At 73.3% G+C, this 55,265-nt stretch carries 58 protein-coding genes, 2 tRNA genes and 2 pseudogenes (2 of these 62 cut by a window edge); 26 read left to right on the top strand and 36 right to left on the bottom strand.

Annotated elements, in window-relative coordinates:
* The 3 genes from PSED_RS10070 to ndk all read right to left on the bottom strand — a co-directional run.
* Positions 1-263 carry the 5' end (the start) of an ABC transporter permease gene (locus PSED_RS10070; protein WP_013674138.1) on the bottom strand. Its footprint begins 574 nt before the window's first position, so the window shows 263 of its 837 coding nt (coding positions 1-263); the start codon lies at positions 261-263; its stop codon lies off the left edge, out of view.
* Positions 263-1,186, bottom strand: coding sequence for an ABC transporter ATP-binding protein (locus PSED_RS10065; protein WP_013674137.1), 924 nt, complete (start codon positions 1,184-1,186; stop codon positions 263-265). Before PSED_RS10065 ends, PSED_RS10070 begins: the two co-directional genes overlap by 1 nt.
* A gap of 222 nt (positions 1,187-1,408) precedes the next feature.
* On the bottom strand, positions 1,409-1,819 hold the full coding sequence (gene ndk / locus PSED_RS10060; RefSeq protein WP_013674136.1) for a nucleoside-diphosphate kinase: 411 nt from the start codon (positions 1,817-1,819) through the stop codon (positions 1,409-1,411).
* Positions 1,820-2,008: 189 nt separating this feature from the next.
* Between ndk and PSED_RS10055 the strand changes: the two genes are divergently transcribed.
* Positions 2,009-2,962, top strand: coding sequence for a lysyl oxidase family protein (locus tag PSED_RS10055; RefSeq protein WP_013674135.1), 954 nt, complete (start codon positions 2,009-2,011; stop codon positions 2,960-2,962).
* Positions 2,963-2,975: 13 nt separating this feature from the next.
* Here PSED_RS10055 and PSED_RS10050 read toward each other — a convergent pair whose 3' ends face one another.
* From PSED_RS10050 to PSED_RS10035, 4 genes are read right to left on the bottom strand one after another with little or no spacing between them, the layout of a single operon-like run.
* Positions 2,976-3,386 (bottom strand): DUF4233 domain-containing protein, encoded by a 411-nt coding sequence (locus PSED_RS10050; protein ID WP_013674134.1) that lies wholly within the window; start codon positions 3,384-3,386, stop codon positions 2,976-2,978.
* The gene (locus PSED_RS10045; RefSeq protein ID WP_013674133.1) at positions 3,383-4,888 is read right to left on the bottom strand and encodes a bifunctional folylpolyglutamate synthase/dihydrofolate synthase; all 1,506 of its coding nucleotides are present in this window, start codon (positions 4,886-4,888) and stop codon (positions 3,383-3,385) included. Before PSED_RS10045 ends, PSED_RS10050 begins: the two co-directional genes overlap by 4 nt.
* Entirely contained in the window at positions 4,885-7,536 is a 2,652-nt protein-coding gene (locus PSED_RS10040; protein ID WP_407692846.1) for a valine--tRNA ligase, read from the bottom strand. The genes PSED_RS10045 and PSED_RS10040 overlap by 4 nt, the downstream gene beginning before the upstream one ends.
* Positions 7,537-7,551: 15 nt before the next feature.
* A complete protein-coding gene (locus PSED_RS10035; protein WP_013674131.1) occupies positions 7,552-8,268 on the bottom strand; it encodes a hypothetical protein in 717 nt (238 codons plus the stop codon).
* Positions 8,269-8,307: 39 nt separating this feature from the next.
* On the opposite strand from PSED_RS10035, the gene PSED_RS10030 reads away from it, so the two are divergent.
* Positions 8,308-8,808, top strand: coding sequence for a PPOX class F420-dependent oxidoreductase (locus PSED_RS10030; RefSeq protein WP_013674130.1), 501 nt, complete (start codon positions 8,308-8,310; stop codon positions 8,806-8,808).
* Between the two features lie 17 nt (positions 8,809-8,825).
* Here the strand turns inward: PSED_RS10030 and PSED_RS10025 are convergent, their stop codons facing one another.
* The 5 genes from PSED_RS10025 to PSED_RS10010 all read right to left on the bottom strand — a co-directional run bounded on the left by PSED_RS10025 (position 8,826) and on the right by PSED_RS10010 (position 11,394).
* On the bottom strand, positions 8,826-9,134 hold the full coding sequence (locus PSED_RS10025) for a DUF6457 domain-containing protein (protein WP_143770417.1): 309 nt from the start codon (positions 9,132-9,134) through the stop codon (positions 8,826-8,828).
* Positions 9,135-9,162: 28 nt separating this feature from the next.
* Positions 9,163-9,468 (bottom strand): hypothetical protein, encoded by a 306-nt coding sequence (locus PSED_RS10020; RefSeq protein WP_049803360.1) that lies wholly within the window; start codon positions 9,466-9,468, stop codon positions 9,163-9,165.
* A gap of 52 nt (positions 9,469-9,520) precedes the next feature.
* On the bottom strand, positions 9,521-9,772 hold the full coding sequence (locus tag PSED_RS10015) for a hypothetical protein (protein WP_202946361.1): 252 nt from the start codon (positions 9,770-9,772) through the stop codon (positions 9,521-9,523).
* A gap of 81 nt (positions 9,773-9,853) precedes the next feature.
* Positions 9,854-9,988: an MFS transporter small subunit gene (locus PSED_RS35275; protein WP_013674129.1), complete on the bottom strand. Its 135-nt coding sequence runs from the start codon at positions 9,986-9,988 to the stop codon at positions 9,854-9,856.
* Entirely contained in the window at positions 9,985-11,394 is a 1,410-nt protein-coding gene (locus tag PSED_RS10010; RefSeq protein WP_013674128.1) for an OFA family MFS transporter, read from the bottom strand. The genes PSED_RS35275 and PSED_RS10010 overlap by 4 nt, the downstream gene beginning before the upstream one ends.
* A gap of 155 nt (positions 11,395-11,549) precedes the next feature.
* Between PSED_RS10010 and PSED_RS10005 the strand changes: the two genes are divergently transcribed.
* Positions 11,550-12,755: a CaiB/BaiF CoA transferase family protein gene (locus tag PSED_RS10005; protein ID WP_013674127.1), complete on the top strand. Its 1,206-nt coding sequence runs from the start codon at positions 11,550-11,552 to the stop codon at positions 12,753-12,755.
* 274 nt (positions 12,756-13,029) lie between these two features.
* Here the strand turns inward: PSED_RS10005 and clpX are convergent, their stop codons facing one another.
* From clpX to PSED_RS09975, 6 genes are all read right to left on the bottom strand, one after another.
* On the bottom strand, positions 13,030-14,310 hold the full coding sequence (gene clpX, locus PSED_RS10000) for an ATP-dependent Clp protease ATP-binding subunit ClpX (RefSeq protein WP_013674126.1): 1,281 nt from the start codon (positions 14,308-14,310) through the stop codon (positions 13,030-13,032).
* Positions 14,311-14,484: 174 nt separating this feature from the next.
* Positions 14,485-15,099, bottom strand: a complete 615-nt coding sequence (locus PSED_RS09995) for an ATP-dependent Clp protease proteolytic subunit (RefSeq protein WP_041760874.1) — start codon at positions 15,097-15,099, stop codon at positions 14,485-14,487.
* Between the two features lie 8 nt (positions 15,100-15,107).
* The gene (locus PSED_RS09990) at positions 15,108-15,719 is read right to left on the bottom strand and encodes an ATP-dependent Clp protease proteolytic subunit (RefSeq protein WP_049803358.1); all 612 of its coding nucleotides are present in this window, start codon (positions 15,717-15,719) and stop codon (positions 15,108-15,110) included.
* Positions 15,720-16,056: 337 nt separating this feature from the next.
* Positions 16,057-17,541, bottom strand: a complete 1,485-nt coding sequence (tig, locus tag PSED_RS09985; RefSeq protein WP_013674123.1) for a trigger factor — start codon at positions 17,539-17,541, stop codon at positions 16,057-16,059.
* Between the two features lie 283 nt (positions 17,542-17,824).
* Positions 17,825-18,169 carry a hypothetical protein gene (locus PSED_RS09980; RefSeq protein ID WP_049803357.1) on the bottom strand — a complete coding sequence of 115 codons (345 nt, stop codon included), beginning with the start codon at positions 18,167-18,169 and terminating at the stop codon, positions 17,825-17,827.
* A 157-nt stretch (positions 18,170-18,326) separates the two neighbouring features.
* Positions 18,327-18,500, bottom strand: coding sequence for a CsbD family protein (locus PSED_RS09975; RefSeq protein ID WP_013674121.1), 174 nt, complete (start codon positions 18,498-18,500; stop codon positions 18,327-18,329).
* A 284-nt stretch (positions 18,501-18,784) separates the two neighbouring features.
* Between PSED_RS09975 and PSED_RS09970 the strand changes: the two genes are divergently transcribed.
* From PSED_RS09970 to PSED_RS09960, 3 genes are read left to right on the top strand one after another with little or no spacing between them, the layout of a single operon-like run.
* Positions 18,785-19,402: an RNA polymerase sigma factor gene (locus tag PSED_RS09970; protein ID WP_049803642.1), complete on the top strand. Its 618-nt coding sequence runs from the start codon at positions 18,785-18,787 to the stop codon at positions 19,400-19,402.
* Positions 19,393-20,049 carry a hypothetical protein gene (locus PSED_RS09965; protein WP_013674119.1) on the top strand — a complete coding sequence of 219 codons (657 nt, stop codon included), beginning with the start codon at positions 19,393-19,395 and terminating at the stop codon, positions 20,047-20,049. The genes PSED_RS09970 and PSED_RS09965 overlap by 10 nt, the downstream gene beginning before the upstream one ends.
* On the top strand, positions 20,046-20,453 hold the full coding sequence (locus PSED_RS09960) for an Asp23/Gls24 family envelope stress response protein (RefSeq protein WP_013674118.1): 408 nt from the start codon (positions 20,046-20,048) through the stop codon (positions 20,451-20,453). The genes PSED_RS09965 and PSED_RS09960 overlap by 4 nt, the downstream gene beginning before the upstream one ends.
* On the opposite strand, the gene PSED_RS09955 is transcribed toward PSED_RS09960, so the two are convergent.
* Positions 20,399-21,163: a (2Fe-2S)-binding protein gene (locus PSED_RS09955; RefSeq protein WP_041759471.1), complete on the bottom strand. Its 765-nt coding sequence runs from the start codon at positions 21,161-21,163 to the stop codon at positions 20,399-20,401. The genes PSED_RS09960 and PSED_RS09955 overlap by 55 nt on opposite strands.
* Positions 21,164-21,654: 491 nt before the next feature.
* Here PSED_RS09955 and gltB point away from each other — a divergent pair, with 491 nt between their 5' ends.
* Positions 21,655-26,223: a glutamate synthase large subunit gene (gene gltB, locus PSED_RS09950; protein WP_013674116.1), complete on the top strand. Its 4,569-nt coding sequence runs from the start codon at positions 21,655-21,657 to the stop codon at positions 26,221-26,223.
* Positions 26,216-27,670, top strand: a complete 1,455-nt coding sequence (locus PSED_RS09945) for a glutamate synthase subunit beta (protein WP_013674115.1) — start codon at positions 26,216-26,218, stop codon at positions 27,668-27,670. The genes gltB and PSED_RS09945 overlap by 8 nt, the downstream gene beginning before the upstream one ends.
* Before the next feature lie 81 nt (positions 27,671-27,751).
* On the opposite strand, the gene PSED_RS09940 is transcribed toward PSED_RS09945, so the two are convergent.
* The 4 genes from PSED_RS09940 to PSED_RS09925 form a co-directional block, all read right to left on the bottom strand.
* Positions 27,752-28,759: a cation diffusion facilitator family transporter gene (locus PSED_RS09940; protein WP_013674114.1), complete on the bottom strand. Its 1,008-nt coding sequence runs from the start codon at positions 28,757-28,759 to the stop codon at positions 27,752-27,754.
* A 341-nt stretch (positions 28,760-29,100) separates the two neighbouring features.
* Entirely contained in the window at positions 29,101-29,541 is a 441-nt protein-coding gene (locus PSED_RS09935) for a nitroreductase/quinone reductase family protein (protein WP_013674113.1), read from the bottom strand.
* A gap of 126 nt (positions 29,542-29,667) precedes the next feature.
* Entirely contained in the window at positions 29,668-29,925 is a 258-nt protein-coding gene (locus PSED_RS09930; RefSeq protein WP_013674112.1) for a hypothetical protein, read from the bottom strand.
* A 58-nt stretch (positions 29,926-29,983) separates the two neighbouring features.
* Positions 29,984-30,625 carry a DedA family protein gene (locus PSED_RS09925; RefSeq protein ID WP_013674111.1) on the bottom strand — a complete coding sequence of 214 codons (642 nt, stop codon included), beginning with the start codon at positions 30,623-30,625 and terminating at the stop codon, positions 29,984-29,986.
* A 196-nt stretch (positions 30,626-30,821) separates the two neighbouring features.
* Between PSED_RS09925 and PSED_RS09920 the strand changes: the two genes are divergently transcribed.
* From PSED_RS09920 to PSED_RS09910, 3 genes and pseudogenes are all read left to right on the top strand, one after another.
* Complete coding sequence (locus PSED_RS09920; RefSeq protein WP_013674110.1) at positions 30,822-32,021, top strand: CoA transferase; 1,200 nt, start codon at positions 30,822-30,824, stop codon at positions 32,019-32,021.
* Positions 32,022-32,044: 23 nt separating this feature from the next.
* Positions 32,045-32,584: a DUF1697 domain-containing protein gene (locus PSED_RS09915; RefSeq protein ID WP_013674109.1), complete on the top strand. Its 540-nt coding sequence runs from the start codon at positions 32,045-32,047 to the stop codon at positions 32,582-32,584.
* 115 nt (positions 32,585-32,699) lie between these two features.
* Positions 32,700-34,030 (top strand): annotated as a pseudogene (locus tag PSED_RS09910) (ABC1 kinase family protein).
* Positions 34,031-34,121: 91 nt separating this feature from the next.
* Here the strand turns inward: PSED_RS09910 and PSED_RS09905 are convergent.
* The gene (locus tag PSED_RS09905; protein ID WP_013674108.1) at positions 34,122-34,769 is read right to left on the bottom strand and encodes a LysE family translocator; all 648 of its coding nucleotides are present in this window, start codon (positions 34,767-34,769) and stop codon (positions 34,122-34,124) included.
* 130 nt (positions 34,770-34,899) lie between these two features.
* Here PSED_RS09905 and PSED_RS09900 point away from each other — a divergent pair, with 130 nt between their 5' ends.
* Positions 34,900-35,316 carry a DoxX family protein gene (locus PSED_RS09900; RefSeq protein ID WP_013674107.1) on the top strand — a complete coding sequence of 139 codons (417 nt, stop codon included), beginning with the start codon at positions 34,900-34,902 and terminating at the stop codon, positions 35,314-35,316.
* A 43-nt stretch (positions 35,317-35,359) separates the two neighbouring features.
* Here the strand turns inward: PSED_RS09900 and PSED_RS09895 are convergent, their stop codons facing one another.
* Positions 35,360-35,755 carry a hypothetical protein gene (locus tag PSED_RS09895; protein ID WP_013674106.1) on the bottom strand — a complete coding sequence of 132 codons (396 nt, stop codon included), beginning with the start codon at positions 35,753-35,755 and terminating at the stop codon, positions 35,360-35,362.
* Positions 35,756-35,865: 110 nt separating this feature from the next.
* On the opposite strand from PSED_RS09895, the gene PSED_RS09890 reads away from it, so the two are divergent.
* Positions 35,866-37,122 carry a glycosyltransferase gene (locus tag PSED_RS09890; RefSeq protein ID WP_013674105.1) on the top strand — a complete coding sequence of 419 codons (1,257 nt, stop codon included), beginning with the start codon at positions 35,866-35,868 and terminating at the stop codon, positions 37,120-37,122.
* Positions 37,123-37,129: 7 nt separating this feature from the next.
* Positions 37,130-37,690 carry a signal peptidase II gene (locus PSED_RS09885; RefSeq protein ID WP_013674104.1) on the top strand — a complete coding sequence of 187 codons (561 nt, stop codon included), beginning with the start codon at positions 37,130-37,132 and terminating at the stop codon, positions 37,688-37,690.
* 22 nt (positions 37,691-37,712) lie between these two features.
* Here the strand turns inward: PSED_RS09885 and PSED_RS09880 are convergent, their stop codons facing one another.
* Entirely contained in the window at positions 37,713-38,270 is a 558-nt protein-coding gene (locus PSED_RS09880; RefSeq protein WP_013674103.1) for an HdeD family acid-resistance protein, read from the bottom strand.
* Between the two features lie 131 nt (positions 38,271-38,401).
* Positions 38,402-39,532, bottom strand: coding sequence for an App1 family protein phosphatidate phosphatase (locus PSED_RS09875; protein WP_013674102.1), 1,131 nt, complete (start codon positions 39,530-39,532; stop codon positions 38,402-38,404).
* A gap of 175 nt (positions 39,533-39,707) precedes the next feature.
* Between PSED_RS09875 and PSED_RS09870 the strand changes: the two genes are divergently transcribed.
* Positions 39,708-40,424: an antibiotic biosynthesis monooxygenase family protein gene (locus PSED_RS09870; RefSeq protein ID WP_013674101.1), complete on the top strand. Its 717-nt coding sequence runs from the start codon at positions 39,708-39,710 to the stop codon at positions 40,422-40,424.
* Between the two features lie 26 nt (positions 40,425-40,450).
* Here the strand turns inward: PSED_RS09870 and PSED_RS09865 are convergent, their stop codons facing one another.
* Positions 40,451-41,428 carry a GlxA family transcriptional regulator gene (locus tag PSED_RS09865; RefSeq protein WP_013674100.1) on the bottom strand — a complete coding sequence of 326 codons (978 nt, stop codon included), beginning with the start codon at positions 41,426-41,428 and terminating at the stop codon, positions 40,451-40,453.
* A gap of 196 nt (positions 41,429-41,624) precedes the next feature.
* Here PSED_RS09865 and PSED_RS09860 point away from each other — a divergent pair, with 196 nt between their 5' ends.
* Positions 41,625-42,263, top strand: a complete 639-nt coding sequence (locus tag PSED_RS09860) for an HD domain-containing protein (RefSeq protein ID WP_013674099.1) — start codon at positions 41,625-41,627, stop codon at positions 42,261-42,263.
* A gap of 29 nt (positions 42,264-42,292) precedes the next feature.
* Positions 42,293-43,216 (top strand): NADP-dependent oxidoreductase, encoded by a 924-nt coding sequence (locus PSED_RS09855; RefSeq protein WP_013674098.1) that lies wholly within the window; start codon positions 42,293-42,295, stop codon positions 43,214-43,216.
* A gap of 6 nt (positions 43,217-43,222) precedes the next feature.
* Here PSED_RS09855 and PSED_RS09850 read toward each other — a convergent pair whose 3' ends face one another.
* Positions 43,223-43,588: a hypothetical protein gene (locus PSED_RS09850; RefSeq protein ID WP_233899373.1), complete on the bottom strand. Its 366-nt coding sequence runs from the start codon at positions 43,586-43,588 to the stop codon at positions 43,223-43,225.
* Positions 43,589-43,800: 212 nt separating this feature from the next.
* Here PSED_RS09850 and PSED_RS09845 point away from each other — a divergent pair, with 212 nt between their 5' ends.
* From PSED_RS09845 to PSED_RS09830, 4 genes are read left to right on the top strand one after another with little or no spacing between them, the layout of a single operon-like run.
* Positions 43,801-44,928 (top strand): ABC transporter permease, encoded by a 1,128-nt coding sequence (locus tag PSED_RS09845; protein WP_013674096.1) that lies wholly within the window; start codon positions 43,801-43,803, stop codon positions 44,926-44,928.
* Positions 44,925-45,605 carry an ABC transporter ATP-binding protein gene (locus PSED_RS09840; RefSeq protein ID WP_013674095.1) on the top strand — a complete coding sequence of 227 codons (681 nt, stop codon included), beginning with the start codon at positions 44,925-44,927 and terminating at the stop codon, positions 45,603-45,605. Before PSED_RS09845 ends, PSED_RS09840 begins: the two co-directional genes overlap by 4 nt.
* Positions 45,606-45,635: 30 nt before the next feature.
* Positions 45,636-46,226, top strand: coding sequence for a TetR/AcrR family transcriptional regulator (locus PSED_RS09835; RefSeq protein WP_013674094.1), 591 nt, complete (start codon positions 45,636-45,638; stop codon positions 46,224-46,226).
* Positions 46,227-46,279: 53 nt separating this feature from the next.
* Complete coding sequence (locus PSED_RS09830) at positions 46,280-46,987, top strand: helix-turn-helix domain-containing protein (RefSeq protein WP_041760860.1); 708 nt, start codon at positions 46,280-46,282, stop codon at positions 46,985-46,987.
* Positions 46,988-47,001: 14 nt separating this feature from the next.
* Here PSED_RS09830 and PSED_RS09825 read toward each other — a convergent pair whose 3' ends face one another.
* From PSED_RS09825 to PSED_RS09810, 4 genes are all read right to left on the bottom strand, one after another.
* A complete protein-coding gene (locus PSED_RS09825) occupies positions 47,002-47,580 on the bottom strand; it encodes a dihydrofolate reductase family protein (RefSeq protein WP_013674092.1) in 579 nt (192 codons plus the stop codon).
* Between the two features lie 270 nt (positions 47,581-47,850).
* Positions 47,851-47,924 (bottom strand) — tRNA-Gly (locus PSED_RS09820).
* Positions 47,925-47,976: 52 nt separating this feature from the next.
* Entirely contained in the window at positions 47,977-48,762 is a 786-nt protein-coding gene (locus PSED_RS09815; protein ID WP_013674091.1) for a hypothetical protein, read from the bottom strand.
* A 49-nt stretch (positions 48,763-48,811) separates the two neighbouring features.
* Positions 48,812-49,261: a hypothetical protein gene (locus PSED_RS09810; RefSeq protein WP_013674090.1), complete on the bottom strand. Its 450-nt coding sequence runs from the start codon at positions 49,259-49,261 to the stop codon at positions 48,812-48,814.
* A 105-nt stretch (positions 49,262-49,366) separates the two neighbouring features.
* On the opposite strand from PSED_RS09810, the gene PSED_RS09805 reads away from it, so the two are divergent.
* Positions 49,367-49,440 (top strand) — tRNA-Pro (locus PSED_RS09805).
* Positions 49,441-49,506: 66 nt separating this feature from the next.
* Positions 49,507-49,863 carry a nuclear transport factor 2 family protein gene (locus PSED_RS09800; protein ID WP_013674089.1) on the top strand — a complete coding sequence of 119 codons (357 nt, stop codon included), beginning with the start codon at positions 49,507-49,509 and terminating at the stop codon, positions 49,861-49,863.
* Here PSED_RS09800 and PSED_RS35495 read toward each other — a convergent pair.
* Both PSED_RS35495 and PSED_RS35490 read right to left on the bottom strand, forming a co-directional pair.
* On the bottom strand, positions 49,830-51,050 hold the full coding sequence (locus PSED_RS35495; protein ID WP_063821894.1) for an MFS transporter: 1,221 nt from the start codon (positions 51,048-51,050) through the stop codon (positions 49,830-49,832). The genes PSED_RS09800 and PSED_RS35495 overlap by 34 nt on opposite strands.
* An 85-nt stretch (positions 51,051-51,135) precedes the next feature.
* A pseudogene (locus PSED_RS35490) lies at positions 51,136-51,672 on the bottom strand (MFS transporter); the annotation flags it as partial.
* Between the two features lie 136 nt (positions 51,673-51,808).
* Between PSED_RS35490 and PSED_RS09790 the strand changes: the two are divergent.
* From PSED_RS09790 to trpS, 3 genes are all read left to right on the top strand, one after another.
* Positions 51,809-52,759: a LysR family transcriptional regulator gene (locus PSED_RS09790; RefSeq protein ID WP_041759468.1), complete on the top strand. Its 951-nt coding sequence runs from the start codon at positions 51,809-51,811 to the stop codon at positions 52,757-52,759.
* On the top strand, positions 52,698-53,480 hold the full coding sequence (locus PSED_RS09785) for an alpha/beta fold hydrolase (protein WP_083845134.1): 783 nt from the start codon (positions 52,698-52,700) through the stop codon (positions 53,478-53,480). The genes PSED_RS09790 and PSED_RS09785 overlap by 62 nt, the downstream gene beginning before the upstream one ends.
* 167 nt (positions 53,481-53,647) lie before the next feature.
* Positions 53,648-54,688 (top strand): tryptophan--tRNA ligase, encoded by a 1,041-nt coding sequence (gene trpS, locus PSED_RS09780; RefSeq protein WP_013674087.1) that lies wholly within the window; start codon positions 53,648-53,650, stop codon positions 54,686-54,688.
* 10 nt (positions 54,689-54,698) lie between these two features.
* Here the strand turns inward: trpS and PSED_RS09775 are convergent, their stop codons facing one another.
* Positions 54,699-55,265, bottom strand: partial view of an MFS transporter gene (locus PSED_RS09775; protein WP_013674086.1) — the 3' end only. Its footprint extends 603 nt past the window's final position; 567 of the gene's 1,170 nt are visible here — the last part of the coding sequence; the start codon falls outside the window, past its right edge; it ends in the stop codon at positions 54,699-54,701.

The following is a 55,265-nucleotide window of genomic DNA, read 5'->3' as shown; positions in this document are numbered from 1 at the left end:
AGCAGGGCGGGCGCGAGCCACACCAGGTACGGGACGCCGCCGGTGGCCGCCGCGGCGTTCGGCCCGCTTCCGACGAGCGCGCCGAACCCGACGCCGAAGGCCAGCAGGAACAGCAGGGGCTGCAGCACCGTCGAGACCGCGGTGGCCCGCCAGTTGCGCCGGTACCAGCGCCAGTGGTGCTCGACGACGCGCCCGATCCCGCCGAGCACGGTGGGGGCCAGCCCCGTCGAGCGCGGGACCGGCACGGCGGCGAGGTCGGCCATCAGTCGACCAGCGTCCGGCCGGTGAGCCGGAGGAACACGTCCTCCAGCGACGAGCGCCGCACCAGCGACGACAACGGCACGAACCCCGCGGCCGCGACGTCGCCGAGGGTGCGCTCGCCGTCGGCGGTGTAGAGCAGGAAGCGGTCGGGCAGCTCCTCGACCCGGTCGGCGTGCCGGCCCAGCTCGCCTGCCGACGGCCGCCGCTCGGGGAGGAACCGCAGCTCCAGGACCTCGCGCGTGGAGTACCGGCCGATCAGCTCGGCGGGCGAGCCCTCGGCCGCGACGACCCCGCCGTCCATCACGACCAGCCTGTCGCACAGCTGCTCGGCCTCGTCCATGTAGTGCGTGGTGACGATCTGCGTGACCCCCTCGCGCTTGAGGCGATAGAGCCGGTCCCACAGCAGGTGCCGGGCCTGCGGGTCGAGCCCGGTGGTCGGCTCGTCGAGCAGGAGGAGCTCGGGGTCGTTGACCAGGGAGCGGGCGATGGTGAGCCGGCGCTTCATGCCGCCGGACAGCTCCTCGACCCGGTCGCCCGCGCGTTCGGTGAGCCGTGCGAACTCCAGGAGCTCGTCGGCCTTCGCGCGGACGTGGCGGCGCGGCAGGCCGAAGTAGCGGCCGTAGATCTCCAGGTTCTCCCGGACCGACAACTCGGCGTCGAGGTTGTCCAGCTGCGGGACGACGCCGATGCGGGCGCGGATGCGCGGCCCGTCGGGGCCCGGGTCCATGCCCAGCACCGACAGCGTCCCGCCCGACCGCGGCGAGACGCAGGCGATCATCCGCATCGTCGACGACTTGCCCGCGCCGTTGGGGCCCAGGAACCCGAAGACCTCGCCGCGGGCGACGTCGACGTCGATCCCCCGGACCGCCTCGACCTCCCCGAAGCTCTTGCGGAGCCCACGAGCCTGGACGAGTGCGTCGGACACGTCCCGACGGTAACCCGCGGCACCGACAGGACGCCGGGCGTTTCGGCTTCCCACCTCCGGCCGGAACCTCACGGTCGTCGCGGCGCCGCCGGACGACCGTGAGGTTGCGCGCGGGTCCTCGGGCCGCCGGCGGGCACGTCGAGGGGGCGGCGCGTCAGCGGAGGCGCAGCCGCGGCCGGTGCCCGTCGCGCACGTCGCACGCCCGGCCGGCGAGGTCGCTGGTCAGAGGTTCGGGAACCAGAGCTTGATCTCGCGCGCGGCGGACTCGGGCGAGTCCGACCCGTGCACCAGGTTGTACTGCACCTCGAGGCCGAAGTCGCCCCGGATGCTGCCCGGCGCCGCCTTCTCGACGGGGTCGGTGCCACCGGCGAGCTGCCGCCACGCGGAGATCGCGCGCGGGCCCTCGGCGACGGCCGCGAGAACCGGGCCGGAGGTGATGAACTCGAGCAGCGACTCGAAGAAGGGCTTGCCGTCGTGCTCGGCGTAGTGCTGCGAGGCGAGCTCGCGGTCGACCGTGCGCAGGTCGAGGGCCACCAGCGTGAGGCCCTTGCGCTCGATGCGGGAGATGACCTCGCCGATCAGCCGGCGCTCGACGCCGTCGGGCTTGACGAGGACCAGGGTGCGTTCTGTCACCGGGTGAGCGTATCGACGGGCTCGTGCACGCCCCGCCACGCCCCCGTCACCTGTTCGGCCCTGACACCTCGGCGGCGCACCGTCGTTGGACACCGGTGTGCGGTGCGACCCGGCGCCGCCGTCCGACCCGGCCGGAGGCGCAGCGCGGTGAGCACGCGGCGAGACCCCGAGAGGAGGCCGTCGCGGCGCATGCGCACCAGGGCGATCGGCCTGATGCTGTCGATCGGGATCGCCGCCGTGCTCCTCGGCGCCTGTCAGGACCTCGACCCGCCGCTGCTGCCCGACCTGATCCAGGCACCCGTCGGCTGCGCGCCGGCCACGAGCGTCGCGCCCGGCAGCTGCACGGCCTGGGACGTCTGCCCGGTCGCCGACGCGCAGAACCCGCACGCGGCCTGTGTGCGGTCGGGCCCGATCCGGCAGGTCAGGCTGCGGTTCACCTCGTCGGAGGAGAACGTCGGCGACGGCCCGCTGCTGCTCTACGGGCACCGGGACTCGACCGCGACGCCGACGATGGCCGTCCGGCAGGCGGTGCAGCCGGGGTACGACGCCACGCTGCCCGCCTCGTTCGCGGCGGCGCAGCAGGCGCTGCCCGGGGCGTCGATGTACTACGAGCCGGCGGTCATGCACCAGCACTGGCACCTGCTCGACTTCGACCGGTTCCGGCTGGTGGGCCCCGACGGCACGACGCTGGTCACCGACCGCAAGACGGGCTTCTGCCTCGGCGACCGTTACACGAGCAACGACGCCTACCAGCTGGGCTACGCCCCCACCGACGACGGCTCGCCGCAGGACGTGCTGGGCAACGCGTTGGCGCACAACGACTGCAAGATGCACGACCCGAACGCGCTCGACGTCGCCGAGGGAATCTCGGTGGGCAGCGGCGACAACTACGACTACACCGTCGACTTCCAGTGGCTCGACGTCACCACCGTGCCGTCGGGCACGTACACCCTGGTCAACACCGTGAACCCGGACAAGCAGATCCAGGAGAAGGACTACGACAACGACTCGTCGTCCATCGCGATCTCGCTGACCTGGCCGGGCGGCGGGCCGGCGCCGAGGACGATCACGGCTCCCCCGGTGGTGCACCTGCTGCGCAGCTGCCCCGGCCACGCCACGTGCACGGCGACCGACGCCTCCTGAGAGCCGCCGGCGCTCAGCGTCGCTGCGAGGGCAGCTCGCCGCGGGCCATCTTCCGTGCGACGTCGCGGCGCAGCAGCAGCAGCCCGCCCCACACGGCCGCGAACACGATCCCGATGACCCACAGCGCGGGCACGAAGACGATGCAGGCGAACACCGCGACCTGCAGCACCAGCGCGTAGGCCAGGCCCCACGGCCGACGCTGCAGTCCCGATCCGACGATCATCGCCAGCGCGAGCGCCAGCATCGAGATCACACCGGCCGGGGTGGCGCCGTCGCCGAACTTGGGCAGCACCAGCATCGCCAGCAGGACGACGATCGCCTCGAGGATCAGCGTCGCGGCGAAGACGCCGCGGATGCCCTTCATCGGGTCGACGGCGGGCGGCGGCACGTCGGGCGGGGTCGACGCCGGGTCGGACGCGCTCATTCCGGTTCCCTCCCGAACAGCGCGCGAGCCTGTCCGGCGACGACGACCGACCCGGTGACGACGACCCCGACCCCGGAGTCGCCGCCCTCCTCCGCCAGCTCGACGGCCTGCTCGATGGCCTGCGCCAGAACGGGTTCGACGCTGACGCGCTCGGCGCCGAAGACCTCGACGGCGAGCGTGGCCAGTTCGTCGGCGTCCATGGCCCGCGGCGTCTCGGCCGCGGTCACGACGATCTCGTGCAGCGCGGGCTCCAGCTCGGCGAGCAGCCCGCGGGCGTCCTTGTCCCGCATGACGCCGACGACCCCGACGAGCCGGGTGAACCGGAACTCCGACAGCAGCGACGCGGCGAGCGCGCGGGCGCCGTGCGGGTTGTGCGCCGCGTCGAGCAGCACGGTCGGGGCGGCGGGATCGCTGCGCATCCGCTCGAGCCGCCCGGGGGTGTGCACCGAGGCGAACGCGGCGCGCACGACGTCGGGGTCCAGCGGCTGCGCCGGACCCGCTCCGACCAGGGCCTCGGCGGCGGCGAGCGCGATGGCCGCGTTGGACGCCTGGTGCTCGCCGTGCAGCGGCAGGAAGATGTCGTCGTAGCTGCCCGACAGGCCCTGCAGCTCCAGCCGCTGCCCGCCGACGGCGATCTCGCGTTCGCGCACCCCGAACTCGGCGCCCTCGCGCGCGACCTGCGCCCCCACCTCGACGGCCCGTTCCAGCAGGACGGCCGCGACGTCGCGCTCCTGCGTCGCGAGCACCGCGACCGCGCCCGGCTTGATGATGCCGGCCTTCTCCCTGGCGATGCCGAGGATGTCGTCGCCCAGGTACTCGGCGTGGTCGAGACCGATCGGGGTGATCACGGCGACCTTCCCCTCGACGACGTTCGTCGCGTCCCAGCGCCCACCCAGGCCGACCTCCACGACGGCGGCCTCGACGGGCGCGTCGGCGAAGGCGGCGAACGCCATCGCGGTGAGCACCTCGAACTTCGACAGCGCCGGCGCCTCCGGGGCGCGGTTGGCGTCGACGAGCTCGACGAACGGCGCCACCTCCTCGTAGGCGGCGACGTAGCGCTCGGCCGAGACGGGCCGGTTGTCGAGGTTGATCCGCTCGGTGGCGCGCTGCAGGTGCGGGCTGGTGTAGCGGCCGGTGCGCAGCCCGATCTCCGACAGCAGCGCGTCGACCATGCGGGCGACCGACGTCTTGCCGTTGGTGCCGGTGACGTGCACGACGGGATAGCCGTCCTGCGGGTCGCCCAGCGCGTCGACCAGCGCGGAGATCCGGTCGAGCGACGGTTCCATGACCGTCTCGGGCCAGCGCCTGTCGAGCACCGCCTCCACGGCGAGGAACTCCGCGAAGCCCGCGACCGAGGACTCGGCCGGGACGACGTCGGGGGTGTCGGAGCCGCGGATGGCGTCGAGGACGTGCGAGATCACCACGTCCTGCGCCGACTCCTCGGGCGTCGGGACGACGCCCTCGCCCTCAGGGAGGTCCGGGTCGTGCTCGTGGTCGCTCACGAGGACGGCAGTGCCTCGAGCCGCGCGGTGACGCGGGCGATGTCGGCCGCGGCCGCCTCCCGGCGCGCCCGGATGCCGTCGACGACGTTCGCCGGGGCCTTCTCGGTGAACTTGGGGTTCCCGAGCTTCTTCTCGGCGGCGTCGAGCTCCTTCTGCGCCGCGGCGAGGTCGCGACCCAGCCGGGCCCGCTCGGCGGCGACGTCGATCGCGCCCGACGTGTCGATCTCGACGTGGGTGTTGCCGATCTCCACGGTCGCCGTCGGGGCGAAGTCGTCGCCCGGCTCGTCGAGGCGGGTGAGGAACCGGACCGCCCGCTCGTGGCCGGCCAGGCCGGCGGCCTCGAGGCCACCGAGCTTCGCGGCGACCGAGCGCCGGTCGGGCAGGCCCTGCTCGGTACGGAAGCGGCGGACCTCGGTGATCAGCCGCTGCACGGCGAGGACCCGCTCGGTGGCCGCGGGGTCGGCGGCCAGGCCCGCGTCGGTCGGCCACGCCGCGACGACGACGGACTCGCCGCCGGTCAGGCCCGTCCACAGCGCCTCGGTGACGAACGGGACGATCGGGTGCAGCAGCCGCAACAGCGCGTCGAGGACGTGCCCCAGGACCGCCCGGGTGTTCGCGGCGGTGGTGCTCGCCGGGTCGGCCAGCTGCGGCTTGGCCAGCTCGATGTACCAGTCGCACAGCTCGTCCCACGTGAAGTGGAACAGGCCCTCGGTGGCCTTGGCGAACTGGAAGTCCTCCAGCAGCGCGTCGGTCTGCTGGCGGACCTGGTGCAGCCGGCCGAGGATCCACCGGTCGGCGTCGGTCAGCGACTCCGTCGCGGGCAGGCCCGCGGCCGCGTCCGCGCCGTTGGCGATCGCGAACCGGGTGGCGTTCCACAGCTTCGTGGTGAAGTTGCGCGACGCGGCGACCCACTCGTCGGACAGCGACATGTCGGTGCCCGGGTTGGACCCGCGGGCGATGGTGAACCGCAGCGCGTCGGCGCCGTAGGCGTCGATCAGCTCGAGCGGGTCGATGACGTTGCCCTTGGACTTCGACATCTTGCGGCCGTGCTCGTCGCGGATCAGGCCGTGCAGGTAGACGTGCCGGAACGGGGTGGCGCCCATCGCGTAGGTGCCGAACATCATCATCCGGACGACCCAGAAGAACAGGATGTCGTAGCCGGTGACCAGCGCGGACGTCGGGTAGTAGCGCTCGAGGTCCTCGGTCTTGTCCGGCCAGCCGAGCGTGGAGAACGGCCACAGGCCCGAGGAGAACCAGGTGTCGAGGACGTCCTCGTCGCGGGCCCAGCCCTCGCCCGTGGGGGGCTCCTCGTCGGGGCCGACGCACACGGTCTCGCCGTCGGGCCCGTACCAGACCGGGATGCGGTGGCCCCACCACAGCTGCCGGGAGATGCACCAGTCGTGCATGTTGTCGACCCAGTCGAAGAACCGGGCGGACATGTCGGCCGGGTGGATCGTGGTGTCGCCGTTGCGCACCGCGTCGCCGGCCGCCTTGGCCAGCGCCTCGACCCGGACGAACCACTGCAGCGACAACCGCGGCTCGATGACGACGCCCGTGCGCGAGTCGTGCCCGACGCTGTGGACGTAGGGCCGCTTCTCGGCGACGATCCGGCCCTGCGCCCGCAGCTCCTCGCGGACGGCCTCGCGCGCGGCGAACCGGTCCATGCCGTCGAACCGCGTGCCCGTGCCCGTGATGCGGCCGGACTCGTCCATGATCGTCGGCATCGGCAGGCCGTGGCGCCTGCCCATCTCGAAGTCGTTGGGGTCGTGCGCCGGGGTGATCTTGACCGCGCCGGACCCGAACTCCGGGTCGACGTACGGGTCGGCGACGACCGGGATGTCGCGGCCGGTGATCGGCATCCGGACGGTCCTGCCGACGAGGTGGGCGTAGCGCTCGTCGTCCGGGTGGACGGCGACCCCGGTGTCGCCCAGCATCGTCTCGACCCGCGTGGTGGCGACGACGATCTCGGCGTCCCCGTCGCCGTAGCGCATGGAGACGAGCTCGCCCTCGACCTCCTTGTGGTCGACCTCGATGTCGCTGATCGCGCTCTGCAGCGCGGGCGACCAGTTGACCAGCCGCTCGGCCCGGTAGATCAGGCCGTCGTCGAACATCCGCTTGAAGACGGTCTGGACCGCGCGCGACAGCCCCTCGTCGAGGGTGAAGCGCTCGCGCGACCAGTCGACGCCGTCGCCCAGCCGCTTCATCTGGCCGAGGATCGCGCCGCCCGACTCGGCCTTCCACTCCCAGACGCGCCGGACGAACTCCTCGCGGCCCAGCTCACGACGGGTCGGCTCGCCCGCATCGGCCAGCCTGCGCTCGACGACGCTCTGCGTGGCGATGCCGGCGTGGTCCATGCCGGGCAGCCACAGCGTGTCGTACCCCTGCATCCGGCGCCGCCGGGTCAGGATGTCGATGAGCGTGTGGTCCATCGCGTGGCCCAGGTGCAGGCTGCCCGTGACGTTGGGCGGCGGGATCGCGATGCAGTACGGCGGCCGGTCCGACGACGGATCGGCCTCGAAGTAGCCGCGCTCGACCCACCGCTGGTACATGCCGCCCTCTACCTCGCCCGGGTTCCACTTGGCGGGTAGGTCGGACGTGCGCGGTGGGAGGGTCTCGGTCACGCTGTCAAGTCTACGAGCCCGGCGCATCCGGTTTGCGGCGGCTCACGCCGCCGGCAGCAGGACCGCGTGCAGGTGGTCGAAGCCCAGCACCGGGGCGAGCGCACGGTGCCCGACCAGGGCCGGGTCCAGCGCTCTGACCTGCCCGGACGTCGGTTCGTAGACGTTCCAGCCGCCGTCGCCGCGGGCCGCGAGCGCCAGGCAGTAGTGCCGGGGCACGACGGTGCCGACCAGCAGCGGAACGGGCCTGCCCGCGGCCAGCGCGGCGGTGACCTCGGCGACGAGCGGCCCGATGTCCTGCGCCGAGCTGTCGTCGACAAGGCGTACGCGGTACCGGCCGGCCGCCGGGACGTTGCGGGCGAGCCAGCGGACCATCGCCCACGGCGTCGTGCCCAGCGCCTGCGGCCACACCCGGTTGGTCTCGCGGTGGACCTGCTTCTGCCGCGCGTCGTAGCGGGCGCCGAAGCCCTGCCGGACGCCGCCGACGACCGGGTCCGGCCCACCGGGATCGAGCCTGCGCAGCTCGTCGGGCGCCGCCCACGCGGCGAGCGCGACCAGCACCGCGCTGCCGCACGTCGTGCCGTCGACCTGGTCGAGCCGGACGCCGTCGCGGACCTGGACACCCGGCTCGGTGCCGACCAGCGGCCGTCCCGGCGCCGCGGCGAGGCGCCGCAGCGACGGCGTCGAGCCGCTCGGGGCGACCGCCGCCGAGTCCCCGAACAGGGTCTGTACCCGGCGCCCGAGCCCGGAGACGGTTCGCACGCCGGGAATCTATCCCGGACGCGGGCGGTTCGGGCGGGCATGAGCAGCCCGGACGCGCCCGCCGTCCTGACCCCCGCCGTCCTGACCTCCGCCGCCCTGACCCCCGCCGCCCTGACCCCCGCCGTCCTGTCCCCCGAGGTGGTCGAGTTCCTGTCCGCGGGCACGCGGACCGGCGTGCTCGCCTGGACCGCCGCCGACGGGCGGGCGCTCGCCGCGCCGGTCTGGTTCCTCGTCGAGGACGGCGCGCTCGTGTTCAACACCGGGGCCACCACCTCGAAGGGCCGGGCACTCGCGCGCGACCCGCGGGTGTCGCTCGTGGTCGACGTGTCCGCGCCGCCGTTCGCGTTCGTGCAGGTCCAGGGCGTCGCCGAACTCTCGGAGGACCCCGCGGAGCTGGTCCGCACGGCGACCGCGCTCGGTGCGCGCTACATGGGCGCCGAGCGGGCCGCCGAGTACGGCCGGCGCAACGGCGTGCCCGGCGAGCTCGTCGTGCGCATCCGCCCGACGAAGGTCATCGCCCACATGGCCGTCGCGGACTGAGCGCCCGGCTGCCCGGCTCAGCCCCGCTGCGCCTGGTCGTTGGCGGGGACGGCGCGTTCGGCGTCGGCGCCCCAGCCCTCGGCCAGCCGCGAGACGATGCCGGCGAAGTCGTTCACGGAGACGGTCAGGTCGTCGGCGCGGCCCGCGGCGATGCCGAGGAGGAACGCGGTGACCGGCGCGGCGGGCCTGCTGACGCCGTGCGCGACGTCGGCGGTCAGGTCGAGCACCTGGTCGACGAGGGCGTCGGCGTCGAGGGTGTCCTCCAACCCCAGCTCACGGCGCACAGCGGTGACCCACTCGGACATGGCTCTCGAATCGTCGCTCACGCCGGCAACGTACCCGGCGGCGGCGGGCTCACACGCGGGCCGCACCCACCGGCTCGGCCGCGAGGCCGGCATGGCGCGTCTCGTGCACCAGTAGCGAGGCCACCGTGCTGACGACCGCCACGAACGCCAGGTAGAGCCCCACGGCGAAGCCGCCGAACTGCGGCACGAGCAGCGTGGCGAGCAGCGGCGTGACGGCGCCGCCGAGCACCCCCGCGAGCTGGGGGAACGCCGCGTAGCCGCCGCGCTTGCCGGATGGGGGGTTCTCCGCCGTCAGCAGGGTCGCGCCCGCCCACTCGCCGCCGACGGCGAGCCCCTGCGCGACGCGGAGCACCACCAGCGCACCGGCGCCGACACGCCGAGCGTGCCCGCGCCAGGCAGCGCCCCGATCAGGAGCGTGGAGATGCCCATGAGCAGCAGCGTCGACACGAGGGTGCGTCTGCGGCCGATCCGGTCGCCGAAGTGCCCGAACAGGACCGAGCCGAACGGCCGCGCGACGAACGCGACACCGCGAGGGCGGTCCCCTGCGCGGCAACGAGCTCGGGGAAGTAGACCGTGTTGAACACCAGCGCGGCGGCGGTGCCGTAGCTGAAGAAGTCGTAGAACTCGATGATGGTGCCGATCATGCTCGCCGTCGCCACCCGGCCCATCGGAACGCTAGCCGGGACGTCCGAACGTCCGATACAGCCGAACAGGCACCAATCAGACGGTCGGACGATTCCTCACCCGCCGAACAGCGCCGGGAGCTTGATCAGCAACTGCCACAGCCCGTAGGCGAACGGCACCGCCACCCACAGCCACGCCAGCACGACCAGCACCGGCGGGACCGGGCGCTCCTGATCCCGCGGACCCGTCATCGGTTCACCTCCCCCGTGTCCGCACCGGCCCCGACCTCGGGTGCCGTGCCGTCCTTCTCGTGCCAGCGCGGATCGACCGGCTTGATCAGCTCGTTGGCCACGAAGCCGACGACGAGCAGGACGATCATGATGATGAACGACGTCGTGTACCGCGCCGGGCCCGCCTCGTCACGGTGGGCGTCCGCGATCGCGTTGACGATCATCGGCCCGAGCACACCCGCCACCGACCACGCCGTGAGCAGCCGGCCGTGGATGGCGCCGACCTCGTAGGTGCCGAACAGGTCGCGCAGGTAGGCCGGGGCCGTCGCGAACCCCGCCCCGTAGAACGAGAGGATCAGCATCGCGCAGATCAGGAACAGCACCTTGTTCGCGTTGGTCGTCAGCTCGATGACGAGGTAGAGGACCGCGCCGACGCCCAGGTACATCCGGTAGATGTTCTTGCGCCCGATGACGTCCGACGCCGACGACCACACGAAGCGGCCCAACATGTTCGCGAGCGACAGCAACGCCGCGAAGCCCGCCGCCGCGGCCGCGAACGACGCCGCCGGGTTCGAGCCGGCGAAGAAGTCGCTGAAGATCGGGGCGGCCTTCTCCAGGATGCCGATGCCCGCGGTCACGTTGAAGCACAGCACGACCCACAGCAGCCAGAACTGCGGCGTCTTGATCGCGTTGGCGGCCGACACCCCGCCGGTCGTGATCAGCTTGCCCGTCTTGCGGGTCGCCGGGTCCCAGCCGGCCGGGCGCCAGTCGTCGGCCGGGACGCGGATGAGCAGCCAGCCGGCCGACATGAACACCGCGTACGCCAGCCCCATGATCAGGAAGGTCAGCGCGATGCCGTCCGGGTCGGGCGTGTTCCCCGTCGCCCCGAACGCCGAGAGCATCGACGCCGACCACGGCGCCGCGATCAGCGCGCCGCCGCCGAAGCCCATGATCGCGATGCCGGTGGCCATCCCCGGGCGGTCGGGGAACCACTTGATCAGCGTCGAGACCGGCGAGATGTAGCCGATCCCCAGCCCGATCCCGCCCACCCCGCCGTAGCCCAGGACGACCAGCCAGTACTGCCGCGTCCACACCCCCAGCGCCGCGATCAGGAAGCCCGTCACGAAGCATGCCGACGACACCAGCATCGCCCAGCGGGGGCCGTTGCGGTCGACGCGCGTGCCGAACACCGCCGCCGACAGCCCGAGCATCACGATGCCCAGCTGGAACGGCAGCGAGCTCGCGACACCGGAGATGTTCAGGCCCTTCTCCAGCGGCGTCTTGAACACGCTCCACGCGTAGGCCTGCCCGATCGACAGGTGCACCGCCAGCGCCGCGGGCGGGATGAGCCAGCGGCTCCAGCCGGGACGCGCGATGATCCGCTCTCGCGTGAGGAAACCGGCAGCGTGGCCCTGCGACGTCGTCATCGGCACATCTCCCTCGAACGGGACCGAGTCGGCCGAACGTATGTGAGCAGCGGGACGACCGCAGCGCGGAAGCGCCTGCTGCCCGAAACATCCTGTTCGGCCCGCGCGCCGGGTCCGGCCACGACCCCCCGGGCGCCGCGTGCTTGGCTCGGCCCATGACGCTCCCCTCCGACGACCTGCGCCCCCGCACCGGCCCGCGTCCCCTCGACGGCGTCCGCGTCGTGACGTTCGACCACGCCGTGTCCGTCCCCTACGCCGGGCGGCTGCTCGCCGACCTCGGCGCGGACGTCGTCAAGGTCGAACGGCCAGGGGGCGACTTCGCGCGCAACTACGACACCGCGTGCGGCGACGTGTCGTCGTACTTCGCCTGGATCAACCGCGGCAAGCGCTCCGTGGTGCTGGACCTGAAGACGCCCACCGGGCTCGCCGCGGCGCACCGGCTCGTCGAGACCGCCGACGTGGTGCTCGCCAACCTCGGGCCCGGGGCCACCGCCCGGCTCGGTCTCGACGGGGACACCCTGCGCGCCAGGCTCCCCCGGCTCGTGACCTGCGAGCTCACCGGATACGGCGACGGCGGGCCCGCCGCGGGGCGCAAGGCCTACGACGCGCTCATGCAGTCCGAGGCAGGGCTGCTCGAGCTCACCGGTGACGGGCCCGTCACCGCCAGGGCCGGCATCTCCGTCGCCGACATCGCCGCGGGCGTGCAGGTCCACGCCGCGGTCCTCGCCGCGCTGCTGCACCGCGAGCGCACCGGCGAGGGCGCGACGCTGCGGATCTCACTGCTCGAGGCGCTCACCGAATGGATGCACCAGCCGATGCTCTATGCGCTGGGCACCGGCACCCCTCCCCCGCGCACCGGTGGGCACCACCCGTCGATCGCGCCCTACGGGCCCTTCCCGTGCGGCGACGGCGTCTCGGTGCACCTGGCGATCCAGAACGAGCGGGAGTGGGCCCGGCTGTGCGCCGTCGTCCTCGGCGACGCCGCGCTCGCCGCCGATCCCCGCTTCGTGACGGTCCGCGACCGCGTCGCCCACCGCGACGCGCTGCACTTCGAGATCGACCGCCGGCTCGCGACGATCACCGCCGAGCGCGCGGGCGAGTTGCTCGACGAGGCCGACATCGCCTGGACCAGGGTCGGGCTGGTCGCCGACCTACCCGCACACCCGCAGCTCGTCGCCCGCGACCGCTGGCGTCAGGTCACGGTGCCCGGCGGCGCCCCGGTGCCGATGGCCCTGCCGCCCGTCGACTCCTCGGCCTGGCCGGCCCCCGACGGCGAGGTCCCCGCCCTGGGCGCGCACACCCGCGAGGTCCTCGCCGAGCTGGGCTACGCCGACGCCGAGCTCGACGCCCTGCTCCAGTGACCCGCAGTCGGCGCCGCGGTCTCGGGCCGGGTCCCGCCGGGCGACGGGCGAGAGGTTCCGCCCGCGGCCTCCCGAGCGCAACCCCCCCTGCTCCGAATCCGCCCGCGCACAGCAGAGAGGTTGCGCACGGGATGACGGGCGCAACCTCAGCGCGCCGAATTCGGTGGCGGACAGCGAGGAAGTTGCGCGCGGGTGGGAGGCAGGGCGTCCCGGTGCGGGACAGCAGAACGCCGGCCCCCTCGGCAGGAGGCCGGCGTTGTGCGGTGCGTGAGCGTCAGGCCGAACGGTCGCGACGCTCCCGGCGCGGAGGCTGCCGGGGCACGATCGTCGGGTTGACGTTGCTGCGCACGGTGTCCTCGGTGACGACGACCTTGGCGACGTCGTCACGGCTCGGGATGTCGTACATGACGGGGAGGAGGACCTCCTCCATGATCGCCCGCAGGCCGCGGGCGCCCGTGCCGCGCAGGATCGCCTGGTCGGCGACGGCCTCGAGCGCGTCGTCGGTGAACTCCAGCTCCACGCCGTCCATCTCGAACAGCTTGCGGTACTGCTTCACCAGCGCGTTGCGCGGCTCGGTCAGGATCTTGACCAGGGCCTCCTTGTCGAGCGAGGTCACCGAGGCCACGACCGGGAGCCGGCCGATGAACTCCGGGATCAGCCCGAACTTGATGAGGTCCTCGGGCATGGTGTCGGCGAAGCTCTCCGACGACTCCAGGTCGGTCTTGGAGCGGATCTCCGCCCCGAAGCCCAGCCCGCGACGGCCGACCCGGTCACCGATGATCTTCTCCAGGCCCGCGAACGCACCGGCCACGATGAACAGGACGTTCGTCGTGTCGATCTGGATGAACTCCTGGTGCGGGTGCTTGCGGCCGCCCTGCGGCGGGACGCTCGCGGTGGTGCCCTCGAGGATCTTCAGCAGCGCCTGCTGCACACCCTCGCCGGAGACGTCGCGCGTGATCGACGGGTTCTCCGACTTGCGGGCGATCTTGTCGACCTCGTCGATGTAGATGATGCCGGTCTCGGCGCGCTTGACGTCGTAGTCGGCGGCCTGGATCAGCTTGAGCAGGATGTTCTCGACGTCCTCGCCCACGTACCCCGCCTCGGTCAGCGCGGTGGCGTCGGCGATGGCGAAGGGGACGTTGAGCAACTTGGCCAGCGTCTGGGCGAGGTAGGTCTTGCCGCAGCCGGTGGGACCCAACATGAGGATGTTCGACTTGGCGAGCTCGACGCCGTCGCCGTCGGACCCGCGCGACTTGTCGCCCGCCTGGATCCGCTTGTAGTGGTTGTAGACCGCGACCGAGAGGGTCCGCTTGGTGGCCGACTGCCCCACGACGTACTGGTCGAGGAAGTCGTGGATCTCGGCAGGCTTGGGCAGCTCGTCGAGCTTGACCTCACCGGCCTCGGCCAGCTCTTCCTCGATGATCTCGTTGCAGAGATCGATGCACTCGTCGCAGATGTAGACGCCTGGACCCGCGATCAGCTTCTTGACCTGCTTCTGGCTCTTCCCGCAGAAGGAGCACTTGAGCAGGTCACCGCCGTCACCGATGCGTGCCATGAGTGCAGACCCCAGTCCCATCCGGCACACCCGGCGGTGCGCCCGCTCGTGACGGTACCTGCCGAGCGCGCCTCCCGGGGAGCGTCGAAACGCTCCGATCGGGAAACGGCTCGGCAGACGGTCGTATCGGGGCCGTGCCGACCCCGCCGCCGGCCCCGCCGGGCCGACAACCGGTCAGCCGACTGCCGACAGCTTCCGGCTCTGGATGATCTCGTCGACGATGCCGTACTCCTTGGCCTCGTCGGCGGTGAGGATCCGGTCGCGCTCGATGTCGTCGTGCACCTGCTCGGGGGTGCGGCCGCTGTGCTTGGCCAGCGTCGTCTCCAGCAGGCGCCGCATCCGCGTGATCTCCGCGGCCTGGATCTCCAGGTCGGACACCTGGCCGTAGAAGCCCTCGGTGGCCGGCTGGTGGATCAGGATCCGGGCGTTCTGCACCGCGAGGCGGCGGCCCGGGGTACCGGCGGCGAGCAGCACCGCGGCCGCCGACGCCGCCTGCCCGAGGCAGACGGTCTGGATGTCGGGCCGGATGAACTGCATCGTGTCGTAGATCGCCATCAGCGAGGTGAACGACCCGCCCGGCGAGTTGATGTACATGCTGATCTCACGGTCGGGGTCCGCGGACTCCAGGCACAGCAGCTGCGCCATGACGTCGTTGGCCGACGCGTCGTCGATCTGCACGCCGAGGAAGATGATGCGCTCCTCGAAGAGCTTGTTGTACGGGTTGGACTCCTTGACCCCGTAGCTCGTGCGCTCGACGAACGAGGGCAGCACGTAGCGGGAGCTCGGCATCTCGAAACTCACTGGGCACTCCCGTTCCCGTTCGATGCGGCGTCGGGCAGCTGCCCGGCCCGCGAGATCACGTGGTCGACGAAGCCGTACTCCAGCGCCTCCTGGGCCGAGAACCAGCGGTCGCGGTCGAAGTCGGCGGTGATCTTCTCGACGGTCTGGCCCGTGTGGCCCGCGATCAGCTCGGCCATCTCGCGCTTGTGCCGGCGGAACAGCTCGGCCTGGATCGCGATGTCGGACTCGGTGCCGCCGACACCCGCCGACGGCTGGTGCATGAGGATCTGGCAGTGCGGCAGCGCGTAGCGCTTCCCCCGGGTGCCCGCCGAGAGCAGGAACTGCCCCATCGAGGCGGCCAGGCCCATCGCGTAGGTGGCCACGTCGCACTCGATGAACTCCATGGTGTCGAAGATGGCCATGCCGGCCGTCACCGAACCACCCGGGGAGTTGATGTAGAGAGCGATGTCGGCCGTCGGGTCCTCCGCCGACAGCAGCAGCATCTGGGCGGCGATCCGGTTGGCGATGTCGTCGTCGACCTGCTGGCCGAGGACGATGATCCGCTGCTGGAGCAGCCGCTCGTACACGGAGTCCGACAACGTCATCGACGTCGGCGCACCGCGCCGCATCTCCGCCGGCAGGCCCGCGGAACGCGGGCCACTATCCTGCTGGCTCACGAGCCCTCCTCGCTGTCGCTCGTCGGTCGCGTTCGCGCCCGCTGCTGTGTTCGACGGTGAGCTCGCAAGCTCGCTCACGAGCCCTCCTCGACGATCGTTCGGTGCTGAGCCTGCTGGCTCGCTCACGTCATTCCTGCCTTCTGTCACGTACCGGCTCGCGTACCCGTCCCTCCCGGAGCGGGCCCCGGGAGGTGATCCGTGGCGCCGACCCTACGCGGACGCCGGGACCGGCGTCCGCGATCGGGCGGGTTGTTCGCTGTGGGCGCACGGGGCGCCCGGACGTAGACCGTCAGGCGCTGGTCGACGCGCCCTTGGCGGTGTCGTCGGTCGCCTCGTCGGAGGCCTCCGGCGCGGCGTCGGCGACATCGGCGTCGGCGTCGGCGTCGGCGTCGGCGTCCTCCACCACGTCGCCCTCGACCACGTCGCCCTCGACCGCCTCGGCGGCCTCGTCGGCCGGGCCGAGCAGGTCGCTCAGGTCGACGGCGGTGCCGGCCTCGTCGGTGACGGTGGCGGCCCGGACGGCGACGATCAGCGCCTTGCTGCGCCGCACGTCGGAGTAGATCGCGCCGAGCTGGCCGGACTGCTGGATGCGCTGGACGAACTCGTCGGGCGACATCCCGTACTGCTGGGCCTGGTAGACGATGCGCTCGGTGAGCTCCTGGTCGTTGACCGAGACCTCCTCGGCGTCGGCCAGCGCGTCGAGGATCAGCCGGACCTTGACCGACTTCTCGGCGTCGGCGCGGACCTCGGCGTCGAACTCCTCGCGGGTCTTGCCCTGCGAGGTGAGGAACTCGGCGAACTTGTCGTCGTCGTGGTCGAAGGCGTGGACCGCGTCGTGCAGCGACGACTCGACCTCGGCCGCCACGACCGTCTCCGGCAGCGGGACCTCGGTGGCCTCGACGATCGCGTCGAGCACCTTGTCGCGCGCCTGGGAGACCTGCTCCATGCGGCGGACCCGGCCGAGGCGCTCCTTGAGGTCGGCCGTCAGCTCGTCGAGCGTGTCGAACTCGCTGGCGAGCTGGGCGAACTCGTCGTCGGCCTCCGGGAGGTCGCGCTCCTTCACCGCGGTGACGGTCACCGTCACCGCGGCGTCCTTGTCGGCGTAGTCGCCGGCGACCAGCGTCGAGGTGAAGGTCTTCGACTCCCCCTCGGACAGACCGGTGATGGCCTCGTCGATGCCGTCGATCAGGCCGCCCTGGCCCACCTGGTAGGAGAACCCGGTGGTCGCGGCCTCCTCGATCTCCTTGCCGTCGACCGACGCGGAGAGGTCGATCTGCACGAAGTCGCCCTCGGCGGCGGGCCGCTCGACGCCCTTGAGGGTGCCGAAGCGCGCGCGCAGCGAGTCGAGCTGCTCGGTGACCTGCTCGTCGGTGACCGCCACGTCGTCGACCTGGACGGCGATGCCGTCGAGGTCGGGCAGGGCGATCTCGGGGCGGACGTCGACCTCGGCGGTGAAGGCGAGCTTGTCGCCGTCGGCGATCTCGGTGACCTCGATGTCGGGGCGGCCGATCGGCGTGACCTTCTCCGAGGCCGTCACCGCCTCGCTGTACTTGCCGGGGATCGCGCCGTTGACGACCTCGTCAAGGACGACGCCGCGGCCCAGCCGGGCCTCGAGGATGCGGGCCGGCGCCTTGCCAGGGCGGAAGCCGGGGATGCGGACCTGCTGGGCGATCTTCTTGTACGCGCGGTCGAAGTCGGGCTTGAGCTCGTCGAACGGCACCTCGACGTTGAAACGGACGCGCGTCGGGCTGAGGTGCTCGACGGTGCTCTTCACGGTGGTACTCCTCGGGCCGGCTGCCGGATGTCGTGTCGGTTCGCGCGGTGCGCGCCGTGCGGGTCCTGTTCCGGCGGGCCGAGGTGGCGTCCGTACTGGTCACACGGGGCGCGCTGTGGTGCGGACCGCGTGGAGGCGGTCGTGACGCCGGCGCGACGACGTCAACGGTTCGGCCGAGTCTAGGCGAGTCGCCGCAGCCACCGATCCCTGCCCGTCACGACGTGCGGCGGACGGCTCGCGCCGGATGCGCCGAGCGGTCGGCCGGAGGCCTATCCGGGACCCGTCAGGGGCTCGGCGCGGCGCCGGCCCCGGGCACGACGTCGGCGAACGTCACGTCCACCGGCACCGGGCCCAGCACCGCGCGGACCCGGTCGGCCACCTCGTCGGCGACGACGGCGAGCGGCGAACCCCTGCGGACGACGACGGCGACCTCGGTGGCCTCGCCCGGGCCGCCGACCCGCACCCCCAGCACCCGGCGCCGCCCGGGCAGGTACGACGCCACGGCACCGAACGGGCCGCCGTCGAGGCGCACGACGTCGGGATGGGCGAGCACCGCCGCCGCGACGGCCTCGACCACCTCACGGGCCGCGGCGGTCCCTGGACCTGGCCGGGAGTCCTCGACGGGCACGCCGCCCACGGTAGTGCGCCGGACCCGGCGCGGTGCCCCGCACAGGATGCGACACGCGGCTCTGCACAGGACCCGGGACGCGGCCGGACACGCGGCCGGACACGACGAGGGGCCCCGGACCGATGTCCGGGGCCCCCACGCCGGTCAGGCGCAGCCGTTACTTCTTGAACGCGTCCTTGACCTTCTCGCCCGCCTGCTTCAGGTTGCCGACGACCTGGTCCTTCTTGCCCTCGGCCTCCAGGTCACGGTCCTCGGTGGCCTTGCCGGTGCCCTCCTTGGCCTTGCCGGCCATCTCCTGAGCCTTGTTGTCGATCTTGTCACCCATGCCCATGTTCGGCCTCCTCGGTGGGTCCCGGTGCCGGTGTCGCCGGACGCCGCCGGGCCCCTCGTCGACCGCGTACCCGTGGTGCGACCGGGCTACACGGACGGCGGCGGCGCCCGCGACGCGCGCACCGGGTGACGGACCCCGACACCGGGCCGGACGCCGGTAGTGTGGGCGTCGTCACAGAGGGCAGGATGGACGGGCACGAGCGGCGGGACCCGGGGGGAACGGTGGCGGCGTTGCGCGATGCCGGTGACGTGCGCACCCCCGTGCCCTCTGCGGGTCCGGCACCCGTGCCCCGCGAGGCCGTCGAGCAGCCCCGACCCGCGGTCGGTGCCCGCCTCGCCGATCTCGACGAGCACACCCTGGTCGTGCGCGCCCAGGAGGGCGACGTGCGGGCGTTCGAGGCGCTGGCCCGCCGGCACCAGACCGCGCTGTACCGGCTCGCCGTGCGCGTGCTGGGGAACCGCTCCGACGCCGAGGACGCGTTGCAGGACTCGCTGCTCGACGCGTGGCGGCGGATCGGCTCGTTCCGTGGCGACGCCTCCTTCTCGACGTGGACCTACCGGATCGTGGCCAACCGCTGCACGGGGATGCTGCGCCGGACACGTCCGCCCGTGCCGGTGGCCGACCCGGGAGCGGCGGGCGGGGACGACGCGGCGGGGCTCGTCGGCAGGTCCCGGCCGCGGTCACCGGAACGGCAGGCCGAGCTCGACGCCGGGATGGCCGCGCTGGGCGACGCGCTCGCCGCGCTGCCCCACGACCAGCGCGTGTGCTTCGTGTTGCGCGAGCTCGAGGGCCTCGGATACACCGAGATCGCGCAGATCACGGGCACGGGTGAGGCGACGGTGCGCGGCCGCATCCACCGCGCCCGCAAGACGCTGGCGGAGGTGATGCGCCCGTGGCGGTGAGCCCCCACGACGGCCGGGGCCGTGTCGCGCAGGACGACGCCGGTGCGCACCTCCCCGCGCAGGGCGATGTCGTCGAGCCGCTCGCCTGCGGCCGCGACGCCGCGACCGTGTGGGACCACGCCGAGGCCGGCACCCTCGACGCCCACGAGCGCGAGTGCCCGCACTGCGGTGCCGCGGTCGCCGACGCCCGGGGCCTGGAGGCGATGGTCAGCCGGCTCGCGGCGCAGCCGCTGGTCCCGCCGCCGACGGTCGTCGACCGCGTCGTGGGCGCTGTGCTGGCCGAGCTGCGTCCGCGCGACCTGCTGGTCCTCGACTCCCCCTACGGACCGGCCGCCCTCGACGCGACCGCGGCGGCGGCGGTGCTGCGCGGCGTCGTCGACGCGATGGACGGGATGCGCGCGCGCAGCTGCCGGATCTCCCGGCCCGCGGGCGACGCGGGGCGCCCCGTTCCGCCCGCCGAGGTGAGCATGACCGTGACCGCACGGTTCGGCATCGAGCTGGCGTCGGCGACGGCGCGGGTGCGGCAGATGGTGCTGGCGGCGGGTGAGCAGGCGCTGGGGGTGCCGGTGACCAGGGTCGACATCGAGGTCGTCGACGTGTTCGACCTCCCGCAGCCGTCGTCGCCCGCCGGGCGGGAGGGCCGGTGACCGGGCCGCGGACGACGTTCCACGTCGGCGACGGCGTCGTCGCCAGGGTCGCGGCCGAGGCGGCCACGGGCGTGCCCGGCGTCGTCGCACTGCGCACCGACCTGGCCGGGACGCTGCTCGGGCTCGCGGGGGCGGTGCTGGGCACGACGCGGGCCCCGGTCGTCGCCGCCCGGGTCGACGGGACGCAGGCCGAGGTGAGCATCGACGTCGTCACCCGGCTCGGGTTCAACTGCCGCGACCTCGCCCGCGCGGTGCAGCGCGAGGTGTCGGCGGCGGTCGCGCAGTACACGGGTCTCGAGACGCTGGTGCGCGTCACCGTCGTGGACGTGCTCCTCGACGGGGCGGCCCCTCAGCGCGCGGCCAGCACGCAGTCGCCGCAGGTCCCGCCGCCGGGCGCGCGGTAGTACAGGCAGCAGGACCGGCGGCGGAAGGTCCACCCGACGTCGGGCGCGACGGCCGCGCGACGCTCGCCCGTCGCCGCGAGCGCCGGGTGGTCGAGCACGACCTGGGCGATCCGCGCCGCCCGCGCCGCCGCCGCCGGCCGGTCGAGGCCGACGAGGCGTTTGCCCGCCGCGACCGACGACGCGGCGTTGCCCCACAACGTCCGCGCCGAGACCCGGACCTGCGCGCGCACCGCCTCGACGAGCGGGGCGAGGTGCTCCTCGACGAGGAGGTCGGCGAGGCGGCCGGCGAGCTCGGCCTCGCCGAGCCCCGGTCCCGCGAGCACGCCCGGGTCGCCGACCCACAGCGGCCACGGGCCGGTCGCCGACACCCGCCAGTGCACGTCGCGAGCGGTGAATGCGGGCAGCACGTCGTGCAGGATCACGACGGCGAGCGGAGCGGAGAGCACCCGGGCCGCCATCCCCTGCAGCGTGATCGACGCGGCGATCCGGTCGTCGACGGGACCGCCGTCGCCGCCGAGGACGCGGGCCACGTGCGCGATCCGGGCGGCCAGCGGGCCCGGGTCGGTGTAGAGGTCGCTCAGCGGGCGCCAGGTGGGGTCGACCGCCTCGGCCGGGTTGGTGTCGACGCGGAAGAACTCGTTGAACCCGGCCACGTCGGCCAGGGCCGCCCGCACGTCGACGACTCCGGCCGCCCCGGTCACTCCCACCATGGCGGCATTCTCCCGCCCCACCCGGGCGAGCCGGGCCGCCGGGGCCGTCGCCGAGCGTGCGTAGGACTGGGCCGATCGAGTGATAACCGCGGCACATCGGGCCACACGACGCAACCTCCGCGGGGTCTCCCGGCCTGGTCGGGACCCGGGAACGGGACGATCTTCGCAGGTCGTCCGGCCCGTCATCGTGCTCACGGCGGTCGTGAGTAGCGAAACGCGGCCACCACATGCGACGCTTTGGACGGATGACCGCACCCGGTGCCGCGCGCGGTCGCGTTGTGCGGTGCGCAGACGGCCCCGGTACGGACGAGGTCGTCCTGCCGCCGCGCGTCCGTGTAACGACGGGTACTCATTCGAGTTTCCCGGCTGGTGCACCTGAACGGACGAGCACCCGCGTCCTGGCGGGCGTGTCGGATACTCTGTTTGGAACCATTAGGTCCACGTCGTCCCGATGCGATCGTCGGGGTGCACCGAGACGACAGGAGGAGCTGTTGGCTGCGACCAGCGAACAGACTGGTGCCCCTCAGGGCGGGTCGGGCGGCCTCTACGCCCCCGACTTCGAGCACGACGCGTGTGGTGTCGCGCTCGTCGCCGATCTCAAGGGTCGCCGTGATCACGGCATCGTCCGGAAGGGTCTGACGGCCCTGCTGCGGTTGGAGCACCGCGGCGCCCGCGGCGCGGAGGCCAACACCGGTGACGGTGCGGGCATCCTCATCCAGGTCCCGGACGAGTTCTTCCGGGCCGTGGTCGACTTCGAGCTGCCGCAGCCCGGCGCCTACGCCGTCGGCACCGCGTTCCTGCCGGCCGACCGGGCGGCGGCCGACGCCGCCGTCGCGCGCATCGACGCGCTGGCCGCCGAGGAGAACCTGCGCGTCCTCGGGTGGCGCGAGCTGCCGGTCGACCCGGACAAGGCCGACCTGGGCCCCACGGCCCGCGCCGCGATGCCGAGCTTCCGCCAGCTGTTCGTCGCGGGAGCCGAGCCGTCGGTGGCCGAGGCGCCGACCGGCATCGAGCTGGAGCGCCGTACGTTCTGCCTGCGCAAGCGCGCCGAGCACAGCACGGGTGCCTACTTCCCCAGCCTGTCGCCGCGCACGATCGTCTACAAGGGCATGCTGGCCGAGCCGCAGGTCGAGGCGTTCTACCCCGACCTGGCCGACGAGCGGGTCACCTCGGCGCTGGCCGTGGTCCACTCCCGCTTCTCGACGAACACGTTCCCGGCGTGGCCGCTCGCGCACCCGTACCGCTACGTCGCGCACAACGGCGAGATCAACACCCTGCGCGGCAACCGGAACTGGATGGCCGCGCGCGAGGCGCTGCTGGCCTCCGACGTCATCCCCGGCGACCTGGGGCGGCTCACGCCCGTCGTCACGCCGGACGCGTCGGACTCGGCGACGTTCGACGAGGTCCTCGAGCTGCTGCACCTGGCGGGCCGCAGCCTGCCGCACGCGGTGCTGATGATGATCCCGGAGGCGTGGGAGAACCACGCCGAGATGGACCCGGCCCGTCGCGCGTTCTACGAGTACCACTCGACGCTGATGGAGCCGTGGGACGGACCGGCACTCGTCGCGTTCACCGACGGCACCGTCATCGGCGCCGTGCTCGACCGCAACGGCCTGCGCCCGGCCCGCTACTGGGTCACCGAGGACGGGCTGGTCGTGCTGGCGTCCGAGGTCGGCGTCCTCGACGTCGACCCGTCGACGGTGGTGCGCAAGGGCCGGCTGGAGCCGGGCCGCATGTTCCTCGTCGACACGGCCGCGGGCAAGATCGTCGACGACGACGAGATCAAGGGCGCGCTCGCCGCCGAGCACCCGTACGAGGAGTGGCTGCACTCGGGCCTCATCCGGCTCGAGGAGCTGCCCGACCGCGAGCGCGAGCAGATCGCGCACTCGGCGCTGCAACACCGCCAGCAGTCCTTCGGCTACACCGAGGAGGAGCTCGCCGTCCTGTTGCGACCCATGGCCGCGACCGGCGCCGAGCCGATCGGCTCGATGGGCAACGACGCGCCGATCGCCGGCATCTCCGAGCGGCCGCGCCAGCTCTACGACTACTTCATCCAGCTGTTCGCCCAGGTCACCAACCCGCCGCTGGACGCGATCCGCGAGGAGCTGGTGACCTCGCTGCAGAGCCAGCTCGGGCCCGAGCAGAACCTGCTGCAGGCCGGCCCGGCGAGCTGCCGGACGATCGTGCTGCCGTTCCCGGTGCTGGGCAACGACGAGCTGGCCCGCATCGTGCACATCAACGACGACGGGGAGTACCCCGGCTTCGCCTCCTACACCGTGCGCGGCCTGTTCGAGGCGGCCAAGGGCGGCGCGGGTCTGTCCGAGCGCCTCGAGGAGATCAAGGCCGAGGTGTCGGAGGCCATCGCCGGCGGCGCGCGGCTGATCGTGCTGTCGCAGCGCGGGGTCTCCGCCGAGTACGCGCCGATCCCGTCGCTACTGCTCACCGGCGCGGTGCACCACCACCTCGTGCGCGAGCGGACCCGCACGCGCGTGGGGCTGGTCGTCGAGGCCGGTGACGCCCGCGAGGTGCACCACGTGGCGTTGCTGATCGGCTACGGCGCGGCCGCGGTCAACCCGTACCTCGCCATGGCCACCGTCGAGGACCTCGCCGACCGGGGCGACATCCCCGGGATCGACGCGAAGACCGCGGCGAAGAACCTGGTCAAGGCGCTCGGCAAGGGCGTCCGCAAGACCATGTCCAAGATCGGTGTCTCGACGGTCGCGTCCTACACGGGCGCCCAGATCTTCGAGGCGATCGGGCTGGGCCGCGAGGTCATCGACACGTGCTTCACCGGCACCACGTCGCGGCTGGGCGGCGTCGGCTTCGACGTGCTCGCCGAGGAGGTCCTGCGGCTGCACCGCAAGGCCTTCCCGGCCGACGACGTCCGCGCCACCCACCGCACGCTCGACGTGGGCGGCGAGTACCAGTGGCGCCGCGAGGGCGAGCTGCACCTGTTCAACCCGCAGACGGTGTTCAAGCTGCAGCACTCGACCCGCCAGGGCCGCTACGACATCTTCAAGGAGTACACCCGCGCGGTCGACGACCAGGCCGGCCGGCTGATGACGCTGCGCGGCCTGTTCAAGCTCAAGGAGGGCGTGCGCCCGCCGGTGCCGATCGACGAGGTCGAGCCCGTCGAGTCGATCGTCACCCGGTTCGCCACCGGCGCCATCTCCTACGGCTCGATCTCCCAGGAGATGCACCAGACGCTGGCGATCGCGATGAACCGCCTCGGCGGCAAGTCGAACACCGGCGAGGGCGGCGAGGACCCGGACCGCTTCACCCCGGACGCGAACGGCGACAGCCGGCGCAGCGCGGTGAAGCAGGTGGCGTCGGGCCGCTTCGGCGTCACCAGCGAGTACCTGGTCAACTCCGACGACATCCAGATCAAGATCGCCCAGGGCGCCAAGCCCGGTGAGGGCGGCCAGCTGCCCGGCAGCAAGGTCTACCCCTGGATCGCCAAGACCCGGTACTCGACCCCGGGCGTCGGGCTGATCTCGCCGCCGCCGCACCACGACATCTACTCGATCGAGGACATCAAGCAGCTCATCCACGACCTGAAGAACGCCAACCCGACGGCCCGCATCCACGTGAAGCTGGTCAGCCAGGTCGGCGTCGGCACGGTCGCGGCGGGCGTGGCCAAGGCCTACTCCGACGTCGTGCTCATCTCGGGCCACGACGGCGGTACCGGCGCGTCGCCGCTGAGCTCGATCAAGCACGCGGGCGGTCCCTGGGAGCTCGGCCTGGCCGAGACCCAGCAGACGCTCATCGCCAACAACCTGCGCGACCGCATCGTCGTGCAGGCCGACGGCCAGATGAAGACCGGTCGCGACGTCGTCATCGCCGCGCTGCTGGGCGCCGAGGAGTTCGGTTTCGCGACGGCCCCGCTCGTCGTGTCGGGCTGCATCATGATGCGGGTCTGCCACCTCGACACCTGTCCGGTGGGCGTCGCGACGCAGAACCCGGTGCTGCGCGAGCGGTTCGACGGGCGGCCCGAGTACGTCGTCAACTTCATGCGGTTCGTCGCGGAGGAGGTGCGCGAGTACCTCGCCGCGCTCGGCTTCCGGTCGCTGGAGGAGGCCGTCGGGCACGCCGAGATGCTCGACACCGACGACGCCGTCCGGCACTGGAAGACCCAGGGCCTGGACCTGCGGCCGATCTTCGAGATGCCCAAGGTCGCCCCGGGCGGCTCGCGGCACCGCACCCGCAGCCAGGACCACGGCCTCGACAAGGCGCTGGACAACACCATGATCCAGCTGGCCGAGGGCGCGCTCGCCTCCGGCGACAAGGTCCGGCTCGACCTGCCGGTGCGCAACGTCAACCGGACCGTCGGCACGATGCTCGGCTACGAGCTGACCAAGCGGTGGGGCGGCGAGGGCCTGCCCGACGACACCATCGACATCACGTTCACGGGGTCGGCGGGCCAGTCGTTCGGCGCGTTCGTGCCGCGCGGCATCACGATGCGCCTCGTCGGGGACACCAACGACTTCTTCGGCAAGGGCCTCTCGGGCGGGCGGCTGATCCTGCGCCCCGACCCGTCGGCGCCCTTCGCCGCCGAGGAGAACGTCATCGCGGGCAACGTGATCCTCTACGGAGCCACGTCCGGGGAGATCTTCGTGCGCGGGATCGTGGGCGAGCGCTTCTGCGTCCGCAACTCCGGGGCGCTGGCCGTCGTCGAGGGCGTGGGCGACCACGGCTGCGAGTACATGGCGGGCGGCAAGGTCGTCGTGCTGGGCCGGATCGGCCGCAACTTCGCGGCCGGCATGTCCGGTGGCACCGCCTACGTGCTCGACCTGCCGCGGCACCGCGTCAACCCCGAGATGGTCGACATCGACCCGCTCGACGACGCCGATCGCGAGTTCCTCCGCGACGTCGTCTCGCGCCACCACGCCGAGACCGACTCGCCGGTGGCGCACGCCCTGCTGACCGACTGGGACGTCGCCGTCGAGCGGTTCGGCAAGATCATGCCGCAGGACTTCAAGCGGGTCCTGCAGGCCCGGGCCGCCGCGGAGCGCGACGGCCGCAACGTCGACGAGGCCATCATGGAGGCGTCCCGTGGCTGACCCGAAGGGATTCCTGACGACGCCGCGGGAGACCCCGCCCCGTCGTCCGGTCGACCTGCGCCTGCTCGACTGGCGCGAGGTCTACGAGGACTTCCCCCGGGAGAACCTGGAGAAGCAGGCCGGCCGCTGCATGAACTGCGGCATCCCGTTCTGCCACCAGGGCTGCCCGCTGGGCAACCTCATCCCGGACTGGAACGACCTGGTCTGGCGGCACGACTGGCGCGAGGCGATCGAGCGGCTGCATGCCACCAACAACTTCCCGGAGTTCACCGGGACGCTGTGCCCCGCCCCGTGCGAGGCCGCGTGCGTGCTCGGGATCAACCAGGACCCGGTGACCATCAAGCAGGTCGAGGTCGAGATCATCGACCGCGCCTGGGACGAGGGCTGGGTCACCCCGCAGCCGCCGGAGCGCCGTACCGGCAAGAAGGTGGCCGTCGTCGGCTCCGGGCCTGCGGGCCTGGCCGCCGCCCAGCAGCTCACCCGCGTCGGGCACGAGGTCGTCGTGTTCGAACGGGCCGACCGCATCGGCGGTCTGCTGCGCTACGGCATCCCCGAGTTCAAGATGGAGAAGTCCCGTCTCGACCGGCGGCTGCGCCAGATGCAGGAGGAGGGGACGCTCTTCCGGGCCTCGGTCGACGTCGGCGTGGACATCACGGTCTCGCAGCTGCGAGCCGAGTTCGACGCCGTCGTGCTCGCGGGCGGCGCGACCGCGTGGCGCGACATCCCGGTCGCCGGTCGCGAGCTCGCGGGCATCTACCAGGCGATGGAGTTCCTGCCGTGGGCCAACCACGTGCAGCAGGGCGACATCGACGCGCCGCCGGTCACGGCGGAGGGCAAGCACGTCGTGATCATCGGCGGCGGTGACACGGGTGCCGACTGCCTCGGCACGTCGCACCGTCAGGGCGCGGCCTCGGTCACGCAGCTCGAGATCATGCCGACGCCTCCGGAGCACCGGACCGAGGGCATGCCCTGGCCGACCTACCCGATGATCTACCGCGTCTCGTCGGCGCACGAGGAGGGCGGCGACCGGCTGTTCTCGGTCAACACCACCGAGTTCGTCGGCGACGAGGACGGCAACGTCCGCGCGCTGCGGCTGGTGGAGGTCACCCGCGACGAGTCGGGCCGGTTCGTCCCGGTCGAGGGCACCGAGCGCGAGCTGCGGGCCGACCTGGTGCTCCTGGCGATGGGCTTCGTCGGGCCCGAGAAGGGCAAGCTGCTCGGCGACCTGGGCGTCGACCTCGACGAGCGCGGCAACGTCGCGCGCGACGACCAGTACATGACCAGCGTCGACGGCGTCTTCAGCGCGGGCGACATCGGGCGCGGGCAGTCGTTGATCGTGTGGGCCATCGCGGAGGGTCGCTCGGCCGCCGCGGGCGTCGACCGCTACCTGACGGGCCGTGAGGTCCTCCCCCGGCCGATCAACCCGACGGACCGCCAGATCGCCTGATCCGTGAGTGGCGATGGTCGCCATGGCGACCATCGCCACTCACGAAAGGCCGGCTCGAACCCGGGGGCGTCGTCCCCGGGGTCAGGGGGTCGGGCGGCCCAGGCCCGTCGACTCGCCGTAACGCGACAGGACCCGCTCGCGCATCGTCGGATCGCTGCGCGGCACCGGTTCCAGGAAGATCTCGGCGAGGTCCGGGAACCGCTCGCGCAGGTCGGCGTCGATGGCCACGCACGTCCGCTCGAGATCGGCGGCACCCAGGGCGTCGTCGAAGTCCAGTCGGGCGCACAGCAGCACCTGGTCGGTGCCCAGCATCATCGTCAGCAGGTCGACGACGGCGTCGACCTCCGGCCGGGCGCCGAGGTCGTCGCGCAGCGCGCGCACCAGCCGCGGGTCGGCCTGCCGCCCGATCAGCAGGCCCTTGTTGGTCCGCCCCAGCACGTAGGCGACCCCGGTGAGCAGCACACCGATCAGCAGCGAGGCGAGCCCGTCGTAGAGCGCGGAGCCGGTGAGCTGGTGCAGCCCGACGCCGGCAAAGGCGAGCAGGAGCCCGATGAGCGCGGCGGAGTCCTCGAAGAACACCGTCTTGACCGTCGGGTCATCGGTGCGGCGCAGCCACTCCATGGGCGAGAGCTCGTCGGCGGCCGCCTCCCGGCGCAGCTGCCGGACGGCCTGCGTCCAGGAGATGCCCTCCAGCACGAACGAGATCGCGAGCACGACGTAGGCGACGAGCACCGCGGTCTGCTCGGCCTCCTCGCCGACGATCGTGCGGATGCCCTCGTAGATCGCGAACACCGCGCCGGACACGAAGATCGACACCGCGGCGATCAGCGCCCAGAAGAAGCGCTCCTTGCCGTAGCCGAAGGGGTGGCGGCGGTCGGCGGCGCGGCTGGAGCGGCGCAGTGCCGTCAGCAGCAGGCCCTCGGTGGCGGTGTCGGCCGCCGAGTGCGCGGCTTCGGCGAGCATCGCGGCCGACCCGGTCAGCAGGCCGGCGATCAGCTTGAGGACGCCGATCGCGGCGTTGGCGCCCAGCGCGACGAGCACGGTGAGCGTGCTCTCGCCGCCTTCTCTCCCCGCTTCGGCCTCTGCCACGGACGCGAGCCTAGGACGCGCGGGGAGCCCCCGCCGATCGGCTCGCGGCGAACGTGGCCGTGTCGAACCGGTTGTCCGCCACGGGGTGACGCGCGCCGGTCGGTTCGTCCTGTTCGGCCGACGGCTCCCCCCGCGGCCCGACACGCGGCGCGTCGTTCGGCCCGGCGTGTCCGGCCGGTCGTCGATGCAGGCCGCCCGCTCGACGGCCGTCGCGCAGGGACCGAAACTCATCCGGCCGCCGCGCGTTGTCCGGATTGACCGGGGCCGGTGGAACGGGGAGCCTCCACCGGTCCCGGTTGGTCTCCTGCTCCCCCGCGAGCCGCACGGATGCCCCGTGAGGCTCAGCCGATGCGGAACACCGGGTAGCCGGGCGCGATCCCGAGCAGCGTCTCGTCGTCCGCGCTCGCGTCGACGCCGTCGAAGAACACCCCGATCTCGAACTTCCACCGCTTCAGGTAGGCCCGCAGGACGGCGGGCTTCTCGTCGTCCGCCAGTTCGGTGACCCGGATCCGCTCGACGCGGCGGCCGACCCGCAGCTCTGCCTCGCCGGCGACGCGGATGTTGCGGACCCACTGCGTGACGCCGCGCGGCGCGACGAGGTAGCGCTCACCGTCGACGGTGAGCAGGTTGACCGGGGTCGTCCGCCACTGGCCGCTCGTGCGGCCGCGGACGGCCAGGACCCGGCTCCCCCAGACACTGACACCCATCCGGGTCAGGCCGGCGACGGCGGCATTGAACAGGGCGGTGCTGCGGCCGGGTGCGACGTAGCGGGTGGCGGTCACGGTTCCTCCTCGATTCGAGAGCACTGCTCTCCGATAGGAACAGTGAACCGCACCCGCGACGTCACGTCAAGAGCAGTGCTCTCGTTCAGTAGCGGGTGTTCTCGTGGTCGTTCGGTCGCAGGCGGCTCAGGACTCGACGAGCTCCAGGTCGAACGCGTCGTCCCCGATCCAGATGCGCAGACCCTCGCCATCCTCGGTGATGAAGCCGTCCTCCTCCTCACCGAGCTCGCGGGAGGCACCGAGGGCGCGGACGCTGAACTCGATGCGCCCCTCCCCGATGTCCCTGGGTCGGTACTCGCGGGCGAGCCGGGCGGTGCGGCTCTCGGTGGCGAGCCAGCGGGCGTTGTCCTCGCCCACCTCGGCCACCCAGGTCATCGTCGACATGATCGGCAGTATTCCGGTCGTCGCGCCCCGCGTCAGGTCCGCGGTCGGCGGGACCGGTTCAGACCGCCGCCGGATCCCGCTGTCCCACGGGAGTCCCGGCCCGCGCCACGGCCGCCCGGCGGGCCAGCCGGACCCGGCACGCAAGTCCGAACGCGCTCGCGGTCACGACGGCCATCCCGGCCCCGACCGCGAGCCCGACCAGCGGGTCGTTGCCGACGACCGGGCCCAGCAGCAGCCCCGCGGTCATCATGTAGGTGCCCCACAGCGTCGAGCTGGTGACCGAGCCGGGGACGAAACGCCGCACCGGGACGCCGACGCGACCGGCGATCGCCGTGCTCAGCAGCCGGCCGCTGGGCATGAACCGGGCCGCCACGAGTGCGACCACCGGGCGGGCCAGCATCGTCGCCGACACCCAGGACGCGACGGGACCGGCGCGGTCGACCCGGCGGACCAGCCGGGTGCTCGACCGGCCGAGCGTGTGCACGAGGAGGTCGCCGAGCAGGCAGCCGAGCAGCGCGGAGACCGCGAGCTCACCGACCATCAGCAGGTTCCCGGACGCGAACGCGGTGGCGTAGGCCGTCATCAGCACGGTCTCGCTCGGCAGGGGTGGGAAGGGCCCGTCGAGGGCGACCAGGACGACGAGCGCCAGCGGCAGCCACGGGCTGTGCAGCACGACGGCGCACATCGTCGCGACGGTCATCCCGCGGGCCCTCCCGGCGTCCGGATCGTCCGTGCCGCTGCTGCACGGCCTCCCCCATGACTCTTCTGCAGCACGGGCGCCGGGACAGTGGGGCGACCCACCCGATCCGAGGGTGGGGCAATCCCCCCTTCGGGCTCCGGCGTGGAAGGCTCGCAGGGGTGCCGGTCGCCCGGCCGGGCCCACACGTGGAGGTGCGATGACCGTCCGTCCGCTCGAGGGGCTGCAGGTCGTGGAGTGCGCGAGCTTCGTCGCGGGCCCCACGGCGGGACTGGCCCTCTCGCGTCTGGGAGCCGACGTCGTGCGGATCGACCCCCTGGGCGGGGCGAACGACCACAAGCGCTGGCCCGTCGCCCCCAGCGGCGACAGCTACTACTGGGCCGCGCTCAACCGCGGCAAGCGCAGCGTCGCCATCGACCAGCGTTCCGACGAGGGCCGTGAGCTCGTCGTCGCGCTGATCACCGCGCCGGGGCCGGACCGCGGCGTCCTCGTCGACAACGTCGTCGGCAGGCGGTGGATGTCCAACGAGGTGCTCACCGCACGCCGGTCCGACCTGATCCACGTCCGCGTGCAGGGGCATCCCGACGGGAGGCCCGCCGTCGACTACACCGTCAACGCCGAGGTCGGGCTGCCGGAGATCACCGGCCCCGAGGAGGGCGGCGCGCCGGTCAACCACGTGCTGCCCGCGTGGGACCTGATCACCGGCATGACCGTCGCGACCGGCGTGCTGGCCGCGCTGCGCGACCGTGACCGGACCGGTCGCGGGGCCTACATCGAGATCGCGCTCGCCGACGTCGCGCTCACCGGCGTCGCCGACATGGGCTGGCTGTCGGAGGTCGCGACCAACGGACGGGACCGCCCGCGCCACGGCAACCACGTGTACGGCAGCTTCGGCGTCGACTTCCTGTGCAAGGACGGCGAGCGCGTCATGGTCGTCGCGCTGACCGAGGGCCAGTGGAAGGCACTCTGCACCGTGACGGGGACCGGCGCGGTGTTCTCCGCGCTCGAGGCCGCGCTCGACGCCGACCTCACCCAGGAGACCGACCGCTACCGTCTCCGGGAGACGATCGCGGCGATCCTGCGTCCGTGGTTCGCCGCCCGCAGCCTCGAGCAGGCCAGCCGCGAGCTCGACGAGGCACGCGTGCTCTGGAGTGCCTACCGCGGGATGACCGACGTCGTCGCCGCGCACCGCAAGGGCACCTACCCCGTGCTGTCCGACGAGGTGGTCCCCGGCGCGGGCGCGGTGATCGCGGCGCGCACCCCGTTGCGCTGGAACGGCTCCCACGGCCCGGCGGGGGCCTCTCCCGTTCTCGGCCGCGACACCGACGAGGTGCTGGCCGAGCGGCTGGGCCTGGCGTCGGGGGAGATCGGGGCGCTGCACGACCGCGGCGTCGTCTGAGCCCGCCCGACTAGGCTGCGCGGATGCCGAGCTACGCGGTGCTGCTGCGCGGGGTCAACCTGGGCCCGAAGCGCAAGGTGCCGATGGCTCGGCTCCGGGAGCTGTTGTCGGGCATGGGTTTCGACGACGTGCGCACCCTGCTGCAGAGCGGCAACGCCGTCCTGCGCGCCTCCGCGACGACGCCCGCGGCGCTCGCCGAGGCGATCGAGCAGGCGCTCGAGGCGGAGTTCGGGATGCGCATCGGGGTCGTCGTGCGCACCGGCCCGGAGCTCGACGCCGTGATCGCCGCGCACCCGCTCGCCGACGTCGCGGACAACGGCTCGCGGATGATGGCGCTCTTCCTCTCCGCCGACCCGGACCCGGCCGCGCTGGCGGCGTTCGACCCCGTCGAGCTCGACCCCGACCGGGTGCGCATCGGCGACCGGGTCGTCTACCAGTGGTGTCCCGACGGCGTGCTCAAGGCGCCGGACATCGCGACGCCGATGGCCAGGAAATGGGGTGTGACGGTCACCGGGCGCAACTGGAACACCGTCACCAAACTGGCCGTGATGCTCGCCGACTGACCCGGCGGGGGGTTGGCCCGATGGTGGGCTCCCCCGCGAGGGGGAGGGTAACCACACCACGACTTCGGGGTCATCCCCCACGACTCGGCGCCCGCTCGTCGGCACGATTCTCCTCATGACCGACACGGCGTACTCCGAGATCCCCCGCGGCAGCGTGGCCCGCTCGGCCAGGATCGCCGCGCTCCCCCTGGCCTTCGGCGGCCGGGCCGTCGCGGGCTGGGGCAGGCGCCTCGCCGGCGCCGACGCGGAGCAGGTGTCGGCCAGTGCCATGGAGCGCAACGCCGAGCAGCTCTTCGCCGTGCTCGGCCAGCTCAAGGGGGCGCGATGAAGGTCGGCCAGGCGCTGTCCGTCTACGACTCGATGATCCCCGCCGAGATCGCCGAGCCCTACCGGCAGGCGCTGGCCAAGCTGCAGTCCTGCGGCCCGACGATGCCGGCGCGGACCGTGCACCGCGTGCTCGCCGAGCAGCTGGGTCGGGACTGGCGGCGCCGCTTCCGCTCGTTCGACGACGAGCCCGCCGCCGCCGCGAGCGTCGGCCAGGTCCACCACGCCGTGTGGGCCGACGGCCGCGAGGTCGCCGTCAAGATCCAGTACCCGGGCGCCGACCAGGCACTCGACGCCGACCTGCGCACGCTCGGGCGGTTCTCGTCGCTGTTCGCGCTGATCGTCCCCGCGCTCGACGCCAAGGCGCTCGTCCGGGAGCTGCGCAGGCGCATGCTCGACGAGCTCGACTACCGGGCCGAGGCCGACCACCAGCGCCGCTTCGCCGCCGCCTACGCCGGCGACCCGCGCCTGCACGTGCCGGCCGTCGTCGCCTCGGCCCCGAAGGTGATCGTCTCGGAATGGCTCGACGGGGTGTCGCTGGGCGCGATGACCGCACGGCCCGCCGGCGACGCCACCGAGCAGGCCCTGCGCGACAGCTGGGCGCACACGATCATCGAGACGATGTTCTCCTCCCCGCTGCGCGTCGGGCTGCTGCACGCCGACCCGCACCCGGGCAACTTCATGGTGCTCGCCGACGGCCGGCTCGCGATGATCGACTTCGGTGCGGTCGCGGAGCTTCCCGACGGGTTCCCGCCCGTGCTGGCCCGCATCCTGCGCCACGTCGCCGACGCCGAACCCGCCAAGATGATGCGGCTGATGCTGGCGGAGGGCTTCGTCGGCGGGGACGTGCCCGCCGAGGACGTGCTGCGCTACATCGGTGCGCTCGCCGACCCGCTGCGCTCGCGGACCTTCCGGTTCCACCGCGACTGGATGGCCCAGCAGGGCTCACGCGTGATGGACGTGCGCGGACGCGCGTTCTGGGAGACCGGTCGCTCGCTGGCCCTGCCCCCGCAGCACATGCTGATCGTCCGGGTGCTCTCCGGCTGGACCAACATCCTCGCCCAGCTCGACTGCACCGTCGCGGCCCGGGCGCTGGCCGAGGCGTGGCTCCCGGAGTTCTGAGCCCCGGAGTTCCGAGCCCGGAGTTCCGAGCCCGGAGTTCCGAGCCCGGCCGGGGTGCCGGGACCGTGCGTCGCCGTTCCGCGCGTGGAGGTCATTGGGCCGGGGCGGGCGCCCGCTCGGCGAGCAGGCGCACCGCCAGGGCACCGAGCACCCCGCCCATGACCCAGCGCTGCACCCGGACCCAGGACGGGCGCCGCCCGAGAACCCGGGCGAGCGTCGCCGCCGAGCACACGATCAGCGCGTTCACCGTCAGTGCGACGACGATCTGCACCGCGCCCAGCGCCAGGCTCTGCTCCCAGACCGGCGCGCCGGCCGGGTCGACGAACTGCGGCAGCAGCGCGACGTAGAGCACGGCGATCTTGGGGTTGAGCAGGTTCGTCGTCAGACCCGCCGTGAACAGCCGCCACGGCGGCTCGACGGGCAGGTCGCGGGCCTCGAACACGCCGCGCCCACCCGCCCGCAGCGTCCGCACGGCCAGGTACAGCAGGTAGCCGGCGCCGGCGATCTTGAGCGCGAGGTAGGCCGCGGGGACCGCCGCGAACACCGAGGCGATCCCCGCCGACGCCGCGGCCAGATAGACGCCGAAACCCGCCGCGACCCCGAGCAGCGACACCAGCCCCGCGCGCCTGCCCTGCGTGATGCTGCGCGAGACCAGGTAGAGCATGTTCGGGCCAGGGGTGAGGACGAGTCCGAGTGCCACCGTCGCGATGCCCGCGGCCGCCGCCGCACCGATCACCATGAGCCCCAGTCGACCCCGGCCCGTTCCGGTCGCCGATGGCCGATCCGGAGAAAGTGGCCGTCCGGCGATGAGATCCGGACCGCCGCGTCGTCAACACCGGCGACCGCCACCGCATCCCCGGGAGGACCTCATGACCGCCACCGCCATCGCCCCCGCCGCCACCACCGGCCGCGTCGCCAACCGTGCACTGTGGACGGTGCAGATCGTCGTCGGACTCTTCCTCGTCGTCGGCTCCGCGGCGCCGAAGCTGTTCGGCCAGGAGTACGCCGTCGCGATGTTCGAGGCCATGGGCAGCGGCCAGTGGCTGCGCTACGTCGTCGGCGTCCTGGAACTCGCCGGCGGCGTCGGGCTCCTGCTCGCACCGATCGCGGCGGCGGCCGCCACCGGGCTCGTCGCCCTCATGATCGGGGCGATGATCACGCAGGTCTTCGTGCTGCACAACCCGGCCGACGTCGTCACGCCGATCCTGATCGGCGCGCTGATGGTCGTCGTCGCCGTCGCGCGGCGGCACCGGCTCGCGGCCTTCGTGCGTGGTCTGCGCCGTTGAGCGCGACGACACCCGTACGGTCCGCCGGTGCGCCGGCGGACCGTCACTGCCTGCGGACCGACCACTCCCATTTCTTGCCGACGACGTTCGACGCCCGACCGCCCATGTCCTCGCCCACGATCGATCCCTTGTAGACGGCGTAGCCGCTGTTGAACGTCAACGTGACCGAGGCGCCCGACTGGCGCCAGGTGTCGCCCGCCTTGTCGAAGGTACCGGTCGGGCTCGTGTACGCCAGCCGCGACCCGGCCTTGAACCGGAAGACGTAGAAGCGGCCGTCGGAGTCGGTGCCCGACCACGTGGTGCCCTCCAGCGGCGGGGTGAGGGGCGCGTCGGCCCGCTCGGCGACGGCCTGCCCCGACACGGTGTACGTGCAGCCGGTGAGCGTCAGGAGCGCGACGGCGAGCGTCGCGCACAGCGTCCGTGCCCTCGCCCGCCCCACACCGACCGCCTTCCCGGAATTTCGGTCATGCTTGCCCGGAGACGCGCTGCGGCGCAACCGGACCAGGACCGTGATCCCGGCGGCGGCAGGGGATCCGGGAGGATCATGTCATGCGGATCACACTGCTGGCGGTGGGCTCGCGCGGGGACGTGGAGCCGTTCGTCGTGCTCGGGGTCCGGCTTCGGCGCGCGGGGCACGGTGTCCGGTTCGCCACGCACGACGAGTTCGCCAGCACCGTCGGAGCCGCGGGCCTCGAGTTCGCGACGTTGCCAGGCAACCCGCGCGCCGTCCTCGCGAGCCCCGAGGGGAAGCGGATGCTCGCCACACGCAACCCCGTCGCCCTCACCCGGCGCATGGCCGCCATCGTCGGCCCCGCGCTCGACGAGGCCTACCCCGCCGCCGTCGACGCCTGTCGCGACGCCGACCTCGTCGTGTACGCGACGCTCGCCGCGATCGGGCCGAACGTCGCCGACCTCTACGGCGTCCCGGCCGTCGCCGCGCACCTGCAGCCGCAGACCCCGACGCGCGCCTTCGGCCCGACGGGCTCCCCCGGCGTGCGCGACGTCCCCGCGGCGCTGCGGCACGCCACGTGGGCGCTGGCCGACCGGCTGCTGTGGAAGGCCTTCCTCCCGACGATCGCCGCGCAGCGCCGGGCACAGGGCTCGCCCCCGCTGCCGCCGGGCCCGCCGTCGCACTGGCCTCCGGGTACCCGACCGCCGACGCTGTACGGCTTCTCGCGGGTCGTCGTCCCCGTGCCGCCGGACTGGCCGCCGGACGTGCACGTCACCGGCTACTGGATGGCGCCGCCCGATCCGCATCACGTCCCGCCGCGTGAGCTCGCCGCGTTCCTCGACGCCGGCCCGGCGCCCGTGTACATCGGGTTCGGCAGCATGCCCGACCGCGACGCCGGGCAGCTCGTGGACATCGCCCTCGCCGCGGCCCGCCGGGCCCGCACCCGGATGGTGCTGGCCGCCGGCTGGGCCGGGCTCGCCCCGGGTCACCCGTCCGACGACGTGCTCGTCGTGGGGGACGTCCCGCACCGCTGGCTGTTCGAGCGGGTCGCGGCCGTCGTGCACCACGGTGGCGCCGGCACCACCGCGGCCGGGCTGCGGGCGGGGCGCCCGAGCGTCGTCGTCCCCTTCTTCTCCGACCAGTTCTTCTGGGGCCGTCGCGTCGCGGCGCTGGGCGCCGGACCGCCGCCGATCGCCCGCGAGAAGCTGACCGCCGCGGCGCTGACCGAGGCCCTGCGGGCCGCACTGCAGCCCGGGCCCGCCGCCGCGGCCGCCGCCGTCGGCGCGCGCATCGCCGACGAGGACGGGCCCGCGTGCGCGGTCGCCGTGCTGGAGCGGATCGGCGGCCGGGCATGATGGGCACGTGGCGCAACGAGCGCGGTCGGCCGCGCGGCGACGAACCCTTCTCGTCATCCTCGCCGTCGCCCTCGCGGGCGTCGCGTGGCTGGTGAAGATCGCGATCGAGGCCGCGCTCGGCGACGGCAGCATCATCGACCTCGGGGTCCTGCAGCTGCGGCTGTTCTACAACACCGGGGTCTCGTTCAGCCTCGGCTCGTCGCTGCCGACCTGGGTCGTGATCCTCGTGACCGGCGCGATCACGCTGGCCATCGCCGGCTATGCCTGGGTCGCGGCGGCCGACGTCAGCCTGCTCGGGCTGATCGGGCTCGCGGCCGTGGTCGCGGGCGCGGCGACGAACCTGGTCAACCGCGCCGTCGAGGGCGCCGTGGCCGACTACTTCCACACCGGCTGGTTCGCGACGTTCAACCTCCCGGACACCTACATCACCCTCGGTGTCGTCTGCATCGCGATCTCGGTGATCTTCCCCGGCCCCGCCCGCCCGGAGCCGTCCGCCGCGGCGGTCTCGCAGGACGCCACGGCGCCCGACGGCGACGACGCCGAGCACCGCAGTCGCGGCGAGGGCTGAGCGCGTCGAGCGGGTCCCAGGGTCAGGACCTGGCTGTGGGCGTGGCTGCGGCGCGCCCGGGCCGCAGCCCCCGGCGGCCCGCGACGAGCAGGACGACGCCCTCGCCGATCATCTGGATGCCCAGCAGGATGCCGAGCAGGGTGAGCGTCGCGACCGCGAAGTTCAGCAGCACGACCAGCCCCATGACCAGCGACACGACCCCGACGAGGCCGAGCACGATCCGGTGTTCCTTCAGCTGGACGGCGAGCACGATCCGCACCGCGCCCACGACGAGGAACATCGCCCCGGCGAGCAGGGTGAACGTCGCCGCCCCGACAACGGGGTTGCGCAGCACGACGATGCCGAGCACGGCGAGGACGGCGCCGCCGAGCAGGGCCGACCAGAACACCGCCGACGACTCCCGGCGCAGCACGCCCCGCACGATCAGCAGCACGCCGGCGGCGAGGATCGTCCATCCGATGAGGACGATCGACAGCAGGGTGGCGGCGACGGCGTTGCTCAGCAGGAACGCCCCACCCACGACGAGCACGACGGCGAGCGCGATCTCCCAGCCGCGGTGGCGGGTAGAGGGGTCGTCCATGTGCGCACGCACCTCCGCTCGGGCCGAGTCCCGAGCATGCCCGGGACTCGTCCACAAGGGAAGGCCCGTCGGAGCTCCCACGAGGACACCGCACCCGGCAGACGGGCTCCGGCCGTGCCTGCGTCATCGCATCAGCGGGTCGCGGCGGGGAGCCGGCCCTGCGTCGTCGCGCTCCGGATCGCCGGGACCGCGGCCGGATCGAGCAGCCCGATCGACGCGGCGTGCTCGGCGATCTGCGTGCTGTCGTCCACCGCCAGCATCGGCACGCCGCGTGCGCTGACCTCCCGCGCCAGCGCGCGGACCTGTGCGTCGCGCCGCGGGTTGCGCCCCGGCGGGCGGCGCACGTACACCGCCCGGATCCGGTCCGGGTGCGCCTGGGCCAGGTCCGCGTAGATTTCGGGATCGAGCTGGCCGGTGTCGCCGACGAGGACCAGCGCGAGCGCCGGGTGCTCGTCGAGGATCCGGGTGATCAGCGAGGTCTTGTGCTCACGGGCACCGATCCGGAACAGCGTGCCGCGCCCCGGACCCCAGTCGGTGAGCAGCAGCGGGCCGAGCGGGAACGCGCGCAGCCCGATGAACTCCAGCAGCGTGCCGTGCAGGTTCCACGGGCTGGTCGAGACGTAGAAGACCGGCCTGCACACCTCCGGTGACGACACGAGCGCCCGGTAGAGCGCGGCCGCCCCGGGCAGCGGGGCGCGGTCCGCGGTCTCGGTCAGCAGCGTCGCCCGGAGGAACTCCAGCCCGCGCGTCAGGCCCGTCTCGAGGATCGTGTCGTCGACGTCGCTGACCAGCCCGACGTCGGCACGCGGGTCGACGACCAGGACCTGCGCGGTCGCGGTCGCGCCGTCCGCCAGGGTCAGGTCGGCCTCCTGCCAGCCGGGCTCCAGCCCGGGACGGTCGACGACGGCGTCGACGTAGCCCTCGTCGTCCGCCCGGACCCGGGCGACCCCGCCGGGCGTGCGGATCGCCACCTGCGCGCGCGGGATCTCCACGGTGAAGAACCGGCTCAGGCTCGCGCGCAGCACCTGCCGGCGCGACCGCGGACCGGGCACGGCCTCGTCGACGATGCCGGCGTCGGGATGCCCCATCACCACGCGCGCGCCGAACCGCACCCGCTCGACCGACCCGTGGCCGATGAACGGCAGGACCAGCGGCCGGCGCCGCCCGCGGACCCGCACGACGACCAGGACGACCCGGCCCACCACGCCGTCCGCCGCGGCGGCCAGGCCGACGAGGGCGGCCCTCACCCGGGTGCGCGTCACGCGCCAAGCGTGTCGTGAGGACGGTCGGACCGCCACTCCGACCCGCCGACGGGCGGCGACCCGCTCCGCCGAGTAACCCTGACGAGTACTTGACGACAGTGGAAAATGCGCAATAGCGTTCCCAGGACCACAGTCAGGTTGCGCACACGCCGCACCACATGCCGGAGGAACCGACATGCCGATCCCGCAGACCGTGACCACCATGGAAGCCTGCATGACCCTGCGCGCGGGCAACGAGGCCGACTTCTGGGCGACGCAGGAGCGCATGGGGCCCGTCGTCGCGTCGCAGCCCGGTTTCCTGGCCGTCATCGGCGGCCCGATCGCCCGTTCCCCGTGGATGTACTTCTCGGGCAAGTGGGAGACGCCGGACCTCATGGACGCCTGGTACCGCAGCCCCGACCACGGGCCCGTCATGAAGGGCGCCTACGACACCTGGTTCGACGCCTTCTACATCCGCAAGTGGCGGCGTCCCGCCGAGGGCGAGGAGCTGACCGGCCCGCTGTTCCTCGAGACCAGCCTGGTACCGGCCGACGCACTGCCGCAGGAGCGCGTCGACGCGCTCGTCACGACGCTCACCGCTGCACTGCCCGGCTACGAGACGATGCCCTACGAGACCCTGCCCGGCACGTTCGAGGCGCAGCCGTTCCAGTTCATCGGCCCCGTCGAGGAGTTCCCGCAGCAGGCGCCGGTGCGCTACCAGCTCAACACCCACTGGGCCACGCCGGCGCAGCTGGAGAAGTGGCTGGCCGGGCCCGAGATGGCCGAGCTGGCCACGCTGGGCACCGTGACCAACGAGGTCGGCGTCCAGATTCACCACGAGCCGGGCGAGCGCCGGGCACTCAACGCCGACGGTTCCGCGCGGGGCTGGCTGCGCGAGGGCGCCACGCTCTGAGGCGGGGCGCGGGCCGGCCCGGCACGCTACTCCGCGTCGATGCCACGAGCCGTGCCGAACCGGCGCTGGTAGGCCGCCGGGCTGATCGAGAGCTTCCTGGCGAAGGCCCGCCGCATGCTCTCGTAGCTGGGGAAACCTGCGCGGGCCGCGGCCTGGGTCGCGGTGTGCCCCTGGTCGAGGAGCGCCCTCGCCATGTCGAACCGGATGCTCTCCACGTACCGGGCCGGCGTCGTGGCCAGCTCGTCGTGGAAGAGCCTCGACAGCTGCCGGGTGCTGACGTTGAGGTGCCCCGCGAGGTCACCGAGGGAGTGCCGGCCCTGCGGGTTCGCCGTGACCAGGTCGGTGACCGTGCGCAGGTCGGGCGACCGCGGCGGCGGTCCCTGCAGCGGGGCGGAGAACTGCGACTGCCCGCCCGACCGCTGCATGTAGACCACCAGGGCGCGGGCGACGTCACGGGCGAGGTCGGCGCCGTGGTCCTCCTCGACGAGCGCCAGCGCCAGGTCGATCCCGGCCGTCACCCCCGCCGAGGTGTAGGTGGAGCCGTCGCGGACATGGATCGCGTCGGGTTCGACGCGGCACGTCGGGTACCGGGTGGCGAGCTCGTGCGTCACCTTCCAGTGGGTGGTCGCGCGCTTGCCGTCGAGCAGGCCCGCGGCGGCGAGGATGAACGCGCCCGTGCAGATCGACCCGACGCGGCGGGCACCGGCCGCGGGCACCCGGGCGGCGTCGGCGAGCTCCGGAGGCACGGACGTCCGGACGTGCAGCCCCGACCCGGCGACGAGGTACGTGTCCGGGGCCGGCTCGTCGGCGACGGCGCCGTCGACCGCGACCGTGACACCGAGGTTCGACCTGACGTCCTCGCCGGTCGGTGACACCAGCACGATCCGGTAGTCCGCGCCGAACCGGTTCGCCTCCGTGAACACCTCGGCCGGCCCCGCGACGTCCAGCAGCGTCACCCCCTCGTACACGAGGAACGCGATGCGTCGTGGGGCCGAGGGGTGCACGGCCGGATCTCACAGCGGCCGACCCCCGCGAGGCAAATGATCCCGGCACGCGACGTCCGCCGCGGCGGGTCCCGCCGCCGCCCGCTGTCCGGATCCGAGGGGTTCCTGGCCCGACGAGAGCGGCGCCGGGGGCGGGTCGATCGGCAGCATCGAGTGCGCAGGAGCTGTCGACGACCATCAGCGGAGGAAGCACGTCATGTCGGAGGTCATCGCGGGCGTGGCCGTGCCCGGGACGGAAGCGGCCGACGAGGCGACCCGCCTCGTGCGGGAGACCACCAGCCCGCTCGTCTACCACCATTCCCGTCGCGTGTTCCTCTTCGGCGGACTGCACGCCAGGCGGCTCGGCGTCGAACCCGACCCCGAGCTGCTGTATGTCGCCGCCCTGTTCCACGACACGGGTCTCACCAGGCCGTTCTCCGACGTGGAGCAGCGGTTCGAGGTCGACGGCGCCGACCACGCCCGCGCGTTCCTGCGCGCCCACGGCTTCTCCCCCGCGGCTGCCGAGACCGTGTGGACCGCGATCGCACTGCACACGACGCCGGGAATCCCCCCGCGCATGGGGCCGGAGGTCGCCACCACCTACCTGGGCGTCCTCACCGACGTTCTCGGCGTCGGCCTCGACGAGCTCCCCTCCGACGACGTGGCGGAGATCCTCGCCGTCCACCCCCGGGGGGACTTCAAGAACGAGTTCCTCCGCGCCTACGCCGAGGGGCTCGAGCACCGTCCGGAGACCACGAACGGCACCGTGAACTCCGACGTCCTCGAGCACTTCGTCCCGGGCTTCACCCGGACCACCACCGTCGAGCGCATCCTCGGCTCGCCCTGGCCGAGCTGATCCGGCCCGTCCCCGAAAGGAAGATCGACATGCACGCCATCACGGTTCGCGACCGGACCGCCAGTGTCGACGGCCTCACCCTCGCCGAGCTGCCGCACCCGCACGCCGCCGAGAACGACGTCGTCGTGCGGGTCCACGCCGCCGGCTTCATCCCCGGCGAGCTCGACTGGCCCGCCACCTGGACCGACCGCGCCGGTCGCGACCGCACGCCCAGCGTCCCGGGACACGAACTGTCCGGCGTCGTCGTCGAGCTCGGCTACGGCACCACCGGCCTCACCGTCGGGCAACGGGTGTTCGGGCTGACCGACTGGGCGCGCAACGGCACCCTGGCCGAGTACACCGCCGTGGAGGCCCGCAACCTCGCCCCGCTCCCCGCCGACATCGACCACACGGTGGCGGCCGCGCTGCCGATCTCGGGCCTGACCGCGTGGCAGGCACTCTTCGTCCACGGCGGACTCACCGCCGGGCAGACCGTGCTGATCCACGGCGCGGCCGGCGGCGTCGGGTCCATCGCCGTCCAGCTCGCGCGGGAGGCCGGCGCCCGGGTGATCGGGACCGGCCGGGCCGCCGACCGCGAGCCGGCGCGCGAGCTCGGCGCCCACGCGTTCCTCGACCTGGACGCCGACGCGCTGGAGGACGCCGGTCAGGTCGACGTCGTGCTCGACGTGATCGGTGGCGAGATCCTCGCGCGGTCGACCGCGCTCGTGCGCCCCGGTGGCACGCTCGTGACGATCGCGGAACCGCCCACGGCGCACCCCGAGGGCGGCCGTGCGGTCTTCTTCGTGGTCGAACCCGACCGGGCGCAGCTCGCGGACCTGGCCCTGCGGGTCCGTGACGGGCGGCTGCGACCCGTCGTCGGCGACGTCCGCCCGCTCGCGGAGGCACCCGACGCCTTCGCCCGCCGTCGGCGCCGCGGCAAGACGATCATCGAGGTCGCCGGCGACAGCTCGTGAGGGTCGTCAGACCCAGAAGACCGCGATGCCGACGTTGAGCACGGCCAACCCACCGATCGCCCAGAATGCCGCCGGGCCGAGGGTCTTGCGGCGCCCGACGATGACGAGGGCCAGCAGCACCACCACCACGCCGAGCTTGACGGCGATCTTGGTGTTGTCGACGGGGAGGTCGAGCGCACCCTCCCGCAGTCCGACGAGCGCGACGCCCGTGACGAGCTGGGTGAGCGCGCCGTGCAGCATCCCGGTCGCGGGACGGCGGCGGCCCTCCACCGCCGGCTCCCGCAGCTGCGCGACGAAGGCACCGAGCAGCACCGCCAGACCGATGAAGTGCAGGAACAGCAACACGAGCCTGAGGAACTCCACGGCACTCACTCACTCTCACGGTCGATGTAACCAGGGCCCGCCGGTGCGCCGAGCCGGCGCCCCCTGCGCCCGAGATCGGACTTTTCGGACTCGTCCGGTAGGATACCAACGCCCTGTCGGGAACTTACGCGACGGCCCCCACGGACCCTCCCGCGAAGATGCCGACACCATGTCGGTAACGTTGCCGACATGGTGTCGACAAGAGTGCTGCGACGTGACCGATGTTCCTGACCCTGCGAGAGCTCGCCTTCGCCCGCGGCCGTTTCGCCCTGATGGGTGCGGTCGTCGCGCTGATAGCGGTGCTGATGGTGCTGCTGTCCGGCCTGTCGGTGGGGCTGGTGAACGACGGCGTCTCCGGCCTGCAGAAGCTGCCGGTCACGTCCCTGGCCTTCGAACGCGGTGTCCCGACCGACTCCGCGTTCTCGCGCAGCGTCGTCGACTCCGCGGCCGTCGCCCGGTGGGCGGAGCGCGACGGCGTCACGGACGCTGCACCGCTGGGGAACACACTGGTCAACGCCAAGTCCGACCGGGGCACGGAGATCGATCTCGCGCTGTTCGGGGTGCAGCCGGGCTCGTTCGTCGATCCTGATCCGGCTCAGGGCGCCCGGCTCGGCTCGGCTCCGCACGAGATCGTGGTGAGCGCGACCGCGATCGACGCGGGCCTGCGGCTCGGTGACACCGTCACCCTCGACCGCATCGGGACCGAGCTGACCGTCGTCGGCGTCCTGGACGGCCAGCACACCTTCGGCCACGTCGACGTCGGCTACGTGCCGCTGCGCACGTGGCAGGAGATCCGGGCCGGGGCCGGCCCCGGCGACCCGGTTCCCGCGCACGCCTACGACGAGATCACCGCCGTGGCCCTGCGCACCGCGCCGGGCACGGACCTCGCCGCGGGCGACGAGGCGGCCGGGACGGCGTCGATGACCCTGGAGGAGTCCTTCGGCGCCTCGCCCGGCTACACCGCCGAGACGGCGACCCTCGGGATGATCCAGGTGTTCCTGTACGCGATCTCGGCACTGGTCGTGGGCGCCTTCTTCACCGTCCTGGTCATCCAGCGCAAGCCCGAGATCGCGGTCCTGCGCGCGATGGGCGCCGCGACGGGCTACGTGCTGCGCGACAGCCTGCTGCAGTCGGCGGTCCTGCTCGTGGTCTCGACCGTCGTCGGTGTCGCCGCCGGCGTCGCGGCGGGGGCCGGGCTCTCGGCGACCCCCATGCCCTTCGCGCTCGACCTCGGCGCCGTCGGTGTCGCAGCACTCCTCCTGGTGGCGCTCGGCATGGTCGGAGCGGCCGTCGCGGTGCTGCGCGTCACCAGGGTCGACCCGCTCACCGCCCTGGGAGGCAACCGATGACCACCGGACTTCTGCTGGAACGTGTCACCCTGCGCCACGGCGACGGCGAGGACGAGACCGTCGCGCTCGACGACGTGTCGCTGCACGTCGAGCCGGGCGAGATCGTCGCGGTCGTCGGACCGTCCGGGGCGGGCAAGTCGAGCCTGCTCGCGGTCGCGGGCGGGCTCACGGTGCCCGACGCGGGCCGGGTCGTCGTCGACGGCGTCGACCTCGCCGGGCCGGAACGAGTGCGGGCGCGAATCCGCCGCACCCGCATCGGCTACGTCTTCCAGAGCAACAACCTGCTGCCCGCGCTGACCGCCGTCGACCAGGTGCGGCTGCCACTGACGTTCGGCCGGATCGAGAACCCGCGGGACCCGGTCGAGCTGCTCGCCGAGGTCGGCATGGAGCACAAGAGCGGCCGCAGGCCGCATCAGCTCTCCGGCGGGGAACGCCAGCGCGTCGGAGTGGCCCGGGCGCTCGTCACCCGGCCCGGTGTGCTGCTCGTGGACGAGCCGACGTCCGCACTGGACCGCCGGCGCAGCCACGAGGTACTCGCCCTGCTCGCCCAGGAGACCCACGAGCACCACATGGCTACTGTTGTCGTCACGCACGATCACGACGTGCTGCGGCACTGCGACCGGGTGTTCGAGATGATCGACGGCAGGCTGACCGAGGAGCGGCCTGCCATGGCGTGACCGAGTGGTTCCACCCGGGAGGAGGATGACGTGCCCCGCATCCAGGCTCCCACCGTTGCCGAGCACCGCGAGCGGCAGCGGCGGGCGATCCTCGATGCGGCACGTGCGCTGCTGGCCGAGACCGGGCAGGCGCCGTCGCTGGCCGCCGTCGGCGCGCGGATCGGTCTCGCCAGGCCCAGCGTCTACCAGTACTTCCCCTCTCGCGAGGCGCTGCTCGAGGCCGTCGTCGCCGAGGTCTTTCCCGCGTGGACCCGGCACGTGCTCGATCGCGTGGCCGCCGCCGGCACCCCCGCGGAGCGGGTCTGGGCCTACGTCGAGGCGAACGTCGAGCTCTTCACCGGGCCCGAGCAGGCGATCGCGAAGGCCCTGCGCACCCTGATCGACCCGGCCGTGCTGCACGCCCACAGCGCGCAGCTCCACACCCAGCTCCGCGAGCCCCTCATCGACGCGCTGCGTGGGCTCGACGAGGCGGACCCCGAGCGGATGGCCGAGCTGATCAACGCCGCGGTCCTGCGCGCCTCCCAGGACCTCGCCCCGCACGACGCCGCCGCGGCGCTGGCGCTCCTCGGTCGCCTGCTGCGCCCCTACCTCCGGGCCCGCGAGGTCGGCACGCGGTCGTGACCGCGCCGGGCCACGGGCTCCCCGCCGACCGGCGAGGCCGCGAGAATGCGGGCATGGGGCTGCGGTTCACCACGCGCACGTCGGACTCGCCGTGGGTCGACGCGGTGTGGACGTGCACCAGCGATCAGGTCGGCGAGATGACCTCGGTCGCGGCGCCCCGATGGGGGCTGGTCTTCTGGGAGTGCGACGGCCGGGCCCATGCCGGGGTGACCGGTCCGGAGACCGCGACCGGCAGCGCGCCGGTCCCCGAGGGCGCGAGCTTCGTGGGCATCGAGTTCGCGATCGGCACGTCGCTGCGGGACCTCCCGGTCGCATCGCTCGTCGACGGCGGGGTGGAGCTCGCCGACGCGACGCGGACGTCGTTCCGGCTCTGCGGGTCACGCCGCTGGGAACGGCCGGCCCCCGACGACGCGGAGGCCCTGGTCGCGCGCCTCGTCAGGGACGGCGCGGTGGTTCGCGACCCGATCGTCGGCGAGGTGCTGCGCGGCGGCCGCCCCGCCGTGTCGGACCGCACGCTGGAACGGCGGTTCCGGGCGGCGACCGGGCTCACCCGGGGTGCGGTGCGTCAGATGGAGCGCGCACGCGAGGCGGCCCACCTGCTGGCCGCGGGGAAGGCGGCCACCGACGTCGTCGCCTCGCTCGGCTACTTCGACCAGCCGCACCTGGCGCGTGCGCTGCGCCGCTACGTCGGGCGGACGGCCACCCAGCTGCAGGACGGCGGCGCCGGGGCCCTCGCGCTGGACCTCGGCTCGTTCTCGTGAGCGGCGGCCGGCCTTCAGCCGGCCACGTCGTAGAGCAGCTTCACGACGCCGTTGGGATAGCCCTGCGAGTCGCGCAGCCGCAGCCTCTGCCGCTCGCGGTCGGCGTCGCTGAACAGACTCTTGCCGGCGCCGAGCAGCACCGGGAACACCAGCAGGTTGTAGCGGTCGATCAGCCCCGCGTCCGAGAGCCCGCGGGCCAGCTCGGCGCTGCCGTGGATGAAGATCGCCCCGCCCTCGCCCTTCTTCAGCTCTGCGACGTCGGTGGTCGAGCGCAGGATCGTGGTCTCGCCCCAGCCGTCGACGAGAGAGTCCTGCGAGATCGTCGAGGAGACCACGTACTTCGGCAGGTCCTTGTAGGCCGCGTGGTCCTGCGAGTCGCGCCACGTCGGGGCGAAGGCCTCGTAGCTGCGCCGGCCGAACATCAGGGCCGTGGTCTCCGCGAGCTCCTCGCCCTTGAGCGCGAACGCCTCGGGCAGGAACTCGACGTCCTTGAACACCCAGCCTCCGCTGCGGTGCTCCTCCCCCGGTCCACCGCCCGGCGAGTCCACGACGCCGTCGAGCGACATGAACGCGGTGTAGACGAGGTCGCGCATCCTGGGGGTCTCCTTCCGGTCCGACGGCGTGCGGCCGTCGACGTCCTCGGTCCGCGTACGTTATGTCGCCGCTGTCCGCCGGTCTTGGACAGAACCGACAAGCCGACGAGCGCGCCCGTCCGGCCAGGGAGTCCGGCCACCGCCGGCGCGACGTGACCGGTCTTCCGGGGCGCGACCGCGGACTCCTGTCGGACCAGCTCACCGGACGGGCGCTCGTGGCGAGCGATACTTCCCGAGCGGCCGCGCCTGCGGCGCGTGCGCCGGCAGGCCTGGAGCGGGCGACGGGAATCGAACCCGCGTAGCCAGTTTGGAAGACTGGGGCTCTACCATTGAGCTACGCCCGCGTGGCCGGTCGCCCGGCCCCCTTCAGCCTAGCGGACCCCGCCCGCGCCACAGTCAGAGGTTCACCGCGTCGCCGTCGAGGCGCAGCGAGTCGTCGGGTCCCACCGGCAGGGCCTCGAGGTCCGGGCTGCCCAGGACCGCGGCCACGAGCTCGGCGGATCCGCCGACCAGCGTCGAGTCGAAGTCGATCTCCGACGCCACGCACCAGGAGCGGTCGGCGGCCCAGAACAGGGTCGGCGACTGCGTCGCGAACTCGCCCCACGAGTAGGTGTGCCCGATCCGCACGGCGTCCCGCAGCGGCCCGGAGAAGACGATGTGGTCCCGGTGCGGCAGCCGCAGCCGCGGACCGTCGAGGACCTCGCGGGGCAGCTCCGGCGGAACCTCCTCGTCACTGCCGACGACCACGACCGCCGGGCTGCCGTGGATCCAGCCGAACCCCTCCCAGAGCGCGAAGAAGCACGGCGTCCCGGGGGCGCCGAGCAGCCCGAGCAGGGTGTCGAGGGCCGCCCGGCCGAGGTTGCCGACGTCCGGCGCGACGTCGCGCCAGCGCGCGTCGTAGGTGATCGGGACGCCCGGCGGCACGGCGATCGCGCTCCACTGGGCCAGTGCGTGCAGCCGGCGCCCGGTCGCGCGGCAGACGTCGGCCCAGCGCAGCGGCGCACCGTCGAACGACGGACCGGGCGCCGGGACGGGATGCAGGACGCGGGCGTACGCCGCGTAGCCGCGTGGCACGACCGAGCCGACGTAGCCGAACGGGCCGCCGAGCCGCTCCCCGATCCACTCGCCCACCCCGACGTCGCGTCGCCACCTCAGCTCCCCCAGGTCCACGACGACGATCATGCGACGTCCCCGGGCACGACGCAGGTCGTTTCGTCCGGCCGGCGCGGCGCTAGTGAGCCTTCCCGCACGACCGCGGGGTCATCGCATCTGCGTAGATCTCGATCGACCGCCCGTCGCTCACCGAGATGCCGCCGCCCGCGGGCCCGAGGGTGCGGGTCAGCATCATCCACGTGACCTCCAGCGCAGCGAGCCAGCGCGCCTCGCTGTCCCAGCCCGCGCGGGCGAGGCACGCATCCGGGTGCGTGGCCCGCTTCACGGCGTCGATCCGCTGGTCCGTGATCCACCGCAGCGCCTCACGGGGGTCGTCGGTCGTCCCCTCGTACCGGGCTCCGACGAGCTCGCGCCACCGCTCGATCCGGTACCGCGCCGGGTCCCCCGTGGTGACCTCGCCGACCGTGAGGTGCCAGTGCGTGACGCCGAGCTCGCGCCACCGACCGGAGTCGGTCAGGCCGTCCTCGTCGAGATGCGGGAGCACGCCGCGGAACGTAGCGACCCCCACCGACGAAACCGGCCCTCGACGCCACCACCCGTGGGGGCGCCGGGAGACGCCTGCCGTCCGTGCTAGCGTTACGTGTCCGATAGGGGTGTTTTCCCAGGTCAGACACGGGGTGTGGCGCAGCTTGGTAGCGCACTCGCTTTGGGAGCGAGGGGCCGTGGGTTCAAATCCCGCCACCCCGACTTCGTGGCACCGTCGCGGGGCGTAACTCCGTTGCCGGTCCGCGGGCTGCGGCCCACCATCGAGGCATGGCCGAGGACACCGATCTGCGCGACGTCATCGAGTGCGAGCTGCGCCTGCTGGACCCGGCCGTCCGCACCGACCCGCGGCGCGCCGCGGAGCTGCTCGACCCGCAGTTCCACGAGTTCGGTGCGTCGGGCCGGGTGTGGGACCGGGCGGCGGCCCTGCAGGTGATGGCCGGGGGCGGTGGTCGCCGGCCGCTCACCGACACGATGGTCGCCACCCGGCTGGCGGCGGACGTCGTCCTGCTGACCTACCGGACGCGTCGGCCCGGCCGGACGGCGCTGCGCAGCTCGCTGTGGCGGCGCCGCGACGGCGGTCCGTGGCGGGTCTACTTCCACCAGGGCACGGTGGCGGTCGGCTGAGCTGCGGCGGCGCCGGTCGGACGGGTCCCGCGGCGCAGCAGCGGAAGCAGGGCGAGCCCCGCGAGGACGGTCACGGTGACGGCGCCGGTGGAGCCGAAGATCGTGTAGCCGGACTCGACGTCGACACCGACGAGCGTCGTCACGGTCCAGCCCAGCGCCCACAGCAGCGGCACGAGGATCGCCCAGCCGATCCGGTGCCGCAGGTCGGCGGGCAGCGCCGCCGCCTGGGCCACGCCGAGGGGGATCCCGGTGAGCAGGCCCATCAGCGCCAGGTCGGCGAGGGTGGTCCGGTAGCCGACGGCCGCGGCGCCCAGCACGAGCCCCGCGGCCATGCCGACGGTCGTCGCCGGGATCCAGCGCACCGGCCGGAGCAGGCCGAGGCTCGCCGCGCTCTGCCCGGCGCCGAGGACGAGGCCGGTCACTGCGCCGCCGACCAGGGCGGAGGCGGGGTCGTCGACGGGCCCGACGACCCCGCCGAGGATCCCGGCGAGCGGGAAGGCGAGGAAGCCGAGGGTCCAGATGCCGAGACGCCGCCAGGGGAACGCCGCGGGCGGGGCGTCGGGGGGACGGTTCTGAGTCATGCGGGAAGCGTCGGGCCGGCCGCTGACGATCCGCTGACGGTGACCTGACGAGCGGGCCGCCGCGTCAGGCCGCTCGGGCGTGGCTGCCGGGCGGCCGGCCGACGTCAGCCACGGCGTCGCCAGCAGCAGTACCCCCGCGGCGCCGATCGCGAGGCGGGGACCGGTCAGCCCGGCGAGCAGGCCCCAGAGCGTCGTCAGGAGCGCGATGGTCGCGCTGCTCGTCGTCGACCAGGCCGCCAGCATCCGCGCCCGGCTGCCGGGGTCGGTGGCCTGCAGCCGCTCGGTGGCCATCGCGGGGTTGAACACGCCGATGCACAGGATCAGCCCGAACTCGACGACCATCACCGTCAGCAGGCCCGGGAGACCCGGTCCGACGGCCACCAGCCCGACGGGCCAGCACACCCGCGCGACGCCGAACACGCGCAGCACCCGCTGCCGGCCCCAGCGGGCGACGATCCGCGGGGCCAGCCGCGAGCCCACGATTCCGCCGAGGCAGGGCAGCGCGAAGGCCAGTCCGTACTCCCACGTCGGGAAGCCCAGCGGGCCGAGCATCAGGAACGTCAGCAGCGGTTCGCACGCCATGATCAGCCCGTTGACGGCCAGCACGTCGAGGAACAGCCGGCCGCAACGTCGGGTGCCGCCAGAGGTACCGCCACCCCTCGACGAGGTCTCCGGCCCGCAGCCGGTCCGGGCGCGGCGGCCGCTCCTCGGTCCCGCCGATCGCCGCGACACCCACCGCCGAGAGCAGATAGCCGGCGGCGTCGGCGACGATCGTCGTGACAGGCCCGAGCAGGCCCATCGCGGCGCCGCCGACCATGGGGCCGACGACCGTCGCGGACCACTGCGTCGACTCGAACCGGCTGTGGGCGGCGAGCAGGCGAGCTGGCGCGACGACCGTCGGGAGGAAGGCGCCGCTCGCTGCGGTGAACGCGATCTTCGCCGCCGCCACGACGACCGCGACGACGACGAGCTGACCGAAGCCGAGGACGCCGAGCCAGTACGCCACCGGGACCGATGCCATCGCGGCGCAGCGGACGAGGTCGGTCACGATCATCACCGGACGCTTGCGGCGGAACTCCACCCATGGTCCGAGCGGCACGGCGAGCACCGCGCCGACCGCGAGCCCGCACGCGGACAGCAGCGAGACCTGCGCCGCGCTCGCCCCGAGCACGGTGATCGCGACGAACGCGAACGCGCCGAACCCCAGCGCCGTCCCGTAGGTGCTCACGGCGTAGGCCGCCCACAGCCACCCGAACCGACGTCCCAGCCCCACGGCGGCGGATGCAACCAGGACGTGGCGCCCGGCGTCGAACAACGGGCCCGCCCGTGCGCCACAACCGCTGGTTGTCTCCTACGGTCGGGGCGTGGATCTCGAGGCCGTGCGGACGTTCGTCGCGGTGGCCGACACCGGGCAGTTCCAGAGCGCGGGCGACGAGCTGCGCGTGACCCAGCAGGCCGTCTCCAAGCGCGTCGCCGCCCTGGAGCGCGCCCCCGGCGTCCGGTTGTTCACCCGGACCCCGCGCGGCGCCCGGCTCAGCGTCGACGGCCGGGCGTTCCTCCCGCACGCCCGCGAGCTGCTGGCCGCGCAGCAGCGCGCGCTCGCGTCGGTGGCGCCCGGACGGCGGGCGCTGCGCGTCGACGTCCTCAACCGGCGGACCGCGCCGGCGACCCTGCTGCACGCGTTCTACCAGCAGGATCCGAGCGTGGTGCTCGACGTCGTGACCCTGCCCGACGTCGCCGTAGGGCCGGCCCTCGACGCGGTGACCACTGGGACCGTCGACGCCACGTTCCGGGCGCTGGTCGACGGCCCCGACCGGCTCGCGGGCACTCCGCTGGAGGCGGCACGCGTCGTGCTCGAGCCGCACGAGCTCCTCGTCGGTCCGGCGCACGCACTGGCCGACGCGCGGGCGGTGACGCTCGCCGAGCTCGCCGCCCATCCGGTCTGGATGCCGGGGCTCGCGCCCGGCGGGGAGGCGAGCACGTACTACGCCGAGCTCGCGGAGACGTTCGGGCTGACGATCGATCTCGGCGGCCCGCTGTTCAGCGCCGAGGTGCAGCTGACGGAGATCGCCGCGTCGCCGACGCTGGCGACACTGGTCGGCCCCGGCTCGCGCTACTTCTGGCCCGCGAGCTACGACCTGCGGCGCATCCCCGTCGTCGACCCGGTCCCGGTGTTCCCGCTGTCGGTCGTGTGGCGGCGCGACAACGCGCATCCGGTGCTCGCGTCGCTGCTCGCGTTCCTGCGCGACCGCCATGGGTCCCGGGCCCGCGGCGACGAATGGCTGCCGCGGTGGGCCCGGCGGCCGGATCTATGATCACGGTCGTGTCCACGTTCATCCTGGTCGCGGGTTCGTTCCACGGCGGGTGGTCGTGGCGGCGGACGGCCCGGCTGCTGCGGGCGCGAGGCCACGAGGTGTACGCGCCGTCGCTGACCGGGATGGGCGAGCGGGCGCACCTCACGACGCCGGACGGGATCGGGCTCGGCACCACGTCGACGACGTCCTCGCCGTGGTCGACGCCGAGGAGCTCACGGACGTGGTGCTGGTCGGCCACAGCTACGCCGGTGTCGTGGTGGGCAGCGTCGTCGACAGGCGTCCCGAGCCGTTCCGCCGCGTCGTCTATCTCGACGCCCTGGTCCCCGAGGACGGCCGCTCGGTGATCGACCTGCTGGGGCCCGCCGGCGGCTACTTCCTGGACCGGGCCGACGAGGAGGCCGGGGTCATCCCGCTCGACGAGGAGTCGCTCGACCGCTGGGGCCTGGTCCGCCCGGCCGACCGCGACTGGGTCCGCAGGCGGGCGAGCCCGCAGCCGCTCGCGACGTTCACCGACGCGGCCGCGATGAGCCGCGCCGTCGAGGCCTCCGGCGTCCCGGTGACCTACGTGTACTGCACGGTCAAGCCACGGGTGGACCTCTTCACCGCGATCGCGGAGCGGACGAAGGCCGATCCCGCGTGGGACCACGTCGCGCTCGCGGGCCCGCACGACTGCATGATCACCCATCCCGTCGAGACCGCGGACGTCCTGGCCGCGCTCTGACGACCGGCTATGCTCGGGGCGTGCGTTCCACCCGACTCACCTGGTGGCGGCTGCTCGTCGCAGCCAGATAGACGCACGTCCGCGGGCTGCACGAGCAGCCCGCGCCTCGTCCCTCCCGGGGACCGGTCGGCTGCCGTGCGGCCACCGAACCCGAGGAGAGACGACCGATGGACTCCTACGCCGCCACGGTCGCGCGCATGCCCGCCCTGCGCGCCGCCGTCGCCGCCGACCCGCAGCGCCATCGTGTGCTGACGGGCGAACGACCGACCGGCCCGCTGCACCTGGGCCATCTGCTGGGCACGATCGTCGAACGGGTCCGGCTGCAGCGCTCGGGCGTCGAGATCATGGTGATCCTGGCCGACTACCAGGTGACCACCGACCGCGACGTCGCCGTGCACCTGCGCGAGTACGTGCGCGGCGCGGTGCTCGACCAGCTCGCCGCCGGGCTCGACCCGCAGGCCACGACGTTCTTCGTGCACTCGGCCGTGCCGGCGCTCAACCAGCTGCTGCTGCCGTTCCTGAGCCTGGTCTCGGAGGCCGAGCTGCACCGCAACCCGACGGTGCGCGCCGAGCACGAGCTCTCCGGGCGCGCGCTGTCGGGGCTGATGCTCACCTACCCGGTGCACCAGGCCGCCGACATCCTGTTCTGCAAGGCCGACCTGGTGCCGGTCGGCAAGGACCAGCTCCCGCACGTCGAGCTGACCCGCGTGATCGCGCGCCGCTTCGCCGAGCGCTACGGCCCCGCGTTCGGCGTCCCGGAGCCCATGCTCACCGACGCGCCCGACATCCCGGGGCTCGACGGGCAGAAGATGTCGAAGTCACGCGGCAACGCCATCGGTCTCGACAGCACCGCCGACGAGACCGCCGCGCTGATCCGCCGCGCCCGCACCGACGGCGAACGGCGCATCACGTTCGACCCGCAGGGCCGTCCGGGGGTGTCGGCTCTGTTGTCGACGGCCGCGCTCTGCACCGGCCGCGCCCCGCAGGAGATCGCCGAGGAGATCGGCGACGGCGGTAGCGGCCTGCTCAAGAAGGTGGCGACCGAGGCCGTCAACACGTTTCTCGCGCCGCACCGGGCCCGCCGCGCCGAGCTCGCGGCCGAGCCCGGCCTGGTCGAGGACGTCCTGAGCCGCGGCAACGAGCGCGCGAACATGATCGCGTCGGCGACCCTCGACGAGGTCCGGGAGGCGATGGGGATGCGCTACTGATGGGGATGCGCTACCGAGGGCCGGGCTCCCGCAGGAACGCCGACAGGACGACCGCCACGACGGGGACGACCGCGAGCACCACCAGCACCCCGCGGGGCCCGTGCGCGTCCGCGACGAGGCCCAGCAGGGGCAGCACCAGGCCGCCCGCGCTGACCGCGAGCCCGAGGGTGACGCCCGCGGCCGTGCCCGGGCGCGTCGGGAGGTAGTCCTGGCCGAGCTTGACCAGCACCGCGAACGGGATGTTGGTGACCAGCCCGACGAGCAGCGCCAGCGGCAGGGCCGCGAACTCGTTGTCGCACAACAGCATCGCGACGAGCGCGGGGACCAGCAGCGCGTTGCCGAGCCGGACGGTGCGGACCATGCCGATCCGGTCGGCGATCCGGCCTCCGCCGAGTGTCCCGAGGACGCCCCCGGCCAGCTGCAGCGTCAGCGCGACACCACCGAGCAGGCTCGTCGCCCCGAGGTCGCGGATCCAGTAGAGCGCGATGAACGTGTTGACCCCGAAGGACACGGTCGACCGGACGACCTCGACGGCGGTCAGCGTCGCGAAGAGCCGGGGCCGGTCGACGCCGGGTCG

It is taken from the genome of Pseudonocardia benzenivorans CB1190 (genome assembly GCF_000196675.2).
GTDB lineage: Bacteria > Actinomycetota > Actinomycetes > Mycobacteriales > Pseudonocardiaceae > Pseudonocardia > Pseudonocardia benzenivorans.
The sequence above is the reverse complement of the archived record's forward strand: the minus strand, read 5'-3'. Positions and strand labels throughout refer to the sequence as shown.

Excerpts from the sequence above, each read along its gene's own strand:
- PSED_RS10050 (WP_013674134.1), bottom strand. The coding sequence starts at position 3,386 with ATGAGCGCGTCCGACCCGGCGTCGACCCCGCCCGACGTGCCGCCGCCC.
- PSED_RS09845 (WP_013674096.1), top strand. The coding sequence starts at position 43,801 with ATGTTCCTGACCCTGCGAGAGCTCGCCTTCGCCCGCGGCCGTTTCGCC.
- PSED_RS09900 (WP_013674107.1), top strand. The coding sequence starts at position 34,900 with ATGACCGCCACCGCCATCGCCCCCGCCGCCACCACCGGCCGCGTCGCC.
- PSED_RS09860 (WP_013674099.1), top strand. The coding sequence starts at position 41,625 with ATGTCGGAGGTCATCGCGGGCGTGGCCGTGCCCGGGACGGAAGCGGCC.
- PSED_RS10055 (WP_013674135.1), top strand. The coding sequence starts at position 2,009 with ATGCGCACCAGGGCGATCGGCCTGATGCTGTCGATCGGGATCGCCGCC.
- PSED_RS09800 (WP_013674089.1), top strand. The coding sequence starts at position 49,507 with ATGGCCGAGGACACCGATCTGCGCGACGTCATCGAGTGCGAGCTGCGC.
- PSED_RS10005 (WP_013674127.1), top strand. The coding sequence starts at position 11,550 with ATGACGCTCCCCTCCGACGACCTGCGCCCCCGCACCGGCCCGCGTCCC.
- PSED_RS09975 (WP_013674121.1), bottom strand. The coding sequence starts at position 18,500 with ATGGGCATGGGTGACAAGATCGACAACAAGGCTCAGGAGATGGCCGGC.
- PSED_RS09830 (WP_041760860.1), top strand. The coding sequence starts at position 46,280 with ATGGGGCTGCGGTTCACCACGCGCACGTCGGACTCGCCGTGGGTCGAC.
- PSED_RS09920 (WP_013674110.1), top strand. The coding sequence starts at position 30,822 with ATGACCGTCCGTCCGCTCGAGGGGCTGCAGGTCGTGGAGTGCGCGAGC.
- PSED_RS09855 (WP_013674098.1), top strand. The coding sequence starts at position 42,293 with ATGCACGCCATCACGGTTCGCGACCGGACCGCCAGTGTCGACGGCCTC.
- clpX (WP_013674126.1), bottom strand. The coding sequence starts at position 14,310 with ATGGCACGCATCGGTGACGGCGGTGACCTGCTCAAGTGCTCCTTCTGC.
- trpS (WP_013674087.1), top strand. The coding sequence starts at position 53,648 with ATGGACTCCTACGCCGCCACGGTCGCGCGCATGCCCGCCCTGCGCGCC.
- PSED_RS09785 (WP_083845134.1), top strand. The coding sequence starts at position 52,698 with ATGGGTCCCGGGCCCGCGGCGACGAATGGCTGCCGCGGTGGGCCCGGC.
- PSED_RS10040 (WP_407692846.1), bottom strand. The coding sequence starts at position 7,536 with ATGCGCCGGGCTCGTAGACTTGACAGCGTGACCGAGACCCTCCCACCG.
- PSED_RS10010 (WP_013674128.1), bottom strand. The coding sequence starts at position 11,394 with ATGACGACGTCGCAGGGCCACGCTGCCGGTTTCCTCACGCGAGAGCGG.
- PSED_RS09870 (WP_013674101.1), top strand. The coding sequence starts at position 39,708 with ATGCCGATCCCGCAGACCGTGACCACCATGGAAGCCTGCATGACCCTG.
- PSED_RS09880 (WP_013674103.1), bottom strand. The coding sequence starts at position 38,270 with ATGGACGACCCCTCTACCCGCCACCGCGGCTGGGAGATCGCGCTCGCC.
- PSED_RS09955 (WP_041759471.1), bottom strand. The coding sequence starts at position 21,163 with ATGGTGGGAGTGACCGGGGCGGCCGGAGTCGTCGACGTGCGGGCGGCC.
- PSED_RS09915 (WP_013674109.1), top strand. The coding sequence starts at position 32,045 with ATGCCGAGCTACGCGGTGCTGCTGCGCGGGGTCAACCTGGGCCCGAAG.
- PSED_RS09990 (WP_049803358.1), bottom strand. The coding sequence starts at position 15,719 with ATGCGGCGCGGTGCGCCGACGTCGATGACGTTGTCGGACTCCGTGTAC.
- PSED_RS09815 (WP_013674091.1), bottom strand. The coding sequence starts at position 48,762 with ATGATCGTCGTCGTGGACCTGGGGGAGCTGAGGTGGCGACGCGACGTC.
- PSED_RS09825 (WP_013674092.1), bottom strand. The coding sequence starts at position 47,580 with ATGCGCGACCTCGTCTACACCGCGTTCATGTCGCTCGACGGCGTCGTG.
- PSED_RS09930 (WP_013674112.1), bottom strand. The coding sequence starts at position 29,925 with ATGTCGACGATGACCTGGGTGGCCGAGGTGGGCGAGGACAACGCCCGC.
- PSED_RS09905 (WP_013674108.1), bottom strand. The coding sequence starts at position 34,769 with ATGGTGATCGGTGCGGCGGCGGCCGCGGGCATCGCGACGGTGGCACTC.
- PSED_RS09890 (WP_013674105.1), top strand. The coding sequence starts at position 35,866 with ATGCGGATCACACTGCTGGCGGTGGGCTCGCGCGGGGACGTGGAGCCG.
- PSED_RS09925 (WP_013674111.1), bottom strand. The coding sequence starts at position 30,625 with ATGACCGTCGCGACGATGTGCGCCGTCGTGCTGCACAGCCCGTGGCTG.
- PSED_RS09840 (WP_013674095.1), top strand. The coding sequence starts at position 44,925 with ATGACCACCGGACTTCTGCTGGAACGTGTCACCCTGCGCCACGGCGAC.
- PSED_RS35275 (WP_013674129.1), bottom strand. The coding sequence starts at position 9,988 with ATGACGGGTCCGCGGGATCAGGAGCGCCCGGTCCCGCCGGTGCTGGTC.
- PSED_RS10030 (WP_013674130.1), top strand. The coding sequence starts at position 8,308 with ATGAGCAGCCCGGACGCGCCCGCCGTCCTGACCCCCGCCGTCCTGACC.
- PSED_RS09995 (WP_041760874.1), bottom strand. The coding sequence starts at position 15,099 with ATGCCGAGCTCCCGCTACGTGCTGCCCTCGTTCGTCGAGCGCACGAGC.